This window comes from Mesonia mobilis DSM 19841, assembly GCF_000423405.1.
Lineage (GTDB): Bacteria > Bacteroidota > Bacteroidia > Flavobacteriales > Flavobacteriaceae > Mesonia > Mesonia mobilis.
Map to the genome: position 1 here is coordinate 1 of NZ_KE384013.1, position 57,671 is coordinate 57,671.

Genomic DNA, 57,671 nt, shown 5'->3' on the forward strand with positions numbered 1-57,671 from the left:
TCACCCTGAACTTGATTCAGGGTCTCATCTGATAAGCTTTGATTTTTAGCATTATATGAGATTCTGAAATAAATTCAGAATGACGCAGAAATTAATTATTACAAATAACGGATAATCAATTTTAATTACATTAAAATTAAATTTACCCCACTTTTTTATTTTGAATGTAATTTTTCTAAGCTACCTCAAAATTTAAGAGGTAGCTTTTTTATCCAAAATCTTAGTGAGAAAAGCTACAATTATTCTAATTTTTTTGGAATGGTAAATAATTAATCTTTAGGTTTAATGAAACATTTAATATGATTTCTATAAGAACTTCGTAGTTTACTTGTATGGTAAAATGTAAATATTGAAGTATAAAGTGAATATTTTTTATTTATTTTTTAGCGCAGATTCTTTTTAACTGTTTTTTTTAACTTTAATCGTATTTTTCAATAAATTTGTAACAAAAGAGTAATTATGATTAATAAAATATTCCCCGCTTTTCTTTTTTTATTGTTCGTTTTTTTCCTGCCAAATCTATATGCTCAAGTAGGTGTTAATACGACAGCGCCAGATGCTTCTTCAGCATTAGACATACAAAGTACAGAGGCTGGACTTTTAATACCTCGAATGACTACAGCAGAAAGAGATGCAATTACAGATCCGGCCAATGCTTTGTTGGTTTTCGATACCGATTTAAACGGATATTACTTTAACGATGGTACGCCGGCATCACCAGATTGGACGCTGTTACTTACCGAAACAGAATCTAGGGATAATTATGTAATCGTAAAAAGCGAAGACGACTTTCCTACTGCTAGTGGTGGTACAATTACGCTAGATGAAAATACTTTGTATGAGGTAAATGGTACAATTTCAACTTCAAATTCGATAAATGTAAATGGTGCTTATTTAATCGGAAAAGATACGAATGAAGATATTATAAATTATACCGGTTCTGGAGCATTGTTTACTGGTAACCAAAATGCAAGTTTCAGAAATATTACTTTTAATGGTTCTTCAGGTTCACTATTTAACCTTTCGGCATCAACTACAAATAGCCTTATTGCTCAAAGTGTTGTGGTGAATGGTTTTAGTTCTGTAGGAACAGTATCTGGTTACGGTTTAGTGTTTTTTAATGTGATGCAGTTTATTGGTAATTCGGATGGAATTACATATAATAACATTGGAAATCTTCTCTTAAATAATATGGGTTGGCAACCGAGTAACTCCGGAAGTTATGAAACATTTACAGGGTCTTTTGGGTTTATTCAAAAAGTAAGTGGATTTACCAATGTAGCATCAGGAGAAATTGGTTTCGATGTTAGTTCTAATCCAGTGGTGGCGAATGGAACGCTAAAAGGGGTGGTTTTTATCGGTGACGGTGAGTATGTAAACCCATATACAGGAACGGGTACTTATGATGATTACAATTTTACAAACGATTGGGAGGTTGACTGTGTAGGGATACCAAGAGAGTCTGATGATAATGCATCGGGAACTATACATATTATCCGAAATGGAGCGCAAAATGGTGTTAACCCTACTTTTAGTATCTCAAGTCCTAGTCCAATTGAAGGGACGACAGAGGTTAATAATTTATTTAGGATGAGTGTAACGGCTAATTGTATTGACGAAAATCTAATACAATATAAAGGCAAGGAGTCTAGAACATTTAGTGTAAGGGGTGCTTTTTCTTACGAATCTACTGAGTCAAATGGAAATTCAACGATCCATGCATTTTATATTAGAAAATTTGATAGCTCTGGTAATCCACTTGGGGTGCCTCTAGGAACAGAGGTTTATGAGCAATTAGATGATGCTAATGATGTAAGGGCAATACCTTTATCTGGTACTGTAGATTTAGACCCGGGAGATTATGTAAGAATTTATGGACAGTTTATTTCTAATTCGGGAAGTGGTGCAAGAAATAGTATTCGGGTCTATTCGGTAAGTTTAACTTTAGATTAATTTTATTAATTTAATCTAAAAGTTTTGCTGCTTGAGTTATGCTTACTTAAATTGAGATTTAAATAAAATAACTTTATGTCGAAATTTGGTCACTTAATTAGCTCATCAGAATATGTTTTTTTTAGTTTTTATTCTGAAAATAACCGATTAGCCTTACAAGCGGAGTTAAATAATATTGCTGAAGCCCTAAAAGACAAAGCAAAAGTCATTAAAATTGATATTGAAAAAAATAGGGAACTTACAGCTGCTTTACGAATCACGAATTTTCCAACTTATGTATTATATAAAAATGAAGAAATGGTTTGGAGAAACAGTAGCGATCTAAAATCTGATGAAATTATGAATTTAATTCAGCAATATTTTCAGGAATAGATTTAAAGTTAAAACCTTTTTTATTAAAATATTTTAAAACCTTTGGTAGTGCATATCGAAGGTTTTTTTCTGCCTTTAAACTATCATGGAATATCACAATGCTTCCTTTTTGGGCTTGCGAGATCACCGTTTGGTAACATTGTTCTTCTGAAATGTTTTTATCGTAATCTTCGCTAATTACATCCCACATCACAATATTATAACCTTTTTGTTGAAGTGGTTTAGCTTGTGAAGCTTTGCACTTTCCGTAAGGTGGTCTAAAAAGATTTGTTGAAACTCCCAGTTTTTCAAAAGCTAAAACATTTTCTAAATATGCTTCGGTTGAAGTTTTATAACCGTTTATATGGTTGTAAGTATGATTGCCTACTCGATGACCTTCAGCAATAACTTTGTTGAAGACATCGCGATTTTTTTCTACATTTTCACCTATACAAAAAAATGTAGCTTTCGCTTGATATTGATCTAAAGTTTCTAAAACCCACGGAGTAACTTTTGGAATGGGCCCGTCGTCGAAGGTTAAATACAAAACCTTTTCGTTGGTTGAGACCGACCAGATCCTTTTTGGGTAAATTCTTTTAAGTAGAAAGACAAAACTATTAAACCACTTCACAACTTATGGTGTTAGTTGTGAAGTAGTGTCTAAAGTTGTAGGTTGCATTAACTCATTATCTAAACCGTCTAAATTAGGGCTAGATTCATCGATAGCTTCCTCTAGTGGTTCGTCTTCGTTAAAACCTTCTTCGGCATCATAGAAGTGCTTAAACTTCCTTAAATAGTCGTTGAATTCTTCTGCTTTCGCTTGCATTAATTTTTCATCTTGCTGAATAATTAATAGATCAACCAAGCTTCTATACCTTTCGATACTAGTAATAATTTCATCTCCTAATCGATATTGCTCATCTAAAGGAAGTTGGCTAAAATATTCTAGATTCTCATGATATTTAGTAGCAAGTTGTTGCCAAATCTCTCGAGCTCTTTCAGTTTCTCCTATTTCATAATAACCTTGAATAAATGGTTCAACTAAGGTGTAGTAACCAAATTTATCAACCGGCATTTTTTCCATACCGAGGTCTAAAACTTTTTTAGCTCTTACGGTATCTTTTTCAACCAATAACTCTTCTACTAATCTTGCTAGATTTCCTCGATACGTGATTGAGTTTTTACGAGTTTCTGGGTCGTAGTATAAATTATCATCTCCAGAGTTACCCCAATCCCAATTCATCACAATGTCGTACATTTTATCTGAATCTATTCTTCCCATATCGTAAGGAGTTCTAGGGTCTATTTCCGTTTTTATAGGTACGAGTTTGTAGCAAAGACCATCTAGTTGTAAATAATCTTTCATCCATAGATAATCGGAGTCGTTAAAACTTCCTCCGGTAAAATAAATAGGACGTTTCCATTCTGTGTTTGAAACCACATCGAACATTAAAAGACGATTTTTATAAATCACTTCACTTTTAATATTAATGTCGATATAAGGCACAATTTTATTTCTGTCTTTCTCTTTTACAATGCCACTTTCAATCGCATTGCTGGCATTTACCGGTAGTCGAACATGTTTTGTAGGGAAGGTGTTAATCATTTGATTATTCTGCATCTCTACTTTTGTGCTTGGATCGTCACTTTTTATATACTTGATCCAATTTTCGACTAACATCGTGTCTCTTACACGAGGATCTTTATAATAACGAACATAATCGTTAGTACCGTAACTGTAATTTTTATGTTCTAAAGTTGTTTTAACTGCAGAGCTTTTATAAGCTGCTCGCTTCATTTGATCGATATACCAATCGGTTGCAAAAAGTGAGGTATTGATCACACGAACATCGGTACGATAACCTTCAATTTCTTGAGCATACCAAAGCGCGAAAGTATCGTTGTCGCCAATGGTGAATAAAATAGCATCTTCATCTACCGAGTCGAGATACATTTTAGCCATAGCGGTGGCGGTTCTTTTATTCGATCTGTCGTGATCGTCCCAGTTATTGGCAATTAAAATACCGGGAACAGCAACTAAACAAACTACCGTGACTAACGGCGCTAAAATTTTTGGGGTTAAATACTTCTTTAGACTATCGTAAAGTGCATAAACGCCAAAGCCAATCCACATGGCAAAAACGTAGAACGAACCTACGAGTGCGTAATCACGTTCTCTTGGTTCAAAAGGGCGTTCGTTGAGGTAGATTTTAAGCGCAATCCCTGTAAATAGGAAAAACACTAAAAGTACCCAAAAGTTTTTGTTGTCTTTATTTAGGTGGAAGAAAAAGCCTATCAAACCTAAAAGCAGCGGTAAGAAATAGTAAGTGTTTCTTCCTTTATTGTTTTTTACATCGCTTGGTAGATTGTCTTGTGAACCTCTAAAAATTTCGTCGATAAAATCGATACCGCTAATCCAGTTCCCGTGCATATCACCGTGACCTTGAATGTCGTCTTGGCGTCCTGCAAAATTCCACATAAAATAGCGCCAGTACATATAACCCATTTGATATTGAAATAAATACCTGAAATTAGATGCGGTTGAAGGTTTTTCTACATTAATATAAGGAGCAAATTGCTGAAGAAAGCCTGCGTAATCTTCGTTAGAGATTTGTCCTTGACTGTAAGCTCTTCTAAACTCGTTAACCGTTCGAATAAGTTGTTCTTCTTGCTGATATTCGGGCTTTATGGTAAAATCGATAGCACCGGTATATTGCATATAATTGGCAATATGATCGGTACTCCACATACGCGGTAAAAATGTCTTGTGCTCGCTGCTAGAATTCTGTTTTGCATTTTTCCAGTCGTTCACGATCACATATTTACCGGTTTTTTCGTCTTCTTCGTATTTGGGTTTATCATCGATATACGGATTATTTTCATCTAAACCTCCGTAAATATCTGTAAACTGTGGTCCGTAGAATAGTTTCGTTTCCGGGTATTGTTCACGATTATAATAAGCTAATAATTCTCGAGCGTTATCGGGACTGTTTTCGTTAATAGTGGTGTTAGCATTAGAACGAATAGGTAACATGATCCAGCTAGAAAAACCTACGAAAATAAAAAGGACACACAGTAATAATGTATTGGCGTGAATGTAATTTTTCTTCCGAGTATAATTTAAACCGAAATAAAACAATGCAATTAAGGCTAAAGCTGCAATAATGGTTCCCGAATTAAACGGTAAACCGATAGAGTTGACAAAGAAAACTTCAGCAACTGCAAAAAACGTTAAACTATAAGGCAGTAAAAGTTTGAAGATAAACATTAAGATGGCGACCACAATTACATTCGCTAAAATGAAATTTTTAATCGTGATCTTTTCAGTGTTTTTAAAATAGTATAAAAACCCGATCGCTGGTATGGTAAGTAGTGCCATAAAGTGAACCCCAAATGAAAGCCCAATAATAAACGCGATTAAAATGAGCCAACGGTTACCTCTAGGCTTAAACATATCTCTTTCCCAAAGTAAGCCAACGTAAAATAAAACGGCCATTAAGAAACTAGCCATGGCATAAACTTCTGCTTCTACGGCGCTAAACCAAAAACTGTCTGTAAAAGCGAACGCTAAAGAGCCTACTAAACCACTTCCTAAAACTGCTATTTTACTTCCGGTGGTTAAGGTTTCTTCGTGCCCGGCAATTTTTCTTACTAAAATGGTAATTGACCAGAACATAAATAAAATGGTAAAAGCACTGCTAAAACCGGATACTAAATTTACCATAAGCGCTATTTGATTTGCATCTGAAGCGAAAGTTGAGAAAAACGCTCCCATCATTTGGAAAAGCGGAGCTCCCGGCGGGTGACCAACTTGTAATTTAGCTGAAGTAGAAATATATTCTCCTGCATCCCAAAAGCTGGCTGTAGGTTCTACGGTTAGCATATAAGTTATTAAGGCAACAATAAATACGAACCACCCTAAAATTTTATTCCACTTCTGAAAGTCAAAATTTGTCATATAGCGCTATTAAGATCTTAAAAATCACTGGCGAATTTAATAATAAATGCCGAATGTACTATCAACGTTTCTTGATGAAAAATATTTTAGAGAAAATTTTTTTTAAAAATTGTTTGCATGATTAAAAGAATGTTTTAAATTTGCATCCGCATTACGCAATTGGCCTATGGTGTAACTGGCAACACGTCTGGTTTTGGTCCAGAAGAGTCTAGGTTCGAGCCCTAGTAGGCCAACAAAGAAAACCCAATCTTTTTAGGTTGGGTTTTTTGTTTTATAGAGTTAAACTAAAATGAGTAAAATTACTTTATAAGTTTGAAAAGTAGAGCTTTATAACTCAAATAAAATAAAAAAGCCGAGTTGAATTTTCAACTCGGCTTTTTTATTAGCGGGGTGTTATGTTAAGCAGCGTTCACATTATAGAACGTAAGCATATTTTGATAGAAGCTTAGATTTCCTAAATCGTCTTCGAGGCAAGATTTTAAAAATTCTTCATAACTAGTATATTGTACAACGACACTTGTGTATTGCCCTTCTTTAACCATTAATTTTAAATGAATTTCATTTTTCACTTTATCGTTATTCACTTCTAAAGCTCCAAAATGTTTTTTAATAAGGGCTTGCTGAAATTTCTCTAATTTGGGTGTAGATTGGGTACAGCTAAAATGAATTAGGTTATTCATTTCTTGTAAAATGGCGTTGTCATTATAAGTAGTTTTCATAGCATTAATTTTTATAACACTATAAATTTAAATCATAATCTGTTAAAGATGTTTTAATAAAATGTTGATTAGTAAATAATTAACTACTGTTGGCTAAATTTTCACATTACTCGGGAAAATTTACCTGTATTGGAGTATTGCTAATTCTTAAATTATTTATGAAAGAAGTAGCATTAATAAATAGGGTGTTATTTAATTTAACTTTACCATAGTTTTCATGAAGATGACCAAAAATATGAAGCTTGGGTTGTTTTGTTTCAATAGTTTTTCTAAGGTAAGGACAGCCAACTTCTATTTGTTTGTTGGTTTCGTCTAAAATTCCTTTTGGCGGAGTGTGTGTAATCAAGATATCGGTGTTATCGGGAATTTTTTTCCAGTGTTGTTGTATTTCTTCCGCAGGTTTAGAAAAAGCCCAAGGTTCTTGATAAGGAATGTAGGGTGAGCCCCAAAAATGAATTCCTTCTAAAGTAACCTCGCTATCATTTAAATAAATTACATTTTCGGGTATAAGTTTTTCAAGTTCTGATGATGAAATATGCTCTAGGTAAAAATCGTGATTTCCGGCAATGCAAATTTTGTAGGTAAACGGCAGCTGAGAAAACCACTCAAAAAAATCTTCTAATTCTCTTTTGGTTCCTGCTTCAGTTAAATCGCCGGCATGAATGATTAGATCGCCACTTGCAGGCAAACTTAATCGATCATGAAAATTATGAGTATCAGAAATGCAGGTAATTTGCATAGTTAGGTTGGCGCAATTTGAAGACGAAGGTAAGTTATTGTGCTTTCTTGGCTTTCTTTTTCATTACCTTTTTCTCTCTACGGTCGTCGTCAGGTAATAATCTATTTGAAATTTTAATGACCAATGCGCAAACAATAAATGCGCTTAAGATGAAAAAAAGAAATCTTGCTAGTAAACTTTCACTAATAGCCAAGCTATAAATGCCCAAAGTAATTTCGGCAGCAATAAATAGTATAAAAATGAAAAACTTGGCGAACATAGATTTATTTGCTTTTTACAAATATAATAGGAAGAGGCGTTTAAATTCACTGTTTACAGTAATTTAGCGCAAATTTAACTAGCTTGATAAAGTTAAGTTAGATTTTAAGTTAAAAACTCTTAAAAGGTAAATACCGCATTAAGATTAGTGATAAATTACGTTTCTAAATAAGAAGATACGTGAAAAAAACCATTGCTATAATTAGTGTTTTTCTACTTTTAATTGCCGGCTATTTTGTGGCGCAATTAGTTGCTAAAAATAAAATTGAAAAGACCTTAGCTAAAGAAATTGAATTTAAAGAAGTGAGTGTTAATCTTCTTGGTGGCAAGGTTGAAGTGCTTCAGGCGAAATACGATAAGAACGCTAAATCGCTAATTACCGATAAAATTGAAGTGAACGGTTTTAGTTATTACCAGTTTCTTGTGAATAATAAAATTGAAGTCGACGAGTTGCTGGTGAACGATGTTGAAGTGGTGATGACTTCAGCTTCAAAAAAAGATGCTAACCAACAAAACTCTAAAAGTAATTTTGATAAAGAAGTTGTGGTGAAAAATGTAAATGTAAACGGAACGTTCAGGTTTCAGCAAGATTCACTTCGAACTTTAAAAGTTCAGCATTTCGATGTCGCGATAGATTCTTTAGGTTTGAATAGTAAAACGCTAAAAGAAACCATTCCTTTTCAGTATAAAGATTATAAAATTCAGATTAATAAAATTGCATATACGGTAAATCAACTTCAGGATGTAATGGTAAAGGAAGCGTTGATTCAGCCTTCAGTAATCACATTTAATACAATTGAATATAAACCTCGTTTTTCAAGAGAAAAGTATGTTGAAGTGATTCCGTACGAAAAAGATTTAATGAATCTTAAGATGAAGCAATTGCAGATCAACGATTACGATTATTCAATTACTGAAGATTTTAAGCTTTTTGCGGCTCGTTATATTGAGTTAGATAGTTTAGATTTTTCGATCTATAGAGATAAAACCGTTCGAGACGATACGCGCGAAAAAGATTTGTATAGTAAAATGCTTCGGGAGATGAAGTTGAAATTAGCTATCGATAGTGTGAAAGTAAAAAACACGCATCTAGAATATGAAGAGCTAATTCAAAAGAGCAGACCGCCGGGAAGAATATTTTTTGACGATTTAAATATGAATATTTACACCATTACCAATCAAAATTTAGATCGGGCAGATTTTCCGGAAACTAAAATTAATGTGAATACAAGTTTTATGGGGAAATCACCATTTAAGGTGGATTGGAATTTTAAGATCAACGACGAGAATGATGTCTTTACTATAAGCGGAAACTCATTTAATATTCCTGAAGGGTCAATTAATTCATTTTTTGCGCCCGCCATGGGAATGAAAACTCACGGAACGGTAAACGAGCTTTATTTCAATTTTAGAGGAAATAGCGATCAGGCAAGTGGTGATCTTCAAATTGCGTATGAAGATTTTAAGATCGATGCTTTAAAAAAAGGGAGTAACGAGAAAAATAAATTTTTAAGTGCGATCGTGAGCTTGGTGGTGAAGAAAGATTCTAAGGCTAACGGGGAAACAAAAGCAAATCCAGAAGCAGTAAAAAGAAATAAAACTAAATCTTTTTGGAACTACTTCTGGAAATGTTTAGAAGCCGGCCTTCGAGAGGCGGTTATGAAATTTTAAAAGTAATTACCGGTTTTTTAGAATGGTTCACTAAATCTTCGCTAACGCTACCGTTTAAGAAGTGAGCAAGCCCTTTTCTTCCGTGTGTGCTAATACCAATTAAATCTGCTTTCTTTTGAGCGGCAAATTTTAGAATACCTTTCTCAATAGATTCTGCATTGTAAACATTTAAAGTGTAATTAGTAAACTCGACACCTTCTAAGAATTCTTTCATCTTCTTTTCTAGGTATTCAGAAGTTTTAAATTTATTAGCCGTATTTATATAAACCAAGTGCATTTTAGCGCCAATGGCATCGGCAAATTTGGTAGCTTCAATAAAAGAGTTTTTTACGTGTGGTACAAAATCACAAGCAAAAATAAAGTCTTGCGTCTCTAAAATTGGCTTCTTTTCTTTAATAACTAATACAGGAATATCTGAGTTTCTAACTACTTTTTCTGTATTAGAGCCAATAAATACCTCTTTAATTCCGCTAGAACCATGCGATCCCATTACGATTAAATCGCAATCATTTTTTTGAGCTACCTCTTTAATGCCTTCAAAAGTTTCTTTAAAAAGCACGGTTTCGTATACAGGAATATCTTTTAAAAATGCTTTATCTTTAACTTCTTCAAATCTATTATGGGCAAGCTTCATAAAGTAAAGCGCTTCAGGAATATCGTTGTGAGTTCCTTCTATTAATCCGGCGTCTACTAAGCCAACAGGAAGCTCTAGCATGTGTAATAGGTAAATTTCGCTTCCGTACTTTTTTGCTATTTCTGCAGCTACTTCGAGTGCGTTGTTAGCCTGTTCAGAAAAGTCGGTTGGGACAAGAATTTTTTTCATTTTAAATGAATTTTAGATAGTTAATTATTCTTAGTATAAAGTTACGAATAATTTAGTTTTTAAATCAGATTTCTAAACTCAAAAATTATTACTATATTTGCAATCAGAAGTTAATGATTAATTCGAGGGGACATAAAGTCCCCTCTTTTTATAAATGTTTTCATGCTAGAACAAGAAGTAAGAAGATTAATAGAAGAAGCTTTAGAAGAAAACCCATCTTTATTTTTAATTGAATTTGAAATTAAAGGTGATAATCAAATTTTAGTGGTTATCGATGGTGATAAAGGCGTTTCTGTTAACGATTGCATCGAAGTAAGTCGAAAAATTGAGCACAATCTCGATCGAGATGAGCAAGATTTTTCATTAGAAGTAACTTCTGCCGGTGCAGCTTCTCCTTTAGCAATGCCAAGACAATTCAAAAAGAATGTAGGCAGAAAGTTAAGCGTGAAAACAGAAGAGCAGCAATTTGAAGCAAAGCTTGAAGAAGCAAATGATGAGGAGATCACATTGCGTTGGAAGGCGAGAGAACCTAAACCTGTAGGTAAGGGTAAAGTAACTGTAAATAAGGAGGCTGTGTTGGAATACGCAGATATTGTAGAAGCAAAAGTGATGATAACATTTTAACCTAATTTTGATATGGAAAATATCGATTTAATTAATTCTTTTTCAGAATTTAAAGACGATAAATTAATAGATCGTGTAACGCTAATGGCGATTTTGGAAGATGTATTTAGAAATGCACTGAAGAAGAAATTTGGAGAAGATGATAATTTTGATATAATTATAAACCCTGATAAAGGAGATTTAGAAATTTGGAGAAATAGAGTTGTAGTGGCCGATGGTGAAGTTGAAGATGAAAATCAAGAAATTTCACTTACCGCAGCAAGAAAAATTGAACCAGATTTTGAAGTAGGAGAAGATGTTTCTGAAGAAGTAAAACTTATAGACTTAGGAAGAAGAGCAATTTTAGCATTAAGACAAAACCTTATTTCTAAAATTCACGAGCACGACAATACTAATGTTTATAAGCAATTTAAAGAGTTGGAAGGCGAAATTTACGCAGCAGAAGTTCATCACATTCGTCATCGTGCAATTATTTTGTTAGATGATGAAGGGAACGAGCTGGTAATGCCAAAAGACAGACAAATCCCTTCAGATTTCTTTAGAAAAGGAGAAAATGTTAGAGGAGTCATCGAAAGTGTTGAGTTAAAAGGTAACAAGCCCGTAATCATCCTTTCTAGAACTGCTCCGGTTTTCTTAGAAAAGTTATTTGAACAAGAAATCCCAGAAGTTTTTGACGGTTTAATTACGGTTAAAAGAGTAGTAAGGATTCCTGGTGAAAAAGCAAAAGTAGCAGTAGATTCTTATGATGATAGAATCGATCCTGTAGGAGCTTGCGTCGGGATGAAGGGTTCTCGTATTCACGGTATCGTGAGAGAATTAGGGAACGAAAATATAGATGTAATCAATTACACAACCAATAATCAACTGTTAATTACAAGAGCATTAAGTCCTGCAAAAGTAATGTCAATAAAAATTGACGACGAAAACATGACAGCTCAAGTAATGTTGAAGCCGGAAGAAGTTTCAAAAGCAATTGGTCGCGGTGGTCACAATATTAGACTGGCCGGTCAATTAACAGGCTACGAAATAGACGTGTATAGAGATGGTGAAGCAGATGAAGATGTAGAACTTAAAGAGTTTGCAGACGAGATCGATGCTTGGGTAATTGAAGAGTTTTCAAGAATTGGTTTAGATACCGCAAAAAGTATTCTTGAAAAAGATGTAGACGATTTAGTTAAAATTACAGACCTGGAAGAAGAAACTATTAGAAATGTGATCCAGGTGCTGAAAGAAGAATTTGAAGATTAATTATTTATTAAAATACTTAATCAAATAATTAAAGAATAAGAGGTTAATTTAGAGGCAATTTATGGCTGAAGCAAAACAAATGCGATTAAATAAGGTATTGCGCGAATTCAATATTTCTTTAGACCGTGCGGTAGAATTTCTATCGGCACAAGGCTATGATATTGATGCGCGCCCTACTACTAAAATTTCAGATGAAGTTTACAAAGTCTTGTTTGAGAAATTTCAAACAGATAAGAGTAAAAAGGTAGCTTCAAAAGAAGTTAGTGAAGAGCGCAAAAAAGAAAAAGAAGAACTCCGTATGGCTCGAGAAAAAGAGCAGCAGGAGAAACTTCGAAAGCTAGAAGAAGAGCGTAAGAAGAAGGAAGAGGAAGAGCGTATTGTAAAGGCTAAAAATAAACTAGAAGGACCTAAACAAGTAGGTAAGATCGATCTAGATAAAAATAAAAAGCCTAATAGACCTGAAGCGAAGAAAGAGGAAAACGCAAGGCCAAAGCAGCAAGAAGAAAAGCCTGCTAAAGCTCAAGATAAGCCAGAAGCTTCAAAGTCAGGAGAGTCAAAATCTGCAGATAAAAAACCTGTAGATGCTTCAGCTAAAAAAGAAACTGAAAAATCTGCGGAATCTCAAGAAGAAGATCGTTTAGAGACAAAATATCAGAAACTAAACGGCCCCAACTTTACCGGAGAAAAGATCGACCTTAGCAAATTCAAAAAACCGGCGAAGAAAAAAGACGATAAGAAAGACGATAAGTCGAATGCTGCGAATAAGAAAAAGCGTCGTAGAAGAATAAGCAAGGATAACAATACTAATTCTGGAGGTAACAGAAAAGGAAACTTCAATAAAGGTAACAAGCGTCGTAGACCGGCAGCTGTTAAGAAAGAAGAGCCTACAGAAGAAGAAGTACAAAAACAAGTAAGAGAAACTTTAGAAAAACTTCAAGGGAAGTCTTCTAAAGGTAAAGGTGCTAAATATAGAAGAGATAAAAGAGATCAGCATCGTCAAAAGTCTGAAACAGAACAAGCACAACAAGAACAAGAAAGCAAAACATTAAAAGTAACCGAGTTCGTTACCGTTAGTGAAGTTGCAACGATGATGGATGTGCCGGTAACTAAGGTGATCTCTGCTTGTATGTCTTTAGGAATGATGGTGACGATGAATCAGCGTTTAGATGCTGAAACCTTATCTATTGTTGCTGAAGAATTTGGTTACGAGGTAGACTTTGTAACTTCAGATATTGAAGAGTCTATTGAAGTTGAGCAAGACAATCCTGAAGATTTAGTTGGTCGAGCGCCTATTGTTACGGTAATGGGTCACGTAGATCACGGTAAAACTTCATTACTAGATTATATTCGTAAAGAGAATGTAATTGCCGGTGAGAGCGGTGGTATCACACAGCATATCGGAGCCTACGGAGTAGAATTAGATAATGGCGAAAAGATCGCTTTCTTAGATACTCCAGGTCACGAGGCCTTTACAGCGATGAGAGCACGTGGTGCGCAAGTAACCGATATTGCAGTAATCGTAATTGCAGCAGATGACGATGTGATGCCGCAAACAAAAGAGGCAATTTCTCACGCGCAAGCAGCGGGAGTACCAATTGTATTTGCAATTAATAAAACAGATTTACCGACCGCTAATCCAGAGAAGATTAAAGAGAAGTTAGCTTCGATGAATCTTTTAGTAGAAGATTGGGGAGGTAAAGTTCAATCCCAAGATATTTCAGCTAAAAAAGGAGATGGCGTTAAAGAGCTTTTAGAGAAAGTCTTACTAGAGGCAGAGCTTCTAGAGCTTAAAGCAAATCCTAATAAATTAGCTAGTGGAGCGGTTGTAGAAGCGTTCTTAGATAAAGGTAGAGGTTATGTTTCTACGATTTTAGTACAAGCAGGTACGTTAAAGATCGGAGATTACGTATTAGCCGGTACTACAAGTGGTAAGATCAAGGCGATGCACGATGAGCGTGGTAACGATGTAAAAGAAGCAGGTCCGTCAACACCGGTATCGATCTTAGGTTTAGATGGTGCGCCACAAGCTGGAGATAAATTCCAGGTGATGGAAGACGAGCGTGAAGCTAAAGATATCGCTTCTAAGCGTACGCAGCTTCAACGTGAGCAAAGTGTGAGAACGCAACGTCACATTACCTTAGATGAAATTGGAAGACGTATTGCACTTGGTGACTTTAAAGAGCTGAACATTATCTTAAAAGGTGATGTTGATGGTTCTGTGGAGGCATTAACTGATAGTTTCCAAAAACTTTCTACAGAAGAAATTCAGGTGAATATTATTCATAAAGGAGTTGGTGCGATTACAGAAAGTGATGTGTTGCTAGCTTCAGCATCAGATGCGATCATTATCGGATTTAACGTGCGTCCTGCAGGAAATGCAAATCAGGTAGCAGATCATGAAGAGATCGATATTAGAACGTATTCGATTATTTACGATGCGATCAATGATCTTAAAGATGCGATGGAAGGAATGCTTTCTCCAGAGTTGAAAGAAGAAGTGACCGGTAATGCTGAAATTAGAGAAACCTTTAAGATCTCTAAAATCGGAACCATTGCAGGTTGTATGGTAACTAGTGGGAAGATCTATAGAAACAGTAACATTAGATTAATTCGTGAAGGTGTGGTAATTTACACTGGAGTATTAGCTTCATTAAAGCGTTTTAAAGACGATGTGAAAGAAGTTTCTAAAGGTTACGATTGTGGTATGCAAGTGAAAAATTACAACGACATTAAAGAAGGCGATGTAATTGAAGCGTTCCAAGAAGTAGAAGTGAAGAAAAAACTTAAATAAGAGTTTTTAATTATAAATAAAAAAGCGGCTTGAAAATTTCAAGCCGCTTTTTTTATGCGTCAATGTTAGTTATTTATTAAGGTTTAAATATAATGGCGCTTTTAAAGTCTTTTTTCAGCTTTACGAAAGCGCGCTCTGCTTCCAAGCGATTTCTGAAGTCGCCAACCCAAACTTTATAATTAGGTGTTTCAAAAACGATGTCTGAGCGCCATTCGCTATAAGTCGTTTCAAACTCTTTCTTTACTTTATTGGCTTCATTTAAATTTGAGCCATAAAACAGCTGAATTTTATAACGTTCGTTAAGTGTATTGTTCTCGACCATTTTTGCTTTTAAAACAACAAGTTCTTGTATTAGCGGATCGGCTTCGATGGAAGTTTGTGCGTTTAACTTTGAGTTGCTAAAAATAAATAAGCAAGTCGCTGCAAATAAGCCGGGTATAATGTTAAATTTATTTTTCATTTTTCAGTGTTTTTTACAAAAATAGAACTAATTGTGAACTTCATCTCAAATTTCTTTATTTAGAAATATTATAAATTAGCTATTAACAATACTGTAACATTCCTAAAATCATCTTTAAGTATTACTTTTGTCGTTGAAATTTACGGTCTAATAAGAGTTTTTTAAGCTAACTAATTCATTATAAAAACCGTACCAAACTAAGATGTTAATTCAGCTGTAATATGGAAAAGGTGAATACCCGCCATTCAATTTCAAGAATACTACTTCTATTACTAGTAGTTTTATTTTCGTTTTCACAAAACTTAATCGCTCAAGAAGAAGCGGCTTCAGCCGAGCAGGAACAATCTGCGGAAGGCGGAGATCAGGAAGCTGCTGTGGCGGCAACTGGTGGTGATGCTGCTGCGGGAAAAGAATTGTTTAATTCTCTTTGTGCTTCTTGTCATAAAAGATATAAGAGATCTACTGGTCCTGCGTTAAATGGAGTGACCGATAGACGCGAGACAGATTGGTTGTATCGTTGGATTAAAAATAGTCAGGCTATGATTGCTGAAGGTGATCCTGAAGCGGTGGCTATTTATGAAGAATTTAATCAAACGGCAATGACTCCGTTTCCTCAACTTTCTAATGAGGATATTGATAATATTTTAGCTTATGTAGAGCAGCCAAAACCAGAGCCTCAAGCGCAAGCTCAGATTCCTGGTGATGGAGGTAAATCTTCAGGTTCTGGAGTTTCAAACGATATTATTTTAGGTGTTCTTGCTTTTGTGTTGTTATTGTTAATCGTTGTTCTTGTTTTAGTGAATAAAACATTGAATAGATTTGCGACGGCAAGCGGAGTTGAATTACCGGTTACTGAAAAAAGAAAGCCGATCTGGAAAGCTTTTGTTGAGAATCAATTCTTAGTATTGGTTACTTCTGTGTTCTTGCTTTTAGCGGGAGGTTATTTTGCGTATGGTTATTTAATGCAGGTTGGTGTAGATCAAGGTTATCAACCGGTTCAGCCAATTCATTATTCGCATAGAATTCACGCAGGAGATAATGAGATCGATTGTAAGTACTGTCACTCTTCTGCTCGAGTAAGTAAAACATCTGGTATTCCTTCGTTAAATGTTTGTATGAACTGTCATAAATCAATTAGTGAGGTTGCAGATGCTTCTAATCCTAATTCTTCAGTAACGGAAGAATATTCAAAAGAATTTTATGATGGTGAGATCCAGAAGTTGTATGAAGCGACTGGTTGGGATCCTGCTACGCAATCATATACCGGTGAAACAAAGCCTGTAAAATGGGTGAGAATTCACAACCTTCCAGACTTTGCTTACTTCAATCACTCGCAGCACGTATCTGTAGCTGGAGTTGCTTGTCAAGAATGTCACGGTCCTGTAGAGGAGATGGAGGTGATGTATCAATATTCTCCATTAACAATGGGTTGGTGTATTAACTGTCACAGAGAAACAAACGTGAAAATGGAGGGTAATGAATATTACGAGAAAATTCACGATGAGTTATCTAAAAAATATGGTGTTGAAACATTAACGGCGGCTCAAATGGGTGCGTTAGAATGTGGAAAATGTCACTACTAATAAATTAAATAAGAAGCTAATTCTATATAATAATATGTCATCAAACAAGAAATACTGGAAAAGTGTTGAGGAGCTAAAGGAAAATAGCCCTATTGTTGAGACGCTTCAACAGAACGAGTTTGTAGAAGAAATTCCTACAGATGAGTTTTTGGGTGATAAAGACTCTTTAGAGAGTTCTTCTACGTCAAGAAGAGACTTTTTAAAGTTTGTTGGTTTCAGTACTGCGGCTGCATCTCTTGCGGCTTGTGAAGGTCCTGTGACTAAATCTATTCCTTACGTAGTTCAGCCGGAAAGAATCGTTCCTGGTGTGGCTAATTACTATGCTACTACAATTGCAGACGGTTTCGATTTTTCAAGTGTGTTGGTTAAGACGAGAGAAGGTCGACCAATTAAGATTGAAAATAATAAATTGGCTAGTGCTACCTCAAATGCTAATGCAAGAGTTCATGCTTCTGTATTGTCGTTATACGATAATCAGCGAGTGAAAAGACCAATGGTGAATGGTGAAGCTGTTTCTTGGGAAGAGTTTGATAGAGGAGTTAGTCAAAAATTAAATGCAGTAGGTGGTAAGCAGATCGTGTTGTTAACGCAAACATTTGCAAGTCCTTCTACTTCTAAGTTAATAAAAGAATTTTCTTCAAAATATAATAATGTTAAGCATGTAACTTATGATGCGGTTTCAGAAAATGCAGTTTTAGATGCGTTTGAAGCTAAATTTGGTTACCGTGCAATGCCTAATTACGATTTTTCTAAAGCTGAAACAATTGTTTCTGTTGGTGCAGATTTCTTAGGAGATTGGCAAGGCGGAGGTTTTGAAGCTGGTTATGCGAAAGGTAGAGTTCCTCAAGAAGGAAAAATGTCTCGTCATATTCAGTTTGAATCAAATATGTCTTTAGCGGGTGCGAATGCAGATAAGAGAATTGCGGTTTCTCCATCAAAACAAAAAGCGGTTTTAGCAGCGCTTTACGGTTATGTTGCAGGGGGAGCAAGTAATAAACTTTCTGCGGAATTGGATGATGTTGTAGTTAAAGCGAAAGAGCAGTTAAGAAGAGCGGGTAGTAAAGCGGTTGTGATTTGTGGTCTTCAAGATGTAGATGCACAATTACTTACAATGGCGATTAATGAAGCTTTAGGTAGTGAGGTAATGGATACTCAGAATCCTAAAATGTCTCGCCAAGGAAATAATAAAGAAGTGATGGCTTTACTTTCTGAAATGAATTCAGGAAATGTTGGGGCGTTACTAATGGCAGGAGTTAATCCTGTATATTCTTTACCTAATGCAGATGAATTTAAAGCTGCGTTAGACAATGTAGATTTCAAACTTTCTTTTGCTATGAAAGAAGATGAAACTGCAAAATTATGTGATTATGTTGCGGCAGCTCCTCATTATTTAGAGAGTTGGGGTGATATTCAAATTACTAAGAATAATGTGAGTTTAATGCAGCCTACAATTAAGCCGCTTTTTGATACAAGACAGTTTCAGGAGGCTTTATTAAAGTGGGTAGGTAACGATACTTCATATTATAAATACATTAAAGAAACTTGGAGTGGTAATCTAGGTGGTAAGTCTTGGGAAGATGCGTTGCACGATGGTTCTTTTGACTCTTCAATGCCAGTAGAAACTACAGAATTTGCCGCCGCAGCACCGAGTGCTTCCTCTTCAGCTTCTAGACTTTTACAAAATTCAGGAGAAGGTTTGGAATTAATGTTGTATACAAATACAGCATTAGGTAATGGAGAACAGGCGAATAACCCTTGGTTGCAGGAATTACCAGATCCTATTACTCGAGTTTCTTGGGATAACTATTTAACTGTTTCGAAAGCAGATGCAGATCGTTTAGAATTATGGAACGAGAATGTTGCTAACGGTGCTTTAGATGGTTGTTATGTAAATGTAAAGGTTGGCGATAAGACAGTTAAAAATGTTCCTGTTCTTATTCAGCCGGGTCAAGCAAAAGGTTCTGTTGGTTTAGCGTTAGGTTATGGTAAACGTGAGGCGATTCAGGAAGAAATGCAAACCGGTGTAAATGCTTATCCTTTATACCAAGATTTTAATAACGTACAAAAAGTAAGTATTGAAAAGACTGGCGGAAGACATGAATTTGCTTGTGTTCAGTTGCATAATACCTTAATGGGTAGAGGCGATGTTGTGAAAGAAACGACTCTTGAAATTTTCAATACAAAAGATAAACATGTTTGGAATAGTGTTCCTGAAGTTTCATTAAATCATGAGGAAGTTCCTGTAACTTCACCTGAAGTTGATTTATGGGATGAGTTTGATAGAACTGTTGGGCACCATTTTAATCTTTCTATAGACTTGAATGCTTGTACCGGTTGTGGTGCTTGTGTGATCGCTTGTCATAGTGAAAATAACGTGCCTGTTGTTGGTAAGTCTGAAGTAAGACGAAGCCGTGATATGCACTGGTTAAGAATTGACCGTTATTATTCTTCGGAAGATACCTTTGCAGAAGATAATGAGAAGAAAGAGAATTTTGACGGATTAGGGGATTCGCTTTCTGGATTTGGAGAGTTAGAAGAAGCTGCGCAAGAAAATGTACAGGTAGTATTCCAGCCGGTAATGTGTCAGCACTGTAATCACGCTCCTTGTGAAACTGTTTGTCCTGTTGCGGCAACATCACACGGTCGTCAAGGTCAAAACCATATGGCTTATAACAGATGTGTAGGTACAAGATATTGTGCAAACAACTGTCCTTATAAAGTGCGTCGTTTCAACTGGTTCTTATATAATAAGAATGATGAATTCGATTACCATATGAACAACGACTTAGGTAGAATGGTCTTAAATCCTGATGTAGTAGTGCGTTCTCGTGGTGTAATGGAAAAATGTTCTATGTGTATTCAAATGACACAGAAAACTATTCTAGATGCAAAACGTGAAGGTCGTGAGATCAAGGATGGTGAATTCCAGACGGCTTGTTCTGCTGCTTGTGAATCTGGTGCAATGGTGTTTGGAGATATTAATGACAAAGAGAGCGAAGTACACGAGTTAAAGCAAAGTGATAGAATGTATCATTTATTAGAGCATATTGGTACAAAGCCAAATGTATTCTATCATACAAAAGTTAGAAACACTTCAGAAGTATAAAAGTTAATTAAAGAATCAATTATAAATCATTATGTCTCATTACGAAGCACCTATAAGAAAGCCTTTAGTTACCGGAGATAAGTCTTATCATGATGTAACATTAGATGTTGCAGCGCCGGTAGAAGGTAAGGCAAACAAGTCTTGGTGGATTGTATTTTCAATTTCCTTAGTGGCTTTCCTATGGGGAATAGGTTGTATTATTTATACCGTATCTACCGGTATTGGTACTTGGGGTCTTAACAAAACAGTTGGTTGGGCCTGGGATATTACCAACTTTGTATGGTGGGTAGGTATCGGTCACGCAGGTACACTAATTTCTGCGGTACTATTATTATTCCGCCAAAAATGGAGAATGGCAATTAACAGATCTGCTGAGGCGATGACCATTTTCTCGGTTGTTCAAGCAGGATTGTTCCCGGTAATTCACATGGGTAGACCTTGGTTAGCTTATTGGGTATTACCAATTCCGAACCAATTTGGTTCACTTTGGGTGAACTTTAACTCTCCATTACTTTGGGATGTATTCGCGATTTCAACTTATCTTTCTGTTTCGTTAGTATTCTGGTGGACAGGTTTACTTCCAGATTTCGCGATGATTCGTGATCGTGCTGTTAAACCATTTCAGAAAAGAATATATTCTATCCTTTCATTTGGATGGTCTGGTAGAGCTAAAGATTGGCAACGTTTTGAAGAAGTATCTTTGGTACTCGCAGGTTTAGCAACGCCACTTGTACTTTCTGTACACACGATTGTATCTTTTGACTTTGCAACATCGGTAATCCCGGGATGGCATACCACGATTTTCCCTCCTTACTTCGTTGCTGGGGCAATTTTCTCAGGATTCGCAATGGTAAATACCTTGTTGATCATTATGAGAAAAGTTTCTAACCTAGAAAACTATATCACGACTCAACATATCGAATTAATGAACATTGTAATTATGATTACAGGTTCTATTGTTGGGGTGGCTTATATTACAGAGTTGGTTATTGCTTGGTATTCTGGAGTAGAATTTGAGCAATATGCATTCTTAAACAGAGCGACAGGACCTTACTGGTGGGCTTACTGGTCAATGATGACTTGTAACGTATTCTCGCCTCAGTTTATGTGGTTCCCTAAATTAAGAAGAAGTATTATGTTCTCTTTCTTTATCTCGATTGTGGTAAATATTGGTATGTGGTTTGAGCGTTTCGTGATTATCGTAACATCATTACACAGAGATTACCTGCCGTCTTCTTGGACGATGTTCTCTCCAACTTTCGTAGATATCGGAATATTTGTAGGTACTATTGGTTTCTTCTTTGTATTATTCTTATTGTATGCAAGAACCTTCCCGGTAATTGCGCAAGCAGAGGTAAAAACAATATTGAAATCTTCAGGTGAAAAGTATAAGAAGTTAAGAGCTGAACACGGTGACGACACTAAACTTTACGATCCTGTGATTGGAGAACCAAAGATGAATATCGAGAGTAACAATACTCAAACTGGTAATAATAACTAATCTGCTTTATTGCTGATTGAAAAAATAAATAATTAATCAAGATGTCTTCAAAAGTATTACACGCTATATATACCGATGACGATTTGCTTATGCAAGCCGTAAAGCAAACCAGAGAGGCTCGTTATCATATTGAAGAGGTTTATACTCCTTTTCCTGTACACGGATTAGATAAAGCTATGGGCTTAGCGCCAACACGATTAGCGATAACTTCATTCTTGTATGGTTTAGTAGGTTTAACGGTTGCAGCTACAATGATGAACTTTATCATGATTGAAGACTGGCCTCAAAACATTGGTGGTAAACCAAGTTTCAGTTTCATTGAAAACTTACCGGCTTTCGTGCCTATTATGTTTGAGTTAACGGTATTTTTTGCAGCTCACTTAATGGTAATTACTTTTTATATGAGAAGTAAATTATGGCCTTTTAAAGAAGCAGAAAACCCAGACGTAAGAACTACCGATGACCATTTCTTAATGGAAGTTGATGTAGCTAACCACGACGTTGAAACCATGTCTAAGTTCCTAGGAGATACAGGAGCAATAGAAATAAAATTAATACACAAATAAACTTTTATGAAGCGTTTATTTAACATAGGATTGTTGTTAGTCTCTGCATCATTAGCGGTAGGTTGTTTCAATAAAGACGATCGTAACTATCAGTATTTTCCTAATATGTATGAATCTGTAGGTTACGAAGCTTACGGTAGTTATGAAACTTTTGAAAACTCTCAAGAAGCAAAGTTACCGGTAGAGGGTACGATTCCTAGAGGATGGAAGCCTTACGGTTATGAAGATTCTAATGATGGTTACCAAAATGCAAAAGCAAACTTAAGTAATCCTCTTCCTTATACAGAAGATAATGTAAATGAAGGGAAAGCTTTATATACCATTTACTGTGCAATTTGTCACGGTGATAAAGGTGATGGTAAAGGTACTTTATCACAAAGAGAAAAAATATTAGGTATTCCGGCTTATAATGATGCTGGTCGTGCCATTACAGAAGGTAGTGTTTACCACGTAATGTATTACGGTTTAAATACGATGGGTTCTTATGCTGCGCAAATTAGCGAGAAAGAACGTTGGCAGATTAACCATTATGTAATGGATTTAAAACGTCAATTAAACGGAGATCCTAAAAGAGAATTCGTTAGTGAAGAAGAAGCAGAATTAAACACGCTTGTTGAAAATACAGACGCTACAGAAGAAATGTCTGCGGAAGAACATCGTGAAGATAATCACGCTGCTGAAACTCACGAAGAAGAAACTACAGAAGGTGAACAAGAAAACACTGAAGTAAATTAATAGTAAGAATTAAACTGCATTAGATATATTAGTATGTACACGCTATCTAGTAAATTAAAATTAACAGCAATAATCTTTATCGTAGTTGGTGCTATAGGAATGATTTACGGTTTTTTAGCTGCACCTTCAAGTATTGAAGAGGTTGAAAAAATCATTGCTGAACAAGAAGCTCATCACGGAGGTGATCACGGTGAAACTGCTCAAATCCAAGATCACGCTAACGAAGGTCATCATGAAGTCCAAGCAGAACACGCAGAAGGTCACGGTGGGCACGAGGCTGCAGAAGGAGAACACGAATCTTCACACGCAGAACATTTATTACATCAATTACAAAACAAACCTTGGGCGGCAACTTATGTCGCTGCATTCTTTTTCTTTATGATCGCATTAGGTGCTTTAGCCTTTTATGCTATTCAGTATGCAGCACAAGCAGGTTGGTCTCCGGTTTTATATCGAGTTATCGAGGCAATTACCGCTTACCTTTTACCGGGTAGTTTAATTGTATTACTACTATTAGTTTTATCTGGTTTCCACTTCAACCATTTATTTGTTTGGATGGATCCTGAAGTTGTAAAACATGATGAATTAATTCAAGGTAAGTCTTCATATTTAAATGTTCCTTTCTTTTTAATTAGAGCGGTGATCTATATCGCAGGATGGAATATCTTTAGATTCTTATTAGTAAGAAATTCAAGAAGGCACGACGAGGCAGATCATAACAGATGGTTCAAACAAAGTTTTAAACTTTCTGCAGGATTCTTGGTTTTCTTTATCGTAACAGAGTCTATGATGTCTTGGGATTGGATTATGAGTGTTGACCCGCACTGGTATAGTACGTTATTCGGGTGGTATGTATTCGCTAGCTTATTTGTATCTGCAATTACAACTATCGCTTTAATTACTATTTTCTTAAAGAGTAGAGGTTACTTAGAATATGTAAATAATAGCCACATTCACGATTTAGCTAAATTTATGTTTGGTATTAGTATTTTCTGGACATACTTATGGTTCTCTCAATTTATGTTGATCTGGTACTCAAATATTCCTGAAGAGGTAACTTATTTCATTACACGTATAGAAGATTATAACTTACCATTCTTCGGTATGTTAGTATTAAACTTCATTTTCCCATTACTAGTGTTAATGAATAGTGATTACAAACGTGTAAACTGGTTCGTAGTAATGGCAGGGATTGTTATTCTAGTAGGTCATTACATCGATATCTATAATATGATTATGCCGGCAACGGTTGGAGAATCTTGGTTTATAGGTATACCAGAAATTAGCGCAGTATTATTCTTTGGAGGTCTGTTTATCTTTGTAGTGTTTAGTGCATTAACTAAAGCACCATTGTTAGCGAAGAGAAACCCTTATATTGAAGAAAGTAAGCATTACCATTATTAATAAATTTGTATTAAAGAAGATATTATCACAATGACTGTATTTTTAATCATAGTAGTTATAGCACTCTTAGGGGTTACATTTTGGCAGATGTCCAAAATACTTAAACTGTCTAAAACAGGACACGAAGATTCTACCCAAGTAGCTAATGATAATGATAATAAGAATCAAGGCTATTTAATGCTTGGTTTTGTAGTGTTCCTTTACATATTCATGATTTATAGCTTTTGGGCTTGGGGAGACTTTTACCTTCCAGAACCTGCATCTGCGCACGGTGTAGATTATGACCGTTTAATGTTTATCTCTATCGGTTTAATTATGACCGTTCAGGTAATCACTCAATTTTTACTTTACTTTTTCGCTTATAAATATAAAGGAGCTAAAGGTCAACGAGCTTTATTTTATGCAGATAACGATAAGTTAGAATTCATTTGGACAATTATCCCGGTTATTGTATTAGCAGGTTTAATTATCTACGGATTGTTTACTTGGTCTGATATTATGAATGTTGAAGAAGATGAAGACACATTAGTAGTTGAAATATACGCATACCAATTTGGATGGAAAGCTAGATACTCAGGAGACGATAATACCTTAGGGAAAGCAAACGTTCGTTTTATTGAAGGAACTAACATTGTAGGTATCGATAAAAGCGATAGCTATGCGAAAGATGATAAAGTAACTACAGAGTTACACTTACCGGTAGATAGACCAGTATTATTCAAGTTTAGATCGCAAGATGTATTGCACTCCGCATACTTCCCATTCTTTAGAGCTCAGATGAACGTAGTTCCTGGAATGATTACACAATTCAGTTTTACACCAACCATCACTTCAGAAGAGATGAGAAATTCAGAATTTATGGTTGAAAAAGTAAATGAATTAAATCAAATTAGAAAAGAGCGCAGTAAAGAATTAGTAGCTAACGGTGACGTAGCACTAGATCCTTACGAATTCGAATATTACCTTTTATGTAATAAAATTTGTGGTATTTCTCACTTTAATATGCAAATGAAAATAGTGGTTGAAGAAGAAGAAGATTTCAATTCTTGGATCGCTGAGCAAGAGTCTTTCGGAGAGACTCTTAAGAAAGAGGAAGAACAGAAAGTATCAAGCAATAACTAAAAAGCAATATAAAGAATAGATATGTCAGCAACAGCAAATGCAACAGTAGCTCAAGATCATCACGGTCACGATGATCATGGACATCATCATAAAGAAACTTTTATTACCAAGTACATTTTTAGCCAAGATCACAAAATGATTGGTAAGCAGTTCTTAATTACCGGTTTGGTAATGGGAACAATAGGTATTTTAATGTCTATTTTATTCAGAATACAATTAGCTTGGCCAGAAGAAGCCTCTTGGGTATTCGAATTATTTTTAGGAGATAAATATGCTACCGATGGCGTGATGAATCCTGATGCTTATTTAGCATTAGTAACTATTCACGGTACGATTATGGTATTCTTCGTGCTTACTGCAGGTTTAAGTGGTACGTTTAGTAACTTACTTATTCCGTTGCAAATTGGAGCTAGAGATATGGCTTCAGGGTTTATGAACATGCTTTCTTACTGGATTTTCTTTTTATCTAGTGTAATTATGTTAAGTTCTTTATTTGTAGAGTCGGGACCGGCTTCTGCAGGTTGGACAATTTACCCTCCATTAAGTGCATTACCAGAAGCAATTCCTGGTTCAGGTACCGGGATGACCTTATGGTTAGTTTCAATGGCATTGTTTATTGCGCAGTCATTAATGGGATCGCTTAACTATATTGTAACTGTTATAAACTTAAGAACAGAAGGAATGTCGATGACGAGACTTCCGCTTACCATTTGGGCGTTATTTGTAACGGCTATCATTGGTGTGGTTTCGTTCCCGGTTCTTTTATCTGCAGCGTTAATGTTGATTATGGATAGAAGTTTTGGTACTTCATTTTTCTTAAGTGATATTTATATTAAAGGTGAAGTTTTAGCTCACCAAGGTGGTTCACCGGTATTATTTGAACACTTATTTTGGTTCTTAGGTCACCCAGAGGTTTATATTGTACTTCTTCCGGCATTAGGTATTACTTCAGAAGTTATTGCAACAAACTCACGTAAACCTATTTTTGGTTACCGTGCGATGGTTGCTTCTATCTTAGCAATTGCATTCTTATCGACAATTGTTTGGGGTCACCACATGTTCGTTTCAGGGATGAATCCATTCTTAGGTTCTGTATTTACATTTACAACCTTATTAATTGCAATTCCTTCAGCAGTAAAATCGTTTAACTACATTACCACCTTATGGAAAGGTAACTTGCAGATGAATCCTGGTATGCTATTCTCAATTGGTTTAGTTTCTACGTTCATTACAGGAGGTTTAACTGGGATTATCTTAGGAGATAGTACATTAGATATTAACGTTCACGATACGTATTTCGTAATTGCTCACTTCCATTTAGTAATGGGTATTTCTGCACTTTACGGTTTATTTGCCGGGGTTTACCATTGGTTCCCTAAAATGTTCGGTAGAATGTTGAATAAAAACTTAGGTTATGTTCACTTCTGGGTAACAGCAGTTGGAGCATATGGTGTTTTCTTCCCAATGCACTTTATCGGGATGGCAGGTTTACCAAGACGTTATTATACCAACACGAACTTTCCTTATTTTGATGATTTAGCAGATGTGAATGTGATCATTACTATTTTTGCGATCATCACGGCTTTAGTTCAGTTAGTGTTTATCTATAACTTTATTCACTCTATTTTCTTCGGAAAGAAAGCAACTCAAAACCCTTGGAATGCGACTACATTAGAATGGACAACACCGGTAGAACACATTCACGGAAACTGGCCTGGTAAAATACCTTCAGTATACCGTTGGTCTTACGATTATAGTAAATTAAATAAAGACGAAACAGATTATGTGATTGCGGGTCAAGATTTTATTCCGCAGAACGTTCCGCTTCAAAAAAACGAAGAAGAACTCAACCACTAATCTTTACAACAAGATATCAGAAAGCCTTTCCACTTCGGAAAGGCTTTTTCTTTATATTTGTAGTATGAACGAGAATCTAGATGCTAGTGGGGAAAACTTTTCTCCCGAAGAATTTGATATAGAAAGAGCTTTACGACCCTTAAGTTTCGATGATTTTGCCGGGCAAGATCAAGTTTTAGAAAACTTACAGGTCTTTGTAAAAGCGGCAAATCTTCGTGATGAGGCACTAGATCACACCTTGTTTCACGGCCCTCCGGGATTAGGTAAAACTACTTTAGCGCATATTTTAGCGAATGAATTAAATGCCGGTATTAAAGTTACGTCTGGACCTGTATTAGATAAACCTGGAGATTTAGCAGGATTGCTTACCAATTTAGATGAAAGAGATGTACTGTTTATAGATGAGATCCATCGTTTAAGTCCGGTGATCGAAGAGTATCTCTATTCTGCCATGGAAGACTTTAAGATCGATATCATGATCGAGTCGGGTCCAAATGCACGTTCGGTACAAATCAACTTGAATCCGTTTACTTTAGTGGGAGCAACAACACGTTCAGGTTTGTTAACAGCGCCAATGCGAGCTCGTTTTGGTATCTCTAGCCGATTACAATATTACACCACAGAATTACTTTCAGATATCATTCAACGAAGTGCTCATATTTTAAATGTTCCCATTACCATGGAAGCTGCTATAGAAATTGCAGGAAGAAGCCGTGGTACGCCTCGTATCGCAAATGCATTATTACGTCGAGTTCGCGATTTTGCCCAAATTAAAGGGAACGGTAAGATCGATATCGAAATTTCTAAATATGGACTCAAAGCCTTAAATGTAGATGCGCACGGTTTAGATGAAATGGATAATAAGATTTTAACCACCATCATCGAAAAATTTAAAGGCGGTCCCGTTGGCATCACGACGCTTTCTACAGCGGTAAGTGAAAGCGCAGAAACCATAGAAGAAGTTTATGAGCCTTTTCTTATTCAGCAAGGATTTATTGTGCGTACGCCAAGAGGTCGCGAGGTTACCGAAGCCGCTTATCGCCATTTAGGGAAAACGCGACACAATCCGCAAGGAGGTTTATTTTGAAAAATTCAGGTCACATACCCGAAGTTTCTGTCTTGCGTTTTTTAAAGCATGCGTCGAACATTATTGAAAATCCGCTTCCTTTTCACCTGAGAAACTTTAATCGTTTAGGTGACATTTTCAGACTGAAATTAGGTTTTGGGAATTCCGTAATTTTTTCTCGTAATCCTAAGATTGCGCAACATCTTCTTCAGAAGAACCAAAAAAACTATCATAAATCGCCGATCCAAACCAAAGATGTGGCTAAATATGTTGGTCACGGTTTATTGACAACCAATGGTGAACATTGGCAAAGACAACGTAAACTTATTCAGCCGGCTTTTCATAAAAAGCAATTAGAAAAGTTAATGGATAGTATTAATGCTGCAATTCAAACTGAAGTAAAGCGTATTGAAACCGATCAAGATTTCGATATTTTTCCGGTGTTTAACGACTTGGCTTTTCAAACCGTAGTGAAATCATTGTTTAGTAGTGCGGTGGGCGAAAAGGAAATTAACCGACTTCAGTTTATTACTGAAGCCGCACAAAAAATGTTGGTGAGCGAGTTGCGACAACCTTTTAAAAATTGGTGGTTCAGACTAAGTGGTAAAATTCAAAAACACCTCGATCTTACTGCTGAAGCTCGACAAATTCTGAAAAAGATTGTCGAAGAGCGCAAAAGATCTTCCGTTCGAGAAGACGATTTGCTCGATATGTTGCTCGATGCTCGTTACGAAGATGGTTCTGCGATGAGCGAAGACCAACTTTTAGATGAAATTCTTATTCTCTTTACAGCCGGTCACGAAACCACTTCAAATGCGTTGACGTTTACTTGTGAGTTGTTAGCGAGACATCCAGAAATTCAGCAGAAATTATATGAAGATATTCTTCAGGCAAAGACGAATTCTGAAAATCTAATGGAATTTCTTCAGCAATCAACCTACGCGAATTTGGTGTTATATGAATCGATGCGTTTATATCCGCCGGCATATTTTATCGATCGGATTAGTTTAGCTGAAGATGAAGTGGAAGGAATTAAAATTGATTCTAATGAAAGTTTGTTACTTTCAATTTACGAAATTCATCGACACAAAGACCATTGGCAACAACCGGAAGCCTTCATTCCGGAACGATTTGAAGATGGCAAGCAAAGAAAAAATATTGCCTACTACCCGTTTGGCGCCGGACCAAGAAAATGCATCGGGAACAATTTTGCGATGTATGAAATGATTTTGGCAATTTCAGAAGTAATGCTTAAGTTCAAAATTAAAGAAAAGTCAACACCCATAGAAATTACTCCACTAATTACACTCAAACCTAAAAACGCTTTTTTAAGGTTTACCCGACGTTAAAATGTTCAATAACCGCGAAAAATATACGAAGCTTATCAAAACCGAAGCTACGCGCTTGGGTTTTATGTCTTGCGGAATAAGCAAAGCAGAATTTCTCGAAGATGAAGCGCCGCGATTAGAGCAATGGCTCAACGAAAATCGTAATGGAGAAATGGGTTATATGGAAAATCATTTCGATAAGCGATTAGATCCAGCATTACTCGTTCCGGGAGCCAAAAGTGTGGTTTCTTTGTTGCTGAATTACTTTCCGCAAGAAACCCAACGAGAAGATTCTTATAAGCTTAGCAAATATGCGTATGGTCGAGATTATCATTTTGTAATTAAAGACAAACTCAAGCAATTTCTCCATTTTATAAATGAAGAAATAGGTGAAGTTGGCGGACGTGCTTTTGTCGATTCTGCACCGGTTTTAGATAAAGCTTGGGCGGCAAAAAGTGGTTTGGGTTGGATTGGCAAAAACTCTAATTTGCTTTCAAAAAAAACAGGCTCCTTCTTTTTTATTGCTGAATTAATTATCGATTTAGAGCTCGAATACGACACGCCGGTTACCGATCACTGCGGGAGTTGCACCGCTTGTATCGACGCTTGCCCAACCGATGCGATTTACGAACCCTACAAAGTAGATGGTAGCAAATGTATCTCCTATTACACCATCGAATTAAAAAACAGCATTCCAGAATCTGAAAAAGGAAAGTTCGAAGATTGGATGTTTGGTTGCGATATTTGCCAAGATGTTTGTCCGTGGAACCGTTTTTCGAAACCTCACAACGAGCCACTTTTCGATCCGCATCCCGATCTATTGCAAATGACCAAGCACGATTGGGAAGAAATTACCCGAGAAACCTTCAACGAGATCTTCAGAAAATCTGCTGTGAAGAGAACAAAATATGACGGTTTAAAAAGAAATATCAACTTTTTAGATTAGTTATTTCGCTATTTTAAATGGTTAACTACCTTTGTTATTCGTCTAAATATTCAATGATGAGTAACGAACGTAAAAGAAGAGAAGCATTAGTTTACCACGCCAAACCAAAGCCTGGTAAAATAGAAGTAAGACCAACCAAAAAATACAGCACACAACGAGATCTGTCGTTGGCGTATTCTCCTGGGGTCGCACAACCTTGTTTAGAAATTGCCAAGAACAAAGAGAACGTATATAAGTACACCACCAAAGGTAATTTGGTGGCTGTAATTTCTAACGGAACGGCAGTTTTAGGTTTAGGCGATATTGGTCCGGAAGCTTCCAAACCGGTGATGGAAGGGAAAGGTTTGTTATTTAAAATATTTGCAGATATTGATGTTTTTGATATTGAAGTCGATACCAAAAATGTAGATGAATTTGTAAATACCGTAAAAAATATTGCGCCCACTTTCGGCGGAATAAATTTAGAAGACATCAAAGCTCCTGAAGCTTTCGAAATAGAAAGAAGGTTGAAAGAAGAGCTTGATATTCCCGTGATGCACGACGATCAGCACGGGACGGCAATAATTTCTTCCGCAGCACTTTTAAATGCGTTAGAAATTGCTGAAAAAGATATCCGTGAGGTGAAAGTGGTGGTTTCAGGAGCTGGTTCTGCAGCAATGGCTTGTGTTTCTTTATATTGTTCGCTTGGTGTGAAAAAAGAGAACATTGTGATGTTCGATGTAAATGGAGTTTTACACAAGGATCGTGACGATTTAGCTGAAATGCAAAAAGAATATGCTGTTTCTAAAAACTATGAGTCTTTAGCTGAAGGAGTAAAAAATGCCGACGTATTTTTAGGACTTTCCGTAGGTGATGTGCTCACGCCGGAAATGCTGAAAACCATGAACGATAATCCTATCGTTTTTGCAATGGCCAATCCGGTACCGGAAATTGATTATGATCTGGCGGTAAAAACCAGAGACGATATTATTATGGCCACCGGAAGAAGTGATCATCCTAATCAGGTGAATAATGTGCTTGGTTTTCCATTTATTTTTAGAGGAGCGTTGGATGTTCGTGCAACAGCCATTAATGAAGAAATGAAAATGGCGGCTGTTCGTGCTTTGGCAGATTTGGCAAAGCAAAACGTACCCGAACAAGTGAATATCGCTTATGGCGAAACCAAATTAAACTTTGGGCGAGATTATATTATTCCGAAGCCATTTGATTCAAGATTGTTAACAGAAGTTCCGCCGGCAGTGGCAAAAGCAGCAATGGAAACCGGTGTAGCAAAAGAACCAATTTACGATTGGCGTCGTTATGAAGAAGAGCTTTATGAGCGTATGGGTAACGATAATAAAATTACCCGATTATTAATTAACCGCGCTAAAATAAATCCGAAACGTGTGGTTTTTGCTGAAGCAGATCATTTAGATGTGCTTAAAGCTGCGCAAATTGTGAATGACGAAGGAATCGCTAAACCTATTCTTTTAGGAAGAAAAGAAGTGATTCTTGAGTTAATGAATGAGTTAGAGTTTGATAGTGAAGGTGTAGAAATTATCGACCCGAAATCTGACGATCAAAAAGATAATACAGTAAAATATGGCGATGTTTTCTGGAAAGCTCGTCAACGTAACGGAGTAACACAACTCGATGCACATAAATTAATGCGTCAGCGTAACTATTTTGCAGCCATGATGGTGAATGAAGGTGATGCCGATGCGCTTTTAACCGGTTATTCTAGAGCATATCCCGGTGTCGTAAGACCTATGTTAGAGTTAATCGGGATGGAGAAAGGTGTTTCTAGAATTGCAGCGACCAATTTAATGAACACTTCACGCGGACCTCTATTTATCGCCGATACTTCTATAAACATCGATCCCGATGCTAGAGATCTGGCGCGTATTACGCAAATGACGGCGCATACCGTTAAAATGTTCGGGATGGATCCAGTGGTTGGGATGGTTTCTTACGCCAACTTCGGTTCTTCTAAAAATCCAAATGCTTCAAAAGTGAAAGAAGCAGTGAAAATACTTCACGAGCAATCTCCAGAAATTATTGTTGATGGTGAATTGCAGGTAGATTTTGCGTTAAATAAAGATATGTTGCAGAGCAAATTTCCGTTTTCAAAATTAGCGGGACGTAAGGTAAATACTTTGGTCTTTCCTAATTTAGATTCTGCAAACGGTACGTATAAACTTATTAAAGAATTAAATCATACCGATTCTATTGGGCCAATTATGATGGGGTTAAAAAAACCGGCACATATTTTACAATTAGGAGCTAGTGTAGAAGAAATGGTGAATATGACAGCGGTTGCGGTGGTAGATGCGCAAGGAAAAGAGAAAAAAACTCCGATGCCGGTAACACTTTAAAAGTGAAGCGTGTTAAACTAAAGATGTCAATTTTGGTATCTTAATAATTTTCCTACATTTGAGGGATTTTTAACTTTTGCTTAACCAATGATTGCACACTTAAGGGGTAAACTAGTTGAAAAGAACCCAACAGATATCATCGTAGAATGTGGTGGAGTTGGGTATTTTCTAAATATATCTTTACATACGTTTTCTCAAATCACTTCCGAAGAAAACATTTTTATTTACACTTATATGCAAGTGCGTGAAGATGCGCATACCTTATTTGGGTTTATGCAAAAGTCTGAGCGTGAAATTTTTAAGAAGTTGATTTCGGTTTCAGGTATTGGGGCAAGTACAGCAAGAACGATGCTGTCTTCGCTTACTCCGGCGCAAGTGGTAGAAGCAATTACTCACGAAGAAGTAGATATTATAAAAAGTGTAAAAGGCATTGGTGCCAAAACAGCGCAACGGGTAATTATCGATCTAAAAGATAAGTTAGGTGAAGTTTCTGAAGATGTTAATGAAATTATAACGTCTTCACGCAATACACAGAAAGATGAAGCGTTATCTGCATTAGAAACCTTAGGATATACTAAAAAGCAATCAGAAAAAGTGGTGAACAGAATTATTAAGGAAGATGCTGAAGCTTCTGTAGAAACCATCATTAAACTTGCTTTAAAAAACCTGTAATACCTTGAGAGAAAATAACTTTTTCAATTATAATTTTTCTTTTTTAAGCCTTGCGTTCTTTTTAGTAACGATGGGTGCTTTTTCTCAAGAAGAAGAGAATACTACTGAGCAAGATTCAACAAAAACCGGCTATAAGTTAGGGCAAATTACAATGCAAAACCCTAACAGTATCGTTTCAAAATATACTTACGACCCCATTTTAGATCGTTATTTGTATACCGAAACGATTGGCGATGTAAATGTTTCTTTGCCAATGGTGCTTACTCGTGAAGAATTTCAGGAGTTGGTGCTAGAAGAGCAAATGAAAGATTACTTTAAACAAAAATCTGATGCGGTTTCGGGTCGAGATGAAGATGCTGAAGCGCAACAAAGAAATTTACTACCCATTTTTTATGTAGATAATGAATTTTTTCAATCTGTTTTCGGCGGAACTGAAATTGAAGTAATTCCACAAGGTTCTGTTGAAGTAGATTTAGGAGTTTTATATTCAAAACAAGATAATCCTTCACTTTCTCCTAGAAACAGAAGTAGTTTAACCTTCGATTTTGAACAGCGTATTAGCTTGAGTTTATTGGGGAAAGTTGGTAAGCGTTTACAGGTAACCGCAAATTATGATACCGAATCGACTTTCGATTTTCAAAACCAGATCAAATTAGAATATACGCCAACTGAAGACGACATTGTAAGAAAAATTGAAGTGGGTAACGTTAATATGCCAATTAACAACTCGCTTATTCAAGGTTCGCAGAGTTTATTTGGAGTAAAAACGCAATTGCAATTTGGTAGAACTACGATTACCGGAGTTTTTTCAGAACAAAATTCAGAACGACAAACCACCAATATTCAAGGTGGTGGAGCAGTGCAGGAGTTTGAGAAGTTTATCTTAGATTACGATGAAAATAAGCACTTTTTCTTATCTCATTATTTTAGAGATCAGTATAATGACGCTTTACAGAACTATCCATTTATAACTAGTAATATTCAAGTAACCCGAGTTCAAATTTGGGTAACCAATAGAACCAACAATACTCAGGCATTAACTAATGCAAGAAATATTGTTGCGATTCAAGATTTAGGAGAATCTAATCCTGAAAATATCGGAGTGTTATTAGATTCTGATGGTAACCCGAATAACAGCCCTGCTTTTGCAAATTTCGTCAATGCAACTCCGGGTTCTTACCCAAGCAACGCCAATAACGATTTTAACCCGTTAGGGATTAACGGTCCGCAACAAACGGTGTTAACTTCAGCAATTAGAGATATTTCAACGGTCGATCAGGGTTTTGGTCCTAATTCTGGTGATGTAGATGAAGGTGTCGATTATGCAAAGTTGGAGAATGCGAGACAACTTCAGCCTAATGAATATACACTTTACCCACAGTTAGGTTATGTTTCGTTAAATCAAAGAATTACCAACGACGAGATTTTAGCAGTTGCTTACCAATATACGGTTAACGGTCAAGTATTTCAAGTAGGAGAATTTGCGAACGATGGAGTGCAAGCGACTTCTGCGCAGCAAGGTGCAGATCCTAACAATCCTAACGATCAAGTAGCGGTGAACCAAAACTTAGTCGTAAAAATGCTTAAAAGTCCTATTACAAATGTAAATGAACCAATTTGGGACTTAATGATGAAAAACATCTATAGTTTAGGTGCTTATCAATTAGAGCGAGAAGACTTTAGATTCAATATTTTATATACAGATCCGCAGCCATTAAACTATATTTCTCAAGCTGAAGGAAGTGCAACGCCATTGCCCGGCGATGTAGAAGATACGAACTTGTTACGTGTATTCAATTTAGATAATTTAAATATGAATAACGACCCGGTGGTAGGCGGTGATGGTTTCTTCGATTTTGTGCCACAGCAAACGATCGATGTAGAAAATGGGCGAATTATATTTACCACTGTTGAACCTTTTGGAGAATACTTATTCAACAAATTAGATAATACACCAAACGGCGGAACCGAAGATTACAATAATCCAAACACGTATAACGATAACCAGTCGCAATACGTTTTCCGTTCTTTGTATACAACTACCAAAACTCAGGCTGAACAAGAACAAGCAGAAAAGAATAAATTTCAGCTAAAAGGTAGTTATAAGTCGTCTGGTCAAGATGGTATCCCAATTGGGGCGTTTAATGTTCCGCAGGGATCGGTTACTGTAACAGCCGGTGGGCGAGTACTTCAAGAAGGCGTAGATTATACGGTAGATTACCAATTAGGGCGCGTGAAAATTTTAGATGAAGCATTATTAGCTTCAGATACGCCAATACAAGTTTCTACTGAAAATAATGCGATGTTCGGGCAGCAAACCAAGCGTTTTACCGGTATCGATGTTCAGCATAAATTCAGTGAAGACTTTTTAATAGGAGCGACCTATGTAAATTTAAATGAAAGACCTTTAACGCAAAAAGCCAATTACAGCTATGAGCCTATAAACAACTCGATGTACGGTTTTAATGTAAATTACTCTACAGAAGTTCCTTTCTTTACTCGTTTAGTAAATAAGCTTCCTAATATCGATACCGATGTAGAATCTAACTTTTCGGTTCGAGGAGAGTTTGCATACTTGCGTCCGGGTTCTCCAAAAGGCGATAATTTTAATGGTGAAGCTACAAGTTATGTCGATGATTTTGAAGCTTCGCAAACTTCTATTTCTGTATTATCACCACTTTCTTGGTTTTTATCGAGTGCGCCGGTAGGTTTTGGTGGTGAATTGGCAAATAACGATCTGGCTGTAAATTATAAGCGAGCGCATTTAAACTGGTATAATATCGATCCTATTTTTTATACCAATCAACGTCCTGGCGGCATTAGCGATCAAGATCTTTCAACTTACGCAACTCGTCGAGTTTTTATAGATGAAATTTATCCGAATACCGATATTGTACAAGGGCAAGCTCAGGTAATTTATACCTTAGACATGGCTTACTATCCCGGGCAACGCGGCCAGTATAACTTTAATCCGGCAGCTTCCGGAGGAAATAATTTACCCAACCCTGAAGAGAATTTTGGTGGAGTTATGCGAGAAATCACAACCACCAATTTTGAGCAGTCAAACGTCGAGTTTATAGAATTTTGGGTGATGGATCCGTTTATTTATGATGAAAATCAAAATATTAATGAAGGTCGGGTTACTTTCAACTTAGGAAGCATTTCTGAAGATATTTTAAAAGACGGAAGAAAGCAATATGAAAATGGTCTGCCAGATAATGGTTCTGCAGAAGGAACTTTAGAGACAGCATTTGGTAAGGTGCCATCAAATCAATCACTCGTTTATGCTTTCGATTCTGAAGGACAAGAAAGAACGAACCAAGATATTGGTTTAGATGGTTTGAGTGATGATGAAGAACGCACGAAATTTCCTGCTTTTTCTGCTCTAGAAGATCCTGCAAATGATAATTATGAATATTATTTAGCGCGTGAAGGTGGTATTTTAGATCGTTATTTATGGTATAACGGTACGCAAGGAAACTCACCAACAGAAGTAGGACAGAATAACAGAGGTAATACTACATTGCCATCTGCAGAAGATGTAAATCGTGACAATACGATGAATACCATCGACAGCTATTTCGAGTATGAAGTGCCTCTTTTTAGGGATATGAGCGTCGATAATAATACAAGTTCTATCGCCGGTATTAATGAAGATTACATTACCGATGTAAAAACATTAAATACGACCATGCAAAATGGAGATCAGATTCCGGTTAGATGGGTTCAATTTAAAGTGCCATTAAGAACCGATAGTCAATTCGCGGTAAACGGAATTGCAGATTTGCGTTCGATACGATTTATGAGAATGTTCTTGTCTGGTTTTCAGGATGATGTTGTTTTAAGATTTGGAGCTTTAAATTTGATACGAGGCGATTACAGAAGATACAATCAAGCATTAGTACCCGATGGTAGCGACCCAGAAAATACGCCGGGAACAATTTTAGAGGTAACAGCGGTAAGTGAGGAGCAAACCTCAGATTATGTAACTCCGCCGGGAGTAGTTCGAGAAGAATTGGTGAATAATAACCAAACGATTCGAGAAGATGAGCAATCGTTGGCACTTACGGTAAAAGGTTTACAGCCTAACGATTCTAGGGCGGTTTATAAAAACTTTCAGATCGATATGCGACAGTATGAAAATCTAGAGATGTTTTTACACGCTGAAAGTTTACCGGCTCCGGCAGCTAATATTCAAGACGGAGATTTGACGGCTTTTATACGAATGGGAACCGATTTTACCGATAACTTCTATCAGGTTGAAATTCCGTTAACAGTGAGTAATTTAAACTCTGTTAATCCGCGTGATGTTTGGCCGGAAGCAAATGATTTAGATTTACCACTTTCGCTTCTTCAGGAGATAAAATCGATAATTATTGGGGATAGTAACTATAATCAAGGCGAATTAAATTTCTTTACTTCAGATTTACAACCGTCAGTTGGGTCTAATCCCGGTGAGTTAAGAGTAGGTATTAAAGGTAATCCTAGTTTTGGGAACATTCGTTTATTAATGTTAGGAGTAAAAAATACCGGAAATACAAATGCTTCGGGAGAAGTTTGGTTTAATGAATTACGACTTTCAGATCTTAAAAATCAAGGAGGTTGGGCAGCTGTAGTAAATATGGATACCAATTTTGCAGATTTTGCAAATATTTCAGCCACCGGAAGAAGAAGCACTATCGGTTTTGGTTCTATTGAACAAGGTCCTAACCAACGTAGTCGTGAAGATCTTAAGCAATACGATGTAGCTACGAACTTTAATATGGGGCAATTGTTGCCTAAAACTTGGGGAGTAAATGTTCCGTTGAGTTATAGCCGTGGTGAAGAATTAATTACTCCGCAATATGATCCTGAGTATTTAGATCTAGAATTAGAAACACTTTTAGATAATACAGAAGATCAAAGTAGAAGAGACGAACTACAAGAAAGAGCCGAAGATTATACAAGAAGGCAAAGCGTAAGTGTTATTGGCTTAAGGAAAGAGCGAGTGGCTCAACAAAATCAAGAGGAACGTAAACCAATGCCTTATGATGTAGAGAATTTTGCATTTTCGGGTACTTATAATCAAGTAGATCATCGAGATTTTGAGATTGAAGAGTCGTTAGACCAAAATGTGAATGTTGGGGCAACATACGATTATGGTTTTGAACCCTTTAAGATAGAGCCTTTTAAGAATATTAAATATTTAGATAGTAGCGAATATTTTAGAGCAATAAAAGATTTTAATCTGAATTTATTGCCTACAAGTTTATCTGCAAGCTCCAATATTACCAGACAATATAATGAACAGGTATATCGAGAAATCAACCTTCCGCCCGGTTCTTTAGGACTTCCGAAGTTGTATCAGCGAAATTATATGTTCGATTGGCAATATACAGTAAATCATAATTTAACAGAATCATTGAGGTTTACATTTAATTCAACAAACAATAGAATTGTAAGAAATTACATCAATGATGAGAATGAACAGGATAATTCTATAGGAGTTTGGGATGGCTTTTTTGATATAGGTCAGCCTAACCAACATTACCAAAGCTTGCAATTGAATTATGATTTGCCTTTTGATAAAATTCCTGCATTAAAATTCATAAGAACTCAATACTCGTATACGGGTAATTTTCAATGGCAGAAAGGTTCTGAGGTTAGAAGAAGTTTGCCGGGAATACCCGATTTAGGAAATAGTGTTCAGAATTCTAACAACCATCAAATCAATGGAACTTTTGATATGGGTACACTTTACAACTATATTGGGCTTAAGAAAAAAGCAGATCCTAATAGTAATAATAGAAACGCTAGGATGAGAAGACCTAATTCTCAAAGTGGTAATCGTTTAGGTTTTTCTAGAAGCGGGAAAGACGATAATCAGGATCAAGAAGCCAATAGTAATGATAAGTTAACAGCAGGAGATAAAGCTGTAAATACTTTTGTTGGGCTCGCAACAGCAATAAAACGACTTACGGTAAATTATCAAGAAACCAACGGTATTTATTTGCCGGGTTATACAAATGATATTGGTTTCGTAGGAACTTTAAAACCCACTGCCGGTTTTACTTTTGGTAGTCAGGCAGACGTTCGAGAAATTGCAGCAAGAAATGGATGGCTTACATTATATCAAGAGTTTAACGAGCAGTATACAGAAAATGAGATGAAGACGTTAACCTTTCAAGCTCAGTTAGATTTACTGCCAGATCTAACCATCGATTTAAATGCAAACAGGACTTATTCTGAAACTTATACTGAGAATTATAGAATCAATCCGCAAGATTTACAATACCGATCGTTAACGCCAAATACGTATGGTAGTTTTAGCATTACTAATGTAATGATTGGTACCGCGTTTAGTGGAAGTACACAAGAGTTTTCAGAAACTTTTGAGCAATTTAGAGAGAATAGGCTTACCGTGGCAAATCGATTAGCACAACAAGCAGGAATCGATACCAGTAATCCAGATAACTTAGATGAACAAGGTTACCCGATTGGTTTTGGAGGTAACAGTCAGGCGGTTTTACTTCCATCATTTCTTTCAGCATATACCAATCAAAGTCCGGAGAAAGTTGGTTTAGGTTTTACTAAAAGTACTCCACTACCAAACTGGAATTTAAAATATACCGGTCTTATGCGTATTGGCTGGTTTAAAGAACGATTTAGAAGATTTAGCTTGCAACACGGTTATAGTTCGATTTATAATGTAAATCAATTTCAAAGTAATTTAGATTATAATAGAAACGCTCCTTACAGCGAATTGAATAAAGATCAATCCGGTAATTTTAAAAATGAATATTTAATTTCTACCGTAAATTTAGTTGAACAGTTTTCACCGTTAATTAAAGTAGATATGGAGTTAAAAAGTTCAGTGAAAATTTTAGCTGAAATCCGTAAAGATCGCGCACTATCCTTAAGTTTTGATAATAATTTACTAACCGAAGTTCAGGGTGATCAATATACCTTAGGTTTAGGTTATCGGGTAAAAGATTTAAAGATCGCAACTAGAATTGCAGGGCAACCAAGAATATTAAGTAGTGATTTAAACTTTAAAGCAGACGTTTCTCTTAGGAGAAATGAAACAATAATACGATATTTGGACCTTAATAATAGTCAAACCACAGCTGGGCAAGATATCTGGACCATCAATTTTACGGCAGATTACGCCTTGTCTAAGAATTTAACGGCTATATTTTATTATGATCATAGTTTTTCAGAATATGCGATTTCAACAGCATTTCCGCAAACAACGATACGATCAGGAATAACATTGAGATATAACTTTGGAAATTAATAAATAACAAACAACTAAAAATTGAAATATGGGAGCTCCTAAAGACTTAAAATACACAAAAGATCACGAGTGGGTTAAAATTGACGGAGATGTAGCAACTGTTGGTATTACCGATTTTGCACAAGGAGAATTAGGTGATATCGTTTATGTTGAAGTAGAAACATTAGACGAAACCTTAGATCGTGAAGAGGTTTTCGGTACAGTTGAAGCTGTAAAAACAGTATCAGATTTATACTTGCCGCTTTCAGGTGAAATCATCGAATTTAATGAGTCTTTAGAAGACGAGCCAGAAAATGTAAATACAGATCCTTACGGTGACGGGTGGATGATTAAAATTAAAATCTCTAATCCAGACGAGATCGAAGATCTTTTAGATGAAGCAGCTTATCAAGAACTTATTGGAGCCTAAACTGGCTTTGCTGCTTTCGGTAGTTTATACGTTGGCTATACTTGTTCTTTCGCTTATTAATTTAAAAGATATACCGGCACCTAAGTTCGAACATTCAGATAAGTATATGCATACCATTGCTTATTTTGGGTTAACACTTATTTGGTATATGTATTATTTTAGTAGAAAAGCGTGGCTTTCAGTTCAAATTAGATACTTAGGTATTATTTGTTTGCTAATAATTGCTTTTGGCATCTTTATTGAGATTTTACAAGATAGTTTAACCACTTATCGAACTATAGATAGCTTAGATATGTTAGCTAACTCTTTAGGAGTTTTGATAGCATTTTCCTTAATTTTTGCCTTAAAAACGCAATTGAAAAAAGTTAAAAGCAGATTATAGTTTAGATTTTTATAAAAAATAATTACTTTAGCAATCCGATAATAAGAAATTATGGAACCAAAGAAGAATCCTAAAAAAGACATGAGAAAGAATAGCGTGCTATACTTTCAACTTGGTCTTATTTTGATGCTCCTTGTCGTATGGAGAGCAATCGAATGGAAAACATACGAAAAAGAGGCGATAGAGCAGGAAGTTGTCCAGTTCGATCAACTTGCTGAAGAAGAAGAGGTAACGATGACGATGCCGCCAGATGCACCGCCACCACCACCGCCACCGCCACCAGCACCAGAAGTTATTGAGGTAGTAGAAGACGATGTAGAGATAGAAGAAGAAGTAATCGAATCTACCGAGGTAACCGAAGAGCCGCCGGAAATTGTTGAGGTTTCTGAAGTTGCAGAAGCGCCAAGCGAAGAGCCGATCGCAGATGTACCTTTTACCGCAATTGAAGATGTGCCAATTTTCCCTGGTTGTGAGAAATACAAAACTAACGACGAGCGTAAAGCTTGTATGAGTGAAAAAATTAAAGACTTTGTAAATAGTAAGTTCGATACAGACCTTGGTGCAGAATTAGGGCTTAGTGGTATTAACCGAGTTTACGTAAGATTTAAAATTGATAGTAAAGGTAAAATTGTAGGGGTTCAAGCAAGAGCTCCACACCCCAGACTTCAAAAAGAAGCAGAGCGTGTAGTAAACATGTTGCCTAGTATGACTCCGGGTAAACAGCGAGGTAAAGCTGTTGGGGTTTTATATTCACTACCAATTGTTTTTCAAGTTCAAGATTAAATATTTCTTATTTATATAGAATAAGCCTCTAAGTTTTCTTAGAGGTTTTTTTATGTTTTAAAGTTTGGCATAGTAGCTGTTATTCTCTAAGTATTAACTTAAAAATTTAATATTATGAGAAACTTTAACGAAAAACCTAAGATTAAAAGCAATTCTGTTTATTTTCAGCTAGGCTTGATTGTAGCCTTAGCGGTAGCGTTGTTTTTTATCGAGCAAACTTCAGTAAAGAAAACCTATAAAGACAAAGCGGTAAAAACAGATGTCTTTACAATGGAAGATTCTTACGATGAACCTCTAGTTGTAGAAAAAGAGCAGGTGAAAAAGGTAGAAAAAATTGAGAGAAAAGAACCTGAACCACTACCTACAGAACCAAACGACATCGAGCCTGATCCGGAAGATATTTTTGAAAATAAAGAGCCAACTGTAGATGAAGGTGATTTAAATTTAGATGAGCCAAATACCGATGAGCCGATAGCCAAAATTCCTGAAGTAAATAAAAATTATGCGGTAACTAATGTTTCAGAAATTCCTGTATTTCCCGGTTGTGATCGTTATGAAACCAGAGAAGAGAAATTTCAATGTTTTTCAGAAAAAATTAGAGAATTAGTGGTTCGAAAATATGATAGCGGTTTAGGAGAAGAGCTTGGTCTTCAGGGGAAGCAAAAAATTTATGTGAACTTCACGATTAATAAAGAAGGAGAAATTGTCGATGTGAAAGCAAGATCTACTCATAAAATATTAGCAGACGAGGCAAAACGTGTGGCTAAACTTTTACCAAAGATGAAACCGGGTAGACAAAACGGTCAAGCGGTTAATGTAAATTATTCACTTCCTATTTTATTAGATATTCAGTAGAACTTTACTTGATAATCTATTAAGAGCACTTATCATAACTTAAAAATTTACGTATCTTTCCCGACAAAATAAAGGTTGATATGAAGGTTTTAATGGTTGTTTTGAGTGCTTTTTTATTTGTAAGTGCTTACGCTCAGGATAATTTACAACAAGATGAACGATTTCCTGTTTTTACCGAATGTGAAAACGTAAATTATAGCGAGCAAGAAAATTGCTTTTACAACCAAATTCGAGCTAAGGTGATGACTAATTTTGAGCTACCAGATGCGGTTGCTGAAGATAATTATCAAGGAAAGATCACGGTTCTTTTTGAAGTAACTCCTGAAGGTAAATTTAGAGTTATTTATGTCGATGCGGTTTACGATGAGTTAAAACAAGAGGCTGAAAAAGTTTTTACTGAATTAGATGAAGTAAAGCCTGCGACCTACAATGGCAATCCTATTTACATGCAATTTAGAATGCCAATTTACCTTCCGCTAGACCGAAATAAATCAGCTTCAGAAAATAATCAAATCGTTGCTCAAGAAGTTAATGTTGAAGGAAATTCTGTGGCGAACGAATCAAATTCAACTCAAAAAAAATCACTTCCGAAGAAAAAAGAGATTTATAGTGAAGAATACGATAGTGTTTCAAAATCACTTTCAGCCTATACGCATAAACAATTTTTAAGTCATCTAAACATTCCGTTTTCGCACGAAGTTTACAATCGTTTTGATGATGAAATGAATCGAGTTGGGACAAATACGCATACTGCTTCTAAACCATTTTTATATTCAGATGTAAAACCTTATTACGATTTTCAAAAAGAAAATGAAGCCTTAGCTTACGATGTAGATTCTTGGTTGGGAAGAAAGTTTTTTAATGAGCATATGGTTCGTATTCAGTCTGAAAAATATTGGTTTGTGGCCGATGTTGCTGCAGATCTTCAGATAGGGAAAGATTTTGATGCAGATTTTAGCACGACTTATAATAATACACGAGCTGCGGTTATACAAGGTGGGATTGGTAAAGACTTAAATTTTTATGCGGCAGTTTACGAAAGTCAAGGTCGTTTTGCGCAATATTTTAATCAATACGCAGAATCTATTCGTCCAGATGGTGGTAATCCGGCAATTATTCCCGGTCGAGGTATTGCAAAAGAGTTTGGAGAAGATTACGATTATCCGGTTGCTGAAGGTTATTTGTCGTACAGCCCGAGTGAGCATTTTAACGTTCAATTTGGTCACGGTAAAAACTTTATAGGTGATGGTTATCGATCGTTGTTAATGAGTGATGTTGCAAGTCCGTACCCGTTTTTTAAATTGAATACTTCTTTTTGGAAGTTGAAATACACCAATACTTGGATGTCGATGCGCGACGTTCGTCCGGCAGTTACCGAGAGCGGTTCTTTTAGAACAAAATATGTAGCTAATCACTATTTAAGTTACAATGTGACTAAGCGTTTAAATATTGGTTTGTTCGAATCTGTAATTTGGGAGAATGATAACGATCGTGGTTTCGATTTAAATTATTTAAATCCGGTAATTTTTTATCGCGCGATCGAATTTTCAACAGGATCCAGAGGAGGTAACGCGCTTATTGGATTAACCGGAAAATACAAATGGAGCAATCATTTTAATATGTACGGCCAGTTAATGATCGACGAATTTTCTTCATCAGATATTTTTGGAGGCGAGCAGAGTTATAAAAACAAGTTAGGCTTTCAGTTAGGGTTGAAGTATTTCAACGCCTTCAATTTAGATAATCTTTACCTTCAATTAGAGTTTAATAAAGTGAGACCTTACACGTATTCTCACAATGAGATCACTTTAAATTATGGTCATAATAATCAGTCTTTGGCGCATTTGTGGGGAGCAAATTTTAGAGAATTAATTGCCATTGCCAGGTATAAAAAAGATCGACTTTACGGTCACGTAAAATTTATTGTGGGTAAACGAGGTTTTGAGTTAGAACCCGATTTAAACCCTTTCTACGGAAGTGATATTTACGGAAACGATGAAAACAGACCTTCTGATAACGGAAACGAAATGTTTCAAGGGAATGCTGCCGATTTTCTGTATGGTGAATTAGAGTTGGGGTATATCGTAAATCCGGCAACCAATCTTAAGGTTTATGCGAATTTTATTCACCGAAATCTAAACGCCGATCTTCCCGGAGTTAACTACGGTTTTCAGAAAAATACCTCTTGGGTGAACTTTGGTTTTAGAACAGATTTATTTAATTGGTATTACGATTTTTAAGCCGTAAAAAGTTAAATCGAATAATATCCTGAATTTCTGCCTTGTAAAAAGGGTTTTTAACAGTATCTTTGCAGGCGCAAAATAGATATCTCTTGAATAAGGTTTTGGCTGAAAATACCTCTGCAAATTTAACTTCAGATTTTAAAGAAATCACAAAAATGCGTCTTGCGGTTAGTGTGGTTTTCTCTTCGGTTGCGGGTTATTTTCTGGGAGCCGATGTGGTCGATTTTGTGACGGTTTTACTCTTAGCAGTTGGCGGCTATTTAATGGTTGGAGCTTCTAATGCGTTTAATCAGGTCATTGAAAAAGACCTCGATGCGCTAATGAATAGAACTAAAAACCGACCTATCCCTTCCGGTAGAATGTCGGTTGCTAAGGCCTTAAGTATTGCCTTTCTTTTTACGATTGTCGGCGTTGGAGTTTTGTATGTTATTAATCCGATCACGGCAGTTTTTGGAGCAATTTCAATTATACTTTACGTGGCGCTTTATACGCCTTTAAAAACAAAAACACCACTTTCTGTTTTTGTTGGGGCATTTCCTGGAGCGATCCCATTTATGTTGGGTTGGGTAGCAGCTACGAACGATTTTAGTATTGAGCCAGGAACTTTATTTATGATTCAGTTTTTTTGGCAATTTCCGCATTTTTGGGCCTTGGGTTGGTGGTTGTATGACGATTATGAGCGTGGAGGTTTCTTTATGTTGCCTACCGGGAAAAGAGATCGCGGCACGGCAATTCAAATTATATTATACACGATCTGGACGATCATTATTTCATTAGTTCCGGTAACGGGGCAAACCGGTAGTTTGTATTTAACACCAGTTTCAGCAATATTAATTTTTCTATTAGGTTTATTGATGCTGAAATATGCTATTCAACTTTACAAAAAAAGAGATGAAAAAACGGCAAAACAGTTAATGTTTGCTAGTGTAACCTATATAACTTTATTACAGATAATTTACGTTTTAGATAAATTTATTAGAACATGGATTTAACCAAAGGTACAGAAGAAGAAAAAATCAAACGCTCAAAAAAAATGATGCTTTGGTTTGCTATTATTAGCATGGGGATGATGTTTGCAGGTATAACCAGTGGTTATATTGTAAGTAGAAATAGACCCGATTGGATAAGTGATTTTGAGTTACCGACTTCATTTTTATGGAGTACGCTCATTATTATTTTGAGCAGTGTAACGCTATATTTTGTGAAACCTTTAATTATAAAAGAGAAGCGTACTAACGCAACATTGCTTATGTTTGTGACGCTAATTTTAGGAGCAGCGTTTATTGGGTTGCAGTTTGTTGGTTTTCAGCAAATTTTAGCCGAAGGTTATTATTTTACAGGAAGCGCAAGTTCAATTACAACAACTTTTGTTTATTTAATTGTAATTGCTCACATAGTGCACGTTGCCGCAGGTTTAATTGTACTTCTTGTTCTAATTTATAATCATTTTAAACAACGTTACAAAGCAGGGCAAATGCTTGGGTTAGAACTGGGTGCAACATTTTGGCATTTCGTTGATGTTCTGTGGATAATACTGTTTTTATTTTTATATTTCATTAGATAATAAAATTAACTATTTTTGCGTAATATTTAACAATAATTTCTCTTTATGGAAGCTACTGTTGTAAGAACAGGTACCGAGGGTAAGACTTGGGGAGGAGGCTCTAAATCTCCGTTAAAAGCTAGCTATGGTAAGATGATGATGTGGTATTTTATCACTTCTGATGCATTAACGTTTTCAGCTTTTCTTGCCGCTTACGGTTTTTCAAGATATAAGTTTATCGATTCTTGGCCAATTGCAGACGAAGTGTTTAATCACTTTCCGTTTATGCACGGTACAGACGCGCCAATGTATTATGTGGCGTTAATGACGTTTATTCTTATTTTTTCTTCAGTAACCATGGTGCTTGCGGTAGATGCAGGTCATCAAATGAAGAAATCTAAAGTTACTCTATATATGTTCTTAACCATTATTGGTGGAGCAATTTTCTTAGGTTCTCAGGCTTGGGAGTGGAAAAACTTTATTAAAGGTGAATACGGAGCAGTAGAGACAAATGGAGGGCAGATTATTCAGTTTGTAGATGCAGAAGGCGAGCGTGTTGCTTTAGAGAAAGTAGCAAAAGTTTTGCCGGGCGATCGTGTAGAGCACGAGCGTAAAAACGGGCTTTGGTATGTGACCGATGATAGTTCGCTGCCTACTTATTCTATAGATGAAGTTAAAGAAGGATTTAAAGAGAGTAATTATTTGGTAAGAACTCAAATGTTAGATGAGAATGGTGCTAAAACTATTTTATCTAGAGAAGAGTCTTTAGCAATGATTAATGATAATGCAGCAAGAGTAGTAGAAGGAGCAAATTTAACTCGTAACGAATACGGACCGCCTTTATTTGCAGATTTCTTTTTCTTTATCACAGGTTTCCACGGTTTCCACGTATTTACAGGAGTTTTAATTAACATTATTATTTTCTTCAATGTAATTATTGGAACTTACGAAAAGAGAAAAAGCTACGAAATGGTAGAGAAAGTAGGTCTTTACTGGCACTTTGTAGATTTAGTTTGGGTATTTGTATTTACATTCTTCTATTTAGTTTAATTCAAAGTATTTAAAGATGGCACACGACGCTTCAACACACGAGCATCAATCAGCAACCAAAAGAATTTGGACAGTATTTGCAATTCTTTCTATTATAACTATTGTAGAAGTTATTTTAGGTATCATTAAACCGGCAAGTTTAGTAGAGACTTCGTTTATCTATATGAGCTTACTAAACTGGATCTTTATTGTATTAACCATTGTAAAAGCATATTACATTACTTGGGCTTTTATGCATATGGAACACGAAACAAAAGGATTAAGAAGATCTGTAGTTTGGACAGTGATTTTCCTAATTTCTTATTTAGTATTTATCTTGCTAACAGAAGGAGATTATATTTATGAAGTTTATAAGAACGGTTACGTTTCTTGGAACTTCTAAATCAACTTATAGATTAAAAGTATTGAAAAGACGGTTTTATTAAACCGTCTTTTTTTATTTTTGTACCCCAATTACAATTCAGCGTAATGAAAAAGTTTTTAGTGCTTGGCGTTTTATTTATACTGCCGATTGTAGCTTACCTGTTTTTCTCGTCGGGAGTAAATAATTTTGCAAAACTGCCGGTCCTTACTCCGCAAATTTCAAACTTAGAAGATTTTACTTCATTAGATGGTAATAAAGTTGTCTTGGATAATAAGATTACGATTCTTTCAATCTACGGAAGTAATATTGAAGCAAAAGAAGGGAATGCCTTCAATTTAAATGAAAAGATTTACGATAAGAATTACAATTTTGAAGACTTTCAATTTGTGGTTATTGCTGAAAATGGTACGCAAGATCAAGCTAGAGTTTTGTTGAAAGAATTATCGACCACGATCGACACCCGAAAGTGGAAGTTTGTCTTCGGAAGTTCAACAGCGATTCAATCATTTTTTAATAGCCTGAAAACAGATTTGGATTTAGATGAGTATTTAGGTACGCCAAAAGTATTTATTATCGATAAAGATAGAAGTTTAAGAGGTCGTCCTAAAGAAGAAGGAGAAGAAGCTGTTTATGGGTACAATACCTCTTCGGTAGCAGATCTAACCAATACCATGACAGACGATGTGAAAGTGATTTTAGCTGAATACAGGTTGGCGCTAAAAAAATATAATCGAAAAGAAGCATTAAAGTGAAAAAGAAGTATTCATATATAGGTTTAGCGGTAATCATTCTTATTTTCGGAGTGATCGTTATACCGAAAATTGTAGAGAGAACTGCTAATAATGAAGTGGTAAAAAACGACCGTTTAAACAATAACCAGCAAACCAATAATGGAGAGTTAGCGTATATTGTTTTAAACGGAGAAAAAGCAAAAGTGCCTAACTTTGAATTTGTCGATCAAAACAACGATACCATTAGTAATGAAGATTATTTGGGAAAGGTTTATGTGGTCGATTTTTTCTTTACTACTTGCCCGACAATTTGCCCAAAAATGACCGATAATATGATGCGTTTACAGAAAAAGTTTCGGGCAAATCCTAACTTTGCGATCGCATCTTTTAGTATTAATCCTGAAAATGATTCGCCTGAAGTACTAAAAGCTTACGCCGAAAAATATAATGTGCAAAACCCAAACTGGCATTTTTTAACAGGAGATCGTGATAAAATTTATGAGTTGGCTAATGAAGGTTTTAATCTATATGTAGCAGAAGATAGCTCGGTAAAAGGTAATTTTCAGCATTCAGGATATTTTGCATTGATCGATCAAGAAGGTTATTTGCGTTCTCGATTAGATCAATTCGGGAATCCGATTATAGCTTATAATGGCTTAGAAGACGACGATTTAAAAATGCTTAAAGAAGACATTAATCAATTATTATAAAATGGCAGAAATTAAAAAAGATAAAGTCGCAATTCCTGTAATTATTATACTTTCAGTATTGGTTCCTTTAATAGTTTTGGTACTTATGAATTTACCGGAACGTTATAATTTTTTAGGAGTTCAAGTAGGAGCGTTTCCTTTATTTCATGCCGTTTTAAATGGTCTAACGGCAGTTTTGTTGCTAATGGGTTTCTTTTGTATTCGTTCAGGAAATAGAATTATGCATAGAAATATGATGATTTCAGCATTCGGGCTTTCTGCTGTGTTCTTAATAAGCTATGTGATTTCTAAAATAAGTAATGAGCCGGTTCCTTATGGCGGTGAAGGTTATTTAAGACCTATTTATTTTTTCATTTTAATAAGTCATATTGTACTTTCAGCGATCATTGTTCCGTTAGTGCTTTTTACCATGTATCGTGGGTTAACGAACGAGTATAAGAAACACAGAAAAATCGCTAGATGGACCTTTCCAATTTGGTTGTATGTGGCTGTTACCGGAGTTTTGGTATATTTATTTATGATTCCTTATTATTAAGTTTATGAAAACACTTCAGAAAATAGTAGTCGTTTTTTTACTGGCATTACTTCCGCAGCTATCTTCAGCACAATGTGCGATGTGTAGAGCAGTGTTAGAAAGTGAAGCCGATGGTGGCGCTGCAGAAGCGATCAACGATGGGATTGTGTATTTAATGATCTGGCCGTATATCTTAATTGGCGGAGTTGGTTTTGTTATTTATCGAATGATTAAAAAAGCATCGACTTCTAATTAAATGTTAATTTTAACATTTTAAGATGTAACGTTCGGCTTTCTAAATAGTCATATGTGTGAATACTTTCTGAAAAGGAAGAAATTGAAACACTTATGATTGAAATTAAAGACCTTCACAAATCTTATAAAACTGGAGCGAGTTCTCTGCACGTATTAAAAGGAATCAACTTTAGTGTAAAAGAAGGAGAATTAGTTTCAATTATGGGATCTTCAGGATCCGGAAAATCTACCCTACTTAATATTCTAGGAATGTTAGATGAAGCCGATGAAGGCACATACACGCTAGATAATTTCCCTATTAAAAATTTAAATGAAAAAGTTGCGGCAAAATACCGTAACAAGTTTTTGGGTTTCATTTTTCAATCATTCAACCTTATTAATTACAAGTCTGCATTAGATAACGTTGCGCTTCCTTTATACTATCAAGGTGTAGGAAGAAAAGAGCGTATGGATAAATCTTTTGCTTACTTAGAGAAAGTAGGTTTAGCAGATTGGGCACATCACTTACCTAACGAACTTTCGGGTGGGCAAAAACAACGTGTAGCGATCGCAAGAGCATTGGCGAGTGATCCCAAAGTTTTGTTGGCCGATGAACCTACAGGAGCTTTAGATACCAAAACTTCATACGAAGTGATGGATTTGATACAAGGTATTAACGACGAAGGAAAAACCATTTTGGTGGTGACGCACGAAGACGATATCGCTCATATGACTAAACGTATTGTGAACTTAAAAGATGGAGTTATTATCGATGACTCTAGAGTAAACCAAGTAAGAGCGATAGAGAATGTTTAGTTTAGAACGTTGGGAAGAAATATTCGACACCATTCGAAAAAACAAGTTAAGAACGTTTTTAACAGGTGTTTCGGTAGCTTCCGGTATTTTTATTTTAGTTATTCTTTTAGGAGTAAGTACAGGAATGCAAAACGGAGTTCAGAGTCAGTTTCAACGAGATGCTGCAAATAGAATTTCAGTGTGGACCGGTGTTACTTCAGTTGAATATAAAGGGTTGAATCCCGGGAGAAGAATTCAGCTTAAAAATAGAGATTACGATCTAGCCGATAGAAAATACCAAGATCAATTAGAATATAAATCAGCTTTATATCGAATTTGGGGCGGTTTGATCAACTATAAAAATGAATCGGGAAATTATCGAGTAGAAGGCGTTTTACCGGATTATCAATTTCTAGAAAGTGCCACGTTAACCGATGGAAGATATATTAACTATTCCGATAACGATGAATATAGAAAGGTTGCAGTAATAGGAAAAAAGGTATACAACGACCTTTTTAAAGACAAAAAATCTGCCGTAAATAAATTTATTGAAATTCGAGGCGTACTTTTTAAAGTGATCGGTGTTTATACAGATCCGGGCGGTGAGCGAGAAGAAGCAAGGGTTTTTGTGCCATTAAAAACTTCTCAAAAAGTATTTGGAGCAGGAGAAGATCTAGGAGGTTTGGCTTTTACACTTCCGCAGGAAGAAAACTTCGATCAAGCAGTAAAAACTTCTCAGGAGTTTACGGCAAAGCTAGCTAAGCAATTAAAAGAATCACATACCATCGCTCCAGAAGATGAAAGTGCTATTCGCATAAGTAATTCTTTAGAAAATATGAAAACCGTTTACGATATGATGCGTAACATTCGATTGTTTTTCTGGTTTGTGGGGATTGCTACCATTCTTGCAGGAGTTGTCGGAGTAAGTAATATTATGCTCATTATCGTAAAAGAACGCACCAAAGAAATAGGAATTCGAAAAGCTTTGGGAGCGCAACCTTTATCGGTTATCGGAATGATCTTACACGAATCTGTATTTGTAACAACTATCGCAGGATTTTTCGGACTATTATTAGGAATGTTGCTGTTAGAATTTGTCGGACCCATGGTTGAAACCGATTTTATAAGCAATCCAACCGTGAATTTTCAAGTTGCGATAACGACCGTGATCATTTTAATTTTTGCTGGAGCGATTGCAGGATTTTTCCCCGCTTGGAAAGCTGCCCGAATTAAACCAATTGTAGCACTAAGAGACGAATAGTATGTTTAGTAGAGATAAATGGGATGAAATTTTAGAGTCGTTAAGCGCCAATTGGTTCAGAACGATAATGACGTCTTTCGGGGTGCTTTGGGGTATTTTTATTTTAGTAATTCTCCTAGCTGCAGGTAAAGGTTTAGAAAATGGTGTAAAGCAAGGTTTTGGCGGGATGGCTACCAACTCGATGTTTATGTGGTCGCAAGGAACTTCAAAGTCTTATAAAGGAATGCCTAAAGGAAGGTATTATAACTTTAAAACTGGAGATGTTCCTGCTATAAAAGATAATGTACAAGGCTTGCGTTTCGTTTCGCCAAGAAATCAATTAGGCGGCTTTGGTGGAAGTAACAACGTAGTGCGCGGGTTAAAATCGGGAGCATTTAACGTTTATGGTGATTACCCAGAAATTATCATGCAACAACCTATGAATATTACTTCTGGTCGCTTTTTAAATCATAACGATCTTGAAGAAAAACGTAAAGTTGCGGTTATTGGTGAGTCGGTAAAAAGTACGATGTACGATTACGATGAAGAAGTTTTAGGTTCTTATATTAAAATTAACGGCGTTAACTTTCAGGTGATCGGTACTTATAGCAAAAAAGGTGGTGGCGGCGGAAGTCAAGAAGAGGCGCAAAAAGAGATTTTTGTTCCGTTCACTTCATTTTCACAAGCTTTTAATATGGGAGATGTTGTCGGATGGATGGCCATTACCGCAGATGATAATCATTCGATCACAAGTTTAAAACAAGATGTATTCAGCGTGATTAAAAAACGTCACGATATTCACCCGGAAGATGAAAGAGCCATTGGTAATTTCGACCTTTATCAAGAATTTAATAAGATATCAGGTTTGTTTTTAGCTTTAAACGGTGTTGCTTATTTTGTAGGTGTTCTTGTTTTACTTTCAGGTATCATCGGGATTAGTAATATTATGCTTATTGTGGTTAAAGAGCGAACCAACGAGATCGGTGTAAGGCGAGCTTTAGGAGCAACTCCGGGCTCAATTAGAGGGCAAATTTTAATGGAATCGATCGTATTGACCATTATCTCAGGGATGGCAGGTATCGTGTTTGCTACACTTGTATTGTGGGGGATTAATAGCTTTTTAGATACGATGGATACTTCAGAAATGATGTTTGCTAACCCAAGTGTAAATATTGGAGTGATCTTGATCGCGTTACTAATATTAGTGGTTTCAGGATTATTGGCAGGTTTAATTCCTGCACAAAACGCCATAAAAATTAAGCCCGTAGACGCTTTAAGAACAGAATAAATTAAATAGAAAATAAAATCAATCAAAATAGAAATGAAAAGAGTTTTTACCGTAATCATTTTACTTGTTATCGTAGTAGGCTTTGGATGGGCTTTGTATTATGTCTATCAAAAAAACCAAGAAGATCCTGTGGTTTATAAAACTGAAAAACCAAGTACACAAACTATCGTAAAACAAACGGTAGCTACCGGAAGTATCGTGCCAAAAGAAGAAATTTTAATTAAGCCGAACATCTCGGGTATTATCGATAAAATTTATATTGAAGCAGGAGATCAAATAAAAGTGAACGATCTTATTGCGCAATTAAAAGTGGTGCCTAATGTTTCTAATTTAGCGAGCAGTAAAAACCAAATTACTTCAGCAAAAATTGCATTAGATAACCAAACTAAAATGTATAATCGTCAGAAAGAATTGTTTGATAAAGGAGTAATTTCTGCGAATGAATTTGATCAGGCAGAAGTAGCTTACAAGCAAGCACAGCAAACTTACGATGCTGCCAGACAAACTTACGAGATCGTAAAAACAGGAACCGCGAGCGGAGTAGGAACCGCTGCTAATACTCAAATTAGAGCGACGATTTCGGGAATGGTGCTAGATGTTCCTGTAAAAGTAGGTAATCAGGTAATTGAGTCGAACAACTTTAACGAAGGTACGACGATCGCAACATTAGCAAACACCGATAAAATGATTTTTGAAGGGAAAGTAGATGAATCTGAAGTGGGTAAAATCAAAGAAGACCTTCCGTTAGAGATTACGATCGGTGCTATTGAAGACACTAAATTCGATGCTGTGTTAGATTATATCGCTCCAAAAGGTATCGATGAAAACGGTGCAATTCAATTTGAAATTGAAGGAACACTTAAGAATAAAGACAGCGTATTTATTAGATCTGGTTTAAGCGCGAATGCATCGATTATTTTAGATAAAGTTGAAGATGTGTTAGCGGTAAAAGAATCTTTACTTCAGTTTGATGCTAAAACACAAGACCCTTATGTAGAAGTAAAAACCGGAGAGCAAGAGTTTGAAAGAAGAGATGTAGAACTAGGTTTGAGCGACGGTATTTATGTTGAAATTAAAAGTGGAATAACTAAGGATGATGAAATTAAGATCTGGAACGAGGTAAAACCAGCACAAAGTTTCGGTAATTAATTTTAAAGACTTGTAACATAATAAATTAGAATAGACTAACTAATTAGAAATCCATCAATCAGATGAAAAAAATAACAATCATAGCTGCACTTTTAGGGCTGGTATTTTCAGCTTCAGCTCAAGAAGGTAAAAAATGGACCTTAAGAGAATGTGTAGAATATGCATTAGAAAATAATATTTCTGTTAAACAGTCAGAATTAGATTTAGAGAATGCTAAGCTTAATAAAATGGATGCTATTGGTAATTTATTACCGACTTTAAACGGTAATGCATCTTATACGACCAATACAGGAGCCAGCATTAACCCAACAACCAACCAATTTGAGAACGAAACCTTCTCGTCTTTTACAACAGGAGCGTCTTCAAGTTTAACGTTGTTTGATGGATTAAGGAATATTAGACAATTACAAAGAGCTAAACTCTCAAGGTTGGCAAGTCAATACCAGCTTGAGAAAATGGAAAGTGATATTGCACTTGCAGTAGCAAATTCATATTTGCAAGTTCTTTTAAATAAAGCAAATTTAGAAGCTATCAAATCTCAAAATGAAGTGAGCCAAGAACAGTTAGAGCGAACTCAAAATTTAGTAGATGCAGGTACTTTGCCTCAGGGAGATTTATTAGAGATTAAAGCAACAATTGCTAACGAAACTCAACAAATTGTTGTGGCTGAAAATAATATTCAAATATCATTAATTAGTCTTGCGCAATTGTTACTTATTGAAGATTATGAGACATTTCAAATCGTAGATGAAGGTTACGAAGTTATTTCTACAGAAATCGCAGACCTTGCTCCTCAAGAAATTATCAGAAATGCTCAATCAAGCAGACCAGAAGTTAAAATTGCAGAGAAGAATGTTGAGTTAGCAGAAAAAGATGTTGAAATTGCAAGAGGTTCTTACTATCCAACATTATCTGCTTTTTTTAATTATAATACCCGATATTCAGATAACGATTTTTTAAACAGAAATTTTACAGACCAATTATGGCAAAATGATGGTTTAGGTTATGGTTTTCGACTAAATGTACCCATCTTCAATGGTCTTTCTGTAAGAACTAACGTAAAGCGAAATAAAATTAATCTGCAGCGTACAGAATATCAATTAGAGCAAGCAAAATTAGATCTAGAGTCAAACGTTTATCAGGCTTATGTAGATGCTAAAGGAGCCGCTAAATCTTACGAGGCCGCCTTATCTGCATTAGAATCTCAAGAATTAGCTTTTGAATATGCTACAGATCGTTATGAGGTTGGTTTAACCAATGCATTCGATTTTAGTCAATCTAAACAAAGGTTTGACAACGCTAAAATCAATGTGAACCAAGCTAAATACGACTATATTTTTAAATTAAAAGTCTTAGAATTATACTTTGGTGTAGCTCCTGAAGATATCAAATTGTAATCATGAAAAAGAAAACACTTCTTATCGTTTTAGTTATTGCTTTGGTGCTTATCGTTGTGTTGGTCGTAGGTAAAAAATCTGGTGCTTTCGGTAAAACCGGTAATTTTAAAAAGGTTGAAACTACGCTTATCGAAAAGATAGATATTACTGAAACGGTTTCAGCAACAGGAAAAATTCAACCTGAAGTAGAAGTGAAATTATCTTCAGAAGTTTCAGGAGAAATTATCGAACTTCCTATTGCTGAAGGTCAAGAAGTGAAAAAAGGAGATTTATTGGTGAAAATTAATCCAGATCTTTATCAATCTAGTTTACAGCGTTCGCAAGCGAGTTACCAAAACATAAAAGCTAATTTAGCGCAAACTGAAGCCTCTTTAAAGCAAGCAAAAGCAAATTACGATCGTAATAAAACTTTGTTTGAAAAAGGAGTGATCTCTAAATCTGAATGGGATAACATCGTTTCGCAATACGAAGTTGCTCAGGCCAATAAAGAGTCGGCCTTTTACAATGTGCAAAGTGCGGCGGCAACCGTAAATGAAGCGCAAGATAATTTAGGGCGAACAACCATTTACGCGCCAATGAGCGGAACGATTTCTAAATTAGATGCAGAATTAGGAGAGCGAGTGGTGGGAACCCAGCAAATGGCCGGAACCGAGATTTTAAGAGTTGCCAATTTAGGTGAAATGGAAGTGGAGGTTGAAGTCAATGAAAATGATATTGTAAAAGTTTCTGTAGGCGATTCTGCAATAGTTGAAGTAGATGCTTATTTAGGAAAAGAGTTTAAAGGTTTAGTGACAGAGATTTCAAACTCAGCGGCAGATGGTTTAACCGCAGATCAAGTAACAAATTTTGATGTGAAAGTAAAAATCTTAGAAA

Annotated in this window: 46 protein-coding genes and 1 tRNA gene (1 of these 47 running past the window's edge); 40 read left to right on the forward strand and 7 right to left on the reverse strand. The window is 35.9% G+C overall.

Annotated elements, in window-relative coordinates; translation table 11 throughout:
- Positions 1-459: 459 nt before the first annotated feature.
- Together G551_RS0112435 and G551_RS0112440 are read left to right on the forward strand one after the other, a co-directional pair.
- The gene (locus G551_RS0112435) at positions 460-1,953 is read left to right on the forward strand and encodes a hypothetical protein (protein WP_036243925.1); all 1,494 of its coding nucleotides are present in this window, start codon (positions 460-462) and stop codon (positions 1,951-1,953) included.
- Positions 1,954-2,028: 75 nt separating this feature from the next.
- Entirely contained in the window at positions 2,029-2,325 is a 297-nt protein-coding gene (locus G551_RS0112440) for a thioredoxin family protein (protein ID WP_027885860.1), read from the forward strand.
- On the opposite strand, the gene G551_RS0112445 is transcribed toward G551_RS0112440, so the two are convergent.
- Both G551_RS0112445 and G551_RS0112450 read right to left on the reverse strand, forming a co-directional pair.
- Complete coding sequence (locus G551_RS0112445; protein ID WP_027885861.1) at positions 2,291-2,935, reverse strand: polysaccharide deacetylase family protein; 645 nt, start codon at positions 2,933-2,935, stop codon at positions 2,291-2,293. The genes G551_RS0112440 and G551_RS0112445 overlap by 35 nt on opposite strands.
- Before the next feature lie 3 nt (positions 2,936-2,938).
- The gene (locus G551_RS0112450) at positions 2,939-6,262 is read right to left on the reverse strand and encodes a glycosyltransferase family 117 protein (protein WP_027885862.1); all 3,324 of its coding nucleotides are present in this window, start codon (positions 6,260-6,262) and stop codon (positions 2,939-2,941) included.
- Positions 6,263-6,422: 160 nt separating this feature from the next.
- Here G551_RS0112450 and G551_RS0112455 point away from each other — a divergent pair.
- Positions 6,423-6,495: transfer RNA gene (locus G551_RS0112455), tRNA-Gln, on the forward strand.
- 165 nt (positions 6,496-6,660) lie between these two features.
- On the opposite strand, the gene G551_RS0112460 is transcribed toward G551_RS0112455, so the two are convergent.
- The 3 genes from G551_RS0112460 to G551_RS0112470 form a co-directional block, all read right to left on the reverse strand.
- On the reverse strand, positions 6,661-6,981 hold the full coding sequence (locus G551_RS0112460) for a hypothetical protein (protein ID WP_027885863.1): 321 nt from the start codon (positions 6,979-6,981) through the stop codon (positions 6,661-6,663).
- A 106-nt stretch (positions 6,982-7,087) separates the two neighbouring features.
- Positions 7,088-7,720, reverse strand: coding sequence for a metallophosphoesterase family protein (locus G551_RS0112465; RefSeq protein WP_027885864.1), 633 nt, complete (start codon positions 7,718-7,720; stop codon positions 7,088-7,090).
- Positions 7,721-7,754: 34 nt separating this feature from the next.
- A complete protein-coding gene (locus G551_RS0112470) occupies positions 7,755-7,979 on the reverse strand; it encodes a hypothetical protein (RefSeq protein WP_027885865.1) in 225 nt (74 codons plus the stop codon).
- Between the two features lie 179 nt (positions 7,980-8,158).
- Between G551_RS0112470 and G551_RS0112475 the strand changes: the two genes are divergently transcribed.
- On the forward strand, positions 8,159-9,649 hold the full coding sequence (locus G551_RS0112475) for a hypothetical protein (RefSeq protein WP_027885866.1): 1,491 nt from the start codon (positions 8,159-8,161) through the stop codon (positions 9,647-9,649).
- On the opposite strand, the gene G551_RS0112480 is transcribed toward G551_RS0112475, so the two are convergent.
- Positions 9,636-10,472, reverse strand: coding sequence for a universal stress protein (locus G551_RS0112480; protein ID WP_027885867.1), 837 nt, complete (start codon positions 10,470-10,472; stop codon positions 9,636-9,638). The two genes, G551_RS0112475 and G551_RS0112480, sit on opposite strands and share 14 nt — an antisense overlap.
- A 162-nt stretch (positions 10,473-10,634) precedes the next feature.
- Between G551_RS0112480 and rimP the strand changes: the two genes are divergently transcribed.
- The 3 genes from rimP to infB all read left to right on the forward strand — a co-directional run bounded on the left by rimP (position 10,635) and on the right by infB (position 15,135).
- A complete protein-coding gene (gene rimP, locus G551_RS0112485; protein WP_027885868.1) occupies positions 10,635-11,096 on the forward strand; it encodes a ribosome assembly cofactor RimP in 462 nt (153 codons plus the stop codon).
- A 12-nt stretch (positions 11,097-11,108) separates the two neighbouring features.
- Positions 11,109-12,344, forward strand: a complete 1,236-nt coding sequence (nusA, locus tag G551_RS0112490) for a transcription termination factor NusA (RefSeq protein ID WP_027885869.1) — start codon at positions 11,109-11,111, stop codon at positions 12,342-12,344.
- Between the two features lie 61 nt (positions 12,345-12,405).
- A complete protein-coding gene (gene infB, locus G551_RS0112495) occupies positions 12,406-15,135 on the forward strand; it encodes a translation initiation factor IF-2 (RefSeq protein WP_027885870.1) in 2,730 nt (909 codons plus the stop codon).
- 76 nt (positions 15,136-15,211) lie between these two features.
- Here infB and G551_RS0112500 read toward each other — a convergent pair whose 3' ends face one another.
- A complete protein-coding gene (locus G551_RS0112500; protein ID WP_027885871.1) occupies positions 15,212-15,595 on the reverse strand; it encodes an SPOR domain-containing protein in 384 nt (127 codons plus the stop codon).
- Positions 15,596-15,816: 221 nt separating this feature from the next.
- Between G551_RS0112500 and G551_RS0112505 the strand changes: the two genes are divergently transcribed.
- From G551_RS0112505 to G551_RS0112665, 33 genes are all read left to right on the forward strand, one after another.
- Positions 15,817-17,178, forward strand: a complete 1,362-nt coding sequence (locus tag G551_RS0112505; protein ID WP_027885872.1) for a c-type cytochrome — start codon at positions 15,817-15,819, stop codon at positions 17,176-17,178.
- A gap of 34 nt (positions 17,179-17,212) precedes the next feature.
- Positions 17,213-20,284: a TAT-variant-translocated molybdopterin oxidoreductase gene (locus G551_RS0112510; protein WP_027885873.1), complete on the forward strand. Its 3,072-nt coding sequence runs from the start codon at positions 17,213-17,215 to the stop codon at positions 20,282-20,284.
- 31 nt (positions 20,285-20,315) lie between these two features.
- Positions 20,316-21,785 carry an NrfD/PsrC family molybdoenzyme membrane anchor subunit gene (gene nrfD, locus G551_RS15895; RefSeq protein ID WP_036243928.1) on the forward strand — a complete coding sequence of 490 codons (1,470 nt, stop codon included), beginning with the start codon at positions 20,316-20,318 and terminating at the stop codon, positions 21,783-21,785.
- Positions 21,786-21,826: 41 nt separating this feature from the next.
- Positions 21,827-22,351 (forward strand): DUF3341 domain-containing protein, encoded by a 525-nt coding sequence (locus G551_RS0112520; RefSeq protein ID WP_027885874.1) that lies wholly within the window; start codon positions 21,827-21,829, stop codon positions 22,349-22,351.
- Between the two features lie 6 nt (positions 22,352-22,357).
- A complete protein-coding gene (locus tag G551_RS0112525; RefSeq protein WP_027885875.1) occupies positions 22,358-23,086 on the forward strand; it encodes a c-type cytochrome in 729 nt (242 codons plus the stop codon).
- Between the two features lie 33 nt (positions 23,087-23,119).
- Entirely contained in the window at positions 23,120-24,490 is a 1,371-nt protein-coding gene (locus tag G551_RS0112530; protein ID WP_027885876.1) for a cation-translocating P-type ATPase, read from the forward strand.
- Positions 24,491-24,520: 30 nt separating this feature from the next.
- Entirely contained in the window at positions 24,521-25,612 is a 1,092-nt protein-coding gene (locus G551_RS15900) for a cytochrome c oxidase subunit II (protein ID WP_036243931.1), read from the forward strand.
- A gap of 21 nt (positions 25,613-25,633) precedes the next feature.
- A complete protein-coding gene (locus G551_RS0112540) occupies positions 25,634-27,469 on the forward strand; it encodes a cytochrome c oxidase subunit I (protein ID WP_027885877.1) in 1,836 nt (611 codons plus the stop codon).
- Positions 27,470-27,533: 64 nt separating this feature from the next.
- Positions 27,534-28,556: a Holliday junction branch migration DNA helicase RuvB gene (gene ruvB / locus G551_RS0112545; protein ID WP_027885878.1), complete on the forward strand. Its 1,023-nt coding sequence runs from the start codon at positions 27,534-27,536 to the stop codon at positions 28,554-28,556.
- Positions 28,553-29,884 carry a cytochrome P450 gene (locus tag G551_RS0112550; RefSeq protein ID WP_027885879.1) on the forward strand — a complete coding sequence of 444 codons (1,332 nt, stop codon included), beginning with the start codon at positions 28,553-28,555 and terminating at the stop codon, positions 29,882-29,884. Before ruvB ends, G551_RS0112550 begins: the two co-directional genes overlap by 4 nt.
- A 1-nt stretch (position 29,885) precedes the next feature.
- Positions 29,886-30,809: a tRNA epoxyqueuosine(34) reductase QueG gene (gene queG / locus G551_RS0112555; RefSeq protein ID WP_027885880.1), complete on the forward strand. Its 924-nt coding sequence runs from the start codon at positions 29,886-29,888 to the stop codon at positions 30,807-30,809.
- Between the two features lie 56 nt (positions 30,810-30,865).
- Positions 30,866-33,163, forward strand: a complete 2,298-nt coding sequence (locus G551_RS0112560; protein ID WP_027885881.1) for an NADP-dependent malic enzyme — start codon at positions 30,866-30,868, stop codon at positions 33,161-33,163.
- A gap of 87 nt (positions 33,164-33,250) precedes the next feature.
- Positions 33,251-33,835, forward strand: coding sequence for a Holliday junction branch migration protein RuvA (gene ruvA / locus G551_RS0112565; protein ID WP_027885882.1), 585 nt, complete (start codon positions 33,251-33,253; stop codon positions 33,833-33,835).
- A 70-nt stretch (positions 33,836-33,905) separates the two neighbouring features.
- Positions 33,906-41,111 carry a T9SS outer membrane translocon Sov/SprA gene (gene sov, locus G551_RS0112570; RefSeq protein WP_084626425.1) on the forward strand — a complete coding sequence of 2,402 codons (7,206 nt, stop codon included), beginning with the start codon at positions 33,906-33,908 and terminating at the stop codon, positions 41,109-41,111.
- Positions 41,112-41,139: 28 nt separating this feature from the next.
- Positions 41,140-41,520, forward strand: coding sequence for a glycine cleavage system protein GcvH (gene gcvH / locus G551_RS0112575; protein WP_027885884.1), 381 nt, complete (start codon positions 41,140-41,142; stop codon positions 41,518-41,520).
- Positions 41,486-41,902 (forward strand): VanZ family protein, encoded by a 417-nt coding sequence (locus tag G551_RS0112580; protein ID WP_051191396.1) that lies wholly within the window; start codon positions 41,486-41,488, stop codon positions 41,900-41,902. The genes gcvH and G551_RS0112580 overlap by 35 nt, the downstream gene beginning before the upstream one ends.
- 51 nt (positions 41,903-41,953) lie before the next feature.
- Positions 41,954-42,685 (forward strand): energy transducer TonB, encoded by a 732-nt coding sequence (locus tag G551_RS0112585; RefSeq protein WP_027885886.1) that lies wholly within the window; start codon positions 41,954-41,956, stop codon positions 42,683-42,685.
- 114 nt (positions 42,686-42,799) lie between these two features.
- Positions 42,800-43,540 (forward strand): energy transducer TonB, encoded by a 741-nt coding sequence (locus G551_RS0112590; RefSeq protein ID WP_027885887.1) that lies wholly within the window; start codon positions 42,800-42,802, stop codon positions 43,538-43,540.
- Between the two features lie 80 nt (positions 43,541-43,620).
- On the forward strand, positions 43,621-45,780 hold the full coding sequence (locus tag G551_RS0112595) for an energy transducer TonB (protein WP_027885888.1): 2,160 nt from the start codon (positions 43,621-43,623) through the stop codon (positions 45,778-45,780).
- Between the two features lie 92 nt (positions 45,781-45,872).
- Positions 45,873-46,775, forward strand: coding sequence for a heme o synthase (gene cyoE, locus G551_RS0112600; protein WP_036243934.1), 903 nt, complete (start codon positions 45,873-45,875; stop codon positions 46,773-46,775).
- A complete protein-coding gene (locus tag G551_RS0112605) occupies positions 46,766-47,347 on the forward strand; it encodes a cytochrome c oxidase subunit 3 (RefSeq protein WP_027885890.1) in 582 nt (193 codons plus the stop codon). The genes cyoE and G551_RS0112605 overlap by 10 nt, the downstream gene beginning before the upstream one ends.
- A gap of 45 nt (positions 47,348-47,392) precedes the next feature.
- Positions 47,393-48,376 carry a cytochrome c oxidase subunit 3 gene (locus G551_RS0112610; RefSeq protein WP_027885891.1) on the forward strand — a complete coding sequence of 328 codons (984 nt, stop codon included), beginning with the start codon at positions 47,393-47,395 and terminating at the stop codon, positions 48,374-48,376.
- 16 nt (positions 48,377-48,392) lie between these two features.
- Entirely contained in the window at positions 48,393-48,758 is a 366-nt protein-coding gene (locus tag G551_RS0112615; protein WP_027885892.1) for a cytochrome C oxidase subunit IV family protein, read from the forward strand.
- An 86-nt stretch (positions 48,759-48,844) separates the two neighbouring features.
- Positions 48,845-49,492: a hypothetical protein gene (locus tag G551_RS0112620; RefSeq protein WP_027885893.1), complete on the forward strand. Its 648-nt coding sequence runs from the start codon at positions 48,845-48,847 to the stop codon at positions 49,490-49,492.
- Positions 49,489-50,181, forward strand: coding sequence for an SCO family protein (locus tag G551_RS0112625; protein WP_027885894.1), 693 nt, complete (start codon positions 49,489-49,491; stop codon positions 50,179-50,181). The genes G551_RS0112620 and G551_RS0112625 overlap by 4 nt, the downstream gene beginning before the upstream one ends.
- 1 nt (position 50,182) lies before the next feature.
- The gene (locus G551_RS0112630) at positions 50,183-50,716 is read left to right on the forward strand and encodes a DUF420 domain-containing protein (protein WP_027885895.1); all 534 of its coding nucleotides are present in this window, start codon (positions 50,183-50,185) and stop codon (positions 50,714-50,716) included.
- A 4-nt stretch (positions 50,717-50,720) separates the two neighbouring features.
- Positions 50,721-50,951 (forward strand): hypothetical protein, encoded by a 231-nt coding sequence (locus tag G551_RS0112635; RefSeq protein ID WP_027885896.1) that lies wholly within the window; start codon positions 50,721-50,723, stop codon positions 50,949-50,951.
- 92 nt (positions 50,952-51,043) lie between these two features.
- The gene (locus G551_RS0112640; protein ID WP_027885897.1) at positions 51,044-51,745 is read left to right on the forward strand and encodes an ABC transporter ATP-binding protein; all 702 of its coding nucleotides are present in this window, start codon (positions 51,044-51,046) and stop codon (positions 51,743-51,745) included.
- Entirely contained in the window at positions 51,738-52,985 is a 1,248-nt protein-coding gene (locus G551_RS0112645; protein ID WP_027885898.1) for an ABC transporter permease, read from the forward strand. Before G551_RS0112640 ends, G551_RS0112645 begins: the two co-directional genes overlap by 8 nt.
- Position 52,986: 1 nt before the next feature.
- On the forward strand, positions 52,987-54,252 hold the full coding sequence (locus G551_RS0112650; protein ID WP_027885899.1) for an ABC transporter permease: 1,266 nt from the start codon (positions 52,987-52,989) through the stop codon (positions 54,250-54,252).
- A gap of 33 nt (positions 54,253-54,285) precedes the next feature.
- Positions 54,286-55,401, forward strand: a complete 1,116-nt coding sequence (locus G551_RS0112655; RefSeq protein WP_027885900.1) for an efflux RND transporter periplasmic adaptor subunit — start codon at positions 54,286-54,288, stop codon at positions 55,399-55,401.
- 62 nt (positions 55,402-55,463) lie between these two features.
- Positions 55,464-56,798 (forward strand): TolC family protein, encoded by a 1,335-nt coding sequence (locus G551_RS0112660; protein ID WP_027885901.1) that lies wholly within the window; start codon positions 55,464-55,466, stop codon positions 56,796-56,798.
- 2 nt (positions 56,799-56,800) lie between these two features.
- Positions 56,801-57,671, forward strand: the 5' portion of a protein-coding gene (locus G551_RS0112665; protein WP_027885902.1) for an efflux RND transporter periplasmic adaptor subunit. 401 nt of this gene lie beyond the right edge of the window; 871 of the gene's 1,272 nt are visible here — the first part of the coding sequence; its start codon is at positions 56,801-56,803; the stop codon falls past the right edge of the window.

Excerpts from the sequence above, each read along its gene's own strand:
- G551_RS0112435 (WP_036243925.1), top strand. The coding sequence starts at position 460 with ATGATTAATAAAATATTCCCCGCTTTTCTTTTTTTATTGTTCGTTTTT.
- G551_RS0112440 (WP_027885860.1), top strand. The coding sequence starts at position 2,029 with ATGTCGAAATTTGGTCACTTAATTAGCTCATCAGAATATGTTTTTTTT.
- G551_RS0112450 (WP_027885862.1), bottom strand. The coding sequence starts at position 6,262 with ATGACAAATTTTGACTTTCAGAAGTGGAATAAAATTTTAGGGTGGTTC.
- G551_RS0112460 (WP_027885863.1), bottom strand. The coding sequence starts at position 6,981 with ATGAAAACTACTTATAATGACAACGCCATTTTACAAGAAATGAATAAC.
- G551_RS0112465 (WP_027885864.1), bottom strand. The coding sequence starts at position 7,720 with ATGCAAATTACCTGCATTTCTGATACTCATAATTTTCATGATCGATTA.
- G551_RS0112470 (WP_027885865.1), bottom strand. The coding sequence starts at position 7,979 with ATGTTCGCCAAGTTTTTCATTTTTATACTATTTATTGCTGCCGAAATT.
- G551_RS0112480 (WP_027885867.1), bottom strand. The coding sequence starts at position 10,472 with ATGAAAAAAATTCTTGTCCCAACCGACTTTTCTGAACAGGCTAACAAC.
- rimP (WP_027885868.1), top strand. The coding sequence starts at position 10,635 with ATGCTAGAACAAGAAGTAAGAAGATTAATAGAAGAAGCTTTAGAAGAA.
- nusA (WP_027885869.1), top strand. The coding sequence starts at position 11,109 with ATGGAAAATATCGATTTAATTAATTCTTTTTCAGAATTTAAAGACGAT.
- infB (WP_027885870.1), top strand. The coding sequence starts at position 12,406 with ATGGCTGAAGCAAAACAAATGCGATTAAATAAGGTATTGCGCGAATTC.
- G551_RS0112500 (WP_027885871.1), bottom strand. The coding sequence starts at position 15,595 with ATGAAAAATAAATTTAACATTATACCCGGCTTATTTGCAGCGACTTGC.
- G551_RS0112505 (WP_027885872.1), top strand. The coding sequence starts at position 15,817 with ATGGAAAAGGTGAATACCCGCCATTCAATTTCAAGAATACTACTTCTA.
- G551_RS0112510 (WP_027885873.1), top strand. The coding sequence starts at position 17,213 with ATGTCATCAAACAAGAAATACTGGAAAAGTGTTGAGGAGCTAAAGGAA.
- nrfD (WP_036243928.1), top strand. The coding sequence starts at position 20,316 with ATGTCTCATTACGAAGCACCTATAAGAAAGCCTTTAGTTACCGGAGAT.
- G551_RS0112520 (WP_027885874.1), top strand. The coding sequence starts at position 21,827 with ATGTCTTCAAAAGTATTACACGCTATATATACCGATGACGATTTGCTT.
- G551_RS0112525 (WP_027885875.1), top strand. The coding sequence starts at position 22,358 with ATGAAGCGTTTATTTAACATAGGATTGTTGTTAGTCTCTGCATCATTA.
- G551_RS0112530 (WP_027885876.1), top strand. The coding sequence starts at position 23,120 with ATGTACACGCTATCTAGTAAATTAAAATTAACAGCAATAATCTTTATC.
- G551_RS15900 (WP_036243931.1), top strand. The coding sequence starts at position 24,521 with ATGACTGTATTTTTAATCATAGTAGTTATAGCACTCTTAGGGGTTACA.
- G551_RS0112540 (WP_027885877.1), top strand. The coding sequence starts at position 25,634 with ATGTCAGCAACAGCAAATGCAACAGTAGCTCAAGATCATCACGGTCAC.
- ruvB (WP_027885878.1), top strand. The coding sequence starts at position 27,534 with ATGAACGAGAATCTAGATGCTAGTGGGGAAAACTTTTCTCCCGAAGAA.
- queG (WP_027885880.1), top strand. The coding sequence starts at position 29,886 with ATGTTCAATAACCGCGAAAAATATACGAAGCTTATCAAAACCGAAGCT.
- G551_RS0112560 (WP_027885881.1), top strand. The coding sequence starts at position 30,866 with ATGAGTAACGAACGTAAAAGAAGAGAAGCATTAGTTTACCACGCCAAA.
- ruvA (WP_027885882.1), top strand. The coding sequence starts at position 33,251 with ATGATTGCACACTTAAGGGGTAAACTAGTTGAAAAGAACCCAACAGAT.
- sov (WP_084626425.1), top strand. The coding sequence starts at position 33,906 with ATGGGTGCTTTTTCTCAAGAAGAAGAGAATACTACTGAGCAAGATTCA.
- gcvH (WP_027885884.1), top strand. The coding sequence starts at position 41,140 with ATGGGAGCTCCTAAAGACTTAAAATACACAAAAGATCACGAGTGGGTT.
- G551_RS0112580 (WP_051191396.1), top strand. The coding sequence starts at position 41,486 with ATGAAGCAGCTTATCAAGAACTTATTGGAGCCTAAACTGGCTTTGCTG.
- G551_RS0112585 (WP_027885886.1), top strand. The coding sequence starts at position 41,954 with ATGGAACCAAAGAAGAATCCTAAAAAAGACATGAGAAAGAATAGCGTG.
- G551_RS0112590 (WP_027885887.1), top strand. The coding sequence starts at position 42,800 with ATGAGAAACTTTAACGAAAAACCTAAGATTAAAAGCAATTCTGTTTAT.
- G551_RS0112595 (WP_027885888.1), top strand. The coding sequence starts at position 43,621 with ATGAAGGTTTTAATGGTTGTTTTGAGTGCTTTTTTATTTGTAAGTGCT.
- G551_RS0112605 (WP_027885890.1), top strand. The coding sequence starts at position 46,766 with ATGGATTTAACCAAAGGTACAGAAGAAGAAAAAATCAAACGCTCAAAA.
- G551_RS0112610 (WP_027885891.1), top strand. The coding sequence starts at position 47,393 with ATGGAAGCTACTGTTGTAAGAACAGGTACCGAGGGTAAGACTTGGGGA.
- G551_RS0112615 (WP_027885892.1), top strand. The coding sequence starts at position 48,393 with ATGGCACACGACGCTTCAACACACGAGCATCAATCAGCAACCAAAAGA.
- G551_RS0112620 (WP_027885893.1), top strand. The coding sequence starts at position 48,845 with ATGAAAAAGTTTTTAGTGCTTGGCGTTTTATTTATACTGCCGATTGTA.
- G551_RS0112630 (WP_027885895.1), top strand. The coding sequence starts at position 50,183 with ATGGCAGAAATTAAAAAAGATAAAGTCGCAATTCCTGTAATTATTATA.
- G551_RS0112635 (WP_027885896.1), top strand. The coding sequence starts at position 50,721 with ATGAAAACACTTCAGAAAATAGTAGTCGTTTTTTTACTGGCATTACTT.
- G551_RS0112640 (WP_027885897.1), top strand. The coding sequence starts at position 51,044 with ATGATTGAAATTAAAGACCTTCACAAATCTTATAAAACTGGAGCGAGT.
- G551_RS0112645 (WP_027885898.1), top strand. The coding sequence starts at position 51,738 with ATGTTTAGTTTAGAACGTTGGGAAGAAATATTCGACACCATTCGAAAA.
- G551_RS0112650 (WP_027885899.1), top strand. The coding sequence starts at position 52,987 with ATGTTTAGTAGAGATAAATGGGATGAAATTTTAGAGTCGTTAAGCGCC.
- G551_RS0112655 (WP_027885900.1), top strand. The coding sequence starts at position 54,286 with ATGAAAAGAGTTTTTACCGTAATCATTTTACTTGTTATCGTAGTAGGC.
- G551_RS0112660 (WP_027885901.1), top strand. The coding sequence starts at position 55,464 with ATGAAAAAAATAACAATCATAGCTGCACTTTTAGGGCTGGTATTTTCA.